Genomic DNA, 57,671 nt, shown 5'->3' with positions numbered 1-57,671 from the left:
AGTCAGTTGTCAGTTGTCAGTTGTCAGTTGTCAGTTGTCAGTTGTCAGTTGTCAGTTGTCAGTTGTTATTTCTCCCTCATCTCCCCTGCACCCCTGCTCCCCTGCTTTGAAAGCTTCCCTAACGGAATGGAGGAGAATACAACAGTCCGCCTTTTGTCCAGAGTTGATTTTGACCGCGAGCGAGGTTGAGTTTTGTTTTCGGGCCGAGGTTGCGATCATAAATTTCAGCATAATTACCTACGTGCTTGACTATCCTGGCGGCAAAGTCGTTTGTCAAACCAATTCCTTGACCCAGGTTGCCTTCTGTTCCCAAAAACCGTTTAATATCTGGGTCATTACTGTTAGTAAACTGTCCTAAATTCTGGGAATTAATACCCAATTCTTCGGCTTTTATCAGTGAATAAACTACCCACTTGACAGTATCGCCCCACTTGGTATCTCCTTTGGCAACTGCTGGTGCAAGAGGTTCTGAAGAAATGGCTTCATCAAGAATGATGTTATCGTCTGGTTTGGGTAGAGTCGTGCGGCGAGCAACCAAGGCCGAGCGATCGGCTGTGATACCGTCACAACGACCTTCTGCATAGGTGGCAAAGGTAATGTTAATGTCTTCAAACACAACGGGTTTGTAGGTAATGCCCCGTTTCCGCATTTGATCTGCTAAGTTTTGCTCGGTAGTAGTACCAGTTTGTACGCAGATTGCTTTGCCTTTGAGATCGGCCAGTGATTTGATGTTGGCATTTTTGCGAACCATTATGCCTTGTCCATCGTAAAAGACGACGGGAGCAAATTCTAAACCAACTGAGGTATCACGACTTAGTGTCCAGGTTGTATTACGGCTGAGAACGTCTACTTCTCCAGTTTGCAAGGCTGTAAACCGCTCTTTGGCATTGAGATTACGAAATTCTACTGCGTCTGGATTATCAAACAAAGCGGCTGCTATGGCGCGGCAAACATCTACATCAATGCCACCATATTTACCATCAGTTCCCACAAAACTAAACCCTGGTACTTCACCGCTGACACCGCAAATTAGCTTACCACGATTCTTAACAGTATCCCAGCGATTTCTGGTTGCTTGCGTTGCTGGATTACTGCCTGGAGTGCCAGTTGTATTTGCTGTTTGTCCTGATTCTCCACCACAAGCGCTGAGGGTAAAGATGAGGGGGGCGATCGCTAGAATTAAAGCTGATTTTCGCATAAACTTCATGGATACTGAACGGGCAAAAATGTATCGGTTACTACAATGTTTGTATAAAACAAAGTAGATGCTTGTAATATAAAACTTTATCAGCACCTGTGCTGTATTTTCCTTTGATCAAGGAGCAAAGACTGTTTTTACTTATTTTTTTAAACTTTATCTATTACGTATAACTTACTCAAATATCTCTGAGATTATAAAAATAATTTAGATATTATCTCCCTCAATTGAAGACAAAATAGTTACTTTAGGAAGTTTAAGTAATATTAGTTAGTAAATTTATATTTTTTAATTTTTTGTTGATAAAATATTAATTTTTATTTAATTATTTTTTGTTGAATTTATTATTAATTACAAAATTAAAGTAAGGATTGCTATATATTTTGTTAGCTATTAATAGTATTTATTGTTGAATATGTGCTGATACAAATTATGCAAAACTAGATGTTGTAAGGGCAATTTATAAATTACCTCTACGTGAATAAAGTGCAAACTCATATATAAACGGTATCAGCTTTGTGCAAGCGAACTGATTGATAAACAAGGAAAAACTAAGTTGTCTGCTCTTGATGCTAACTTTATAAACCATAATTTTTTCAATTCATGAAACCAGGATAAATTACCAAACAGACTTAACTCTGATGCAAAAACTCATTGCATACTTCTAAAAGAGTAGAAGTAGCTACACCAACTTAAGCACGTGCCGCTAACAGGTTAAACTAGTTCTGGTGACAGCTGCTCCACCGTTTTTTATGAGGCTTTTATGGGAGCTACTCTCAAACAGATTGCCAGTTACTTAGACAAACTAGGTTGGGACTACCGTTTTGATGATGAAGAAGATCGTATTATTACAGGTGTGGAAGCTGATAACTTAGAAGATTTCCTGATAGTTGTCCAACTGGATGAGGAAGGAAAATTTTTTCGGGTATTTGCACCTCAAGTTCTAGCGGGAGTTCAAGACCATCCTCACAAGAGCATTATCCTACAGACGATGCTGGCCATTTCTTGGGAAACCAAAATGCTGCAATGGGAGTACGACCCCTCAGATGGTGAAATCCGTGCAATTATTGAGTTTCCCTTGGAAGACTCGATTCTCACAGAAAAACAATTTCACCGTTGTCTGAGTGGATTAATTCAGATTGTTGATGGCATAGCGATACCTCGGCTGAAAGAGGTGATGGCAACAGGCCAAGATCCAGGGAATTTGGAACTTGGAGAAAGAATGTTACTTAGTATCCAAGAAGAAGCTCCTGGATTACTAGAACTTCTAGAAAAGGCAATGGAAGCTAGGAAAAAGCGGGGAAGTTTTCCCAGCGAGTGAGGCGGATCGTCACTTAAATAGCTATACTCCAAAGTGATACCCTCACTATATACTGAATTTTTCTGGGGCTGGATTTTATGACATCCTATGCAACCTCCTCTGCCAAAGCGGAAATGAGTGAACTCCGGCGGTTAAAAGGCTTACTACCGCCAGAATTGCAGAGCTGGGTCACGGTTGAAGGCACAACTGAGGTTAATCCACCCCTGATCCGCAGCGAAGAAATTGGTAAAGACCAGGTAGAAATTCAAATTGACTTGGTGAAATGGGATGCTCTCGCGATGGATCAGCGTAATCTGCTGTTCTGGCATGAAGTCGCCCGCATTCAAAATGACACAATTCCCAAAGATGGTTGGGAAATGGCAGCATTGGCTATTGGTTTAGGTGGTGCTGTAGGTGAGTTGTGGGTGCAGGATGGATTGTTGCTAGTTTTAGCTTTAGCGTTGTGTGGTGTCTCAGGCTGGCGATTGTATCAAAAGAATAATGGGGGCAAGCAGCTCACAGAATTGCTCGAAGCCGACGAAAAAGCGATCGCTCTAGCAACTCGCTTTGGTTATAGCCTCCCCAACGCCTATAAAAGCCTAGGTAGTGCCTTAAAGACTTTAATCGACAACACACCTAGCAAACGCCAAAGAGCGAAATATGAAGCACGTCTTTCTGCCCTCAAACGCAGTGCCAACAAGGCAAAGGCTAAATCTAGACCTGTAGATGAAATTTAGTAGTTAACAGTAGCTCTTTCAAATTCTATTTTTCTTGGTGTCTTAGTGGTTAAAAAATTGACTTATAAACCACCAAGGCACTAAGATACAAAGGCAAAAAGCTCAAAATTCAGAAAATTTTTGAGGATTTTTACCCACCTTGAAAGGGTTACAGTTAACTATTAACTTTTGACTTTGAATCGGTTTAGCCAGAAACTACTCAACCCCAGCAATATTAGTCCGGCGGTTGTGGTTGATTCTGGTACTTTTGCTGGCGGTACAAATCCTTTCAATTCGTCACGGCTTGCTTTAAAAGAGTAGAGATAGGTAGGAAGCAAAGACGCCCCTTGCGGACAACCACTGTCAAGCTGATTATTGTTACTGCCATCCGTACAAACATCAAATTGCTCATTAGTATCTTCATTCTGAGTCACGCTGAAGTCGTTATCCGTACCCGCTAAAATTGCATAGGAACCATCAGCCAGTTGTGGCCCAACCGCTAAACCTTCTATTTTTTCTGGAATTAGCAGCCCTTCAGCTTTCAAAAGTTCAGCAATGTCAATAAACGGCGATGTGGATTTGTTTACAGGCGTAACTCCTACAGGTAAGGTATTTAAACCTGCCAAGCTGATACCACTAACATCTGTTGCTCCTGTTAAGCTGATTTTGTAGACGCGTTTACTAGCCACAAGATTTTCACCTTGGGTATCCTCTACACCAACACCACGGTTATCCCGCTCCAATACTAAAAATTCATCATCATTCAAAGCGATAATCGCGCTGACACCAATATTCCGCCCTTGGGCATTGGCTGCAAAAGTATCTTCAGGTACACGGCTATTGATGTCTGTGAGACTTTCCAACTGATAAATATACTGGGCAGTACTTTCACTAGTTACTGTGTCAAATTCTACTATTCTTAAATTGCGACTACGCCGTCCATCTGGTGAACCTTCATTAACTAATGGGTCTTGTAATACTGCGTATAGCTTTTTGCCATTTGGGCTAAGAGTTACACCTTCAAAGCCTCGGTTATCTTGGCGACCGCTAGTAATGTCGGGGCGACCATCTATATAATTAATTGTTCCATCACTCTGTTTGGGAATCAGATTACTCGGAGTCTCAAACGCCCGAATAAAAGAGCCAGTAGGGCTAAATTCGTAAACAGATGGCTCATATTCATCAGAAACGTAAAAATTGCCGTTAGGGGCAACTACAAACCCCTCTGGGTCGAAGCTTCTACCGAGATTTGACACATTACCGTTGAGTTGACCGGGGTTCAACCCATTGAAGTTTTGACCATCCTGGGTGAAGAGAATAGTGTCCAGTAGCCTAAAGTTGCTGATTGCACCAGTATTGGGATTAACATCTAAGGAAAATTTCTCTACTCGTGTATTGTAGGAAATTACACCGCCGCCAGGGCCACGATCTGCTAGTCCATAGTAAACATTGTTGTAGCGATCATAGTAGAGATCCGATAAAAAACCCAGGCGATTGACATTAGCACCGTTGCTACTAGGTTCATACAAATCTTTACTCTCACCGGGTATAGTGATCTCGTTGACGAAAGAAACAGCGTGGGCAGAGGTTGCAGATCCCGCAATACTAACTACACTAGTCACAAATGAAAAGCTTAATCCGAAAATCCAATGCCTTGCAGAAATCATGTACACTTCCAAAATATACTCAGTTTTCTCAGCTTTGGACTTGCGGATTAAAAAAAGGTTAATCAATTATTAACGAGATTATGGTGACATAGATACTTCATCAAACCTTCACAAGTCTTTTTACCAAGGTAAGCAAATTCATAACTGATTTAACATTTTATGAGTCTGAGGCACGACACGGACATGTGGTACAAACCGCTTCATTAAAGCTTGCCACATTAAAACTTGTTCTGGAGCAGGTGCAAGTACGGGAGTTTGGGTGAACTGTTCAGAGGCAGCTAAAGGTGTCACAGGTTGTAAGAATATGGGTATTTCAGGATTGACATTTGCTACCAATAAAGCAGAACGTTCCAACTCACTTGGGTCTGTACGATCAGAAATAATTATCTTGACAAAAACATCTAAATGTGAATTGTGGCAGAGTTCCAGAAACTTGGCATGTTGCTCCCAGTGGCTTTCGCAGCTGACACTGGGCAGTTTTAAATCCATACCTACGGAGTCCAGGTAGGGCAGAATTAAAGCTAGCTGTTCTGGGCGATGTCCACCTGTTTCCAAATAGATAGGTAGGTTTGTCAGCGATCGCACTTGGGGCAAAAATTCCTTTAAGAAAGCCACATGAAGAAGTGGTTCTCCCCCAGTTAAGCTAATGCTATCGTGTAGACACGGTAGATTTTGCCTTTCAATCCATTCGATTAAGATGGGTAGTGGGACAGGATTAGAGTGAATTTCAAAGTCACGTAATCCGGGCGATCGCTCTACCTTACAGGTAGAGGGTGCATTCCAAGTATGGGCGCTATCGCAAAAGCCACAACGCAAATCACACAAAGCAAAGCGAATAAAAATTTGACGTGTCCCGACGTTCAGTCCTTCTCCTTGAATAGCAGAAAAGACTTCTATCAGGCGTGCAGTAGGTTTTACCGTAGTTTGAGCAGTCATGGGATAGTAGCAACGCGATCGCGCTGCGTCAGCACAAAAGCAAAGATGTTTTTACCTCTTGTTCTATTGTGAATTGTCGCTGGCAATCTCTGCTCTCACCCCAAACAACTAGCAATTAGTCCTGATTTTTGCTGATTCAACATCAGCTGAGGTAATTTTCTAGGACAAAATAATGTTTGGAAGATGAAATTTATATGGCAACGAAAGTACACAGCTTCATGACTAGCCAATCCACAGAAGCAGATTTTCCTATTACTTCCCTAAATGAAATGGCAATAGTACAGGTACCAGCGCGATTAAGCGTGCTTGAGGCGGTGGGTTTTAAGCAAACCTGCCAAGATTTAACACAAGCAAATTCACATCCTCAGCAAATCATTCTTGATTTTCACCAAACTACTTTTATGGATAGTAGTGGTTTGGGTGCCCTGGTGAGTAATTTCAAAACTGCTCAAGAAAAAGGGATTGCGTTAATCCTGCGAAATGTTACTCCTCAAGTCATGGCAGTGCTAAATCTCACTGGATTAGATCAAGTTTTTCCTATTGAGTCTATCAGTGAAATGCCCCTAATAGAAACTGTTCATTTTATAGACCCTTCCAAGAGTGCTTCTCGTAAGGTAGAGCAGCTACCCACTACTCATCCTTCTGTAGCATCTTGGATGAAACGGTTGATAGACATCATTGGCGCACTAGTGGGTTTGGTAATCACAGGAGTTTTGTTTATTCCGATTGTAGTTGCTATTCAAATCGATGATCCTGGGCCTATTTTCTTTGGTCAAATCCGCTGTGGTTGGATGGGGAAGCGTTTTAAGATTTGGAAATTCCGTTCGATGTGTGTAGATGCGGAAGCGAAAAAATCTCAAGTCAAAAACCAAGTAGAAGGTGCTTTCTTCAAGAATGAGAATGACCCCAGAATTACACGAGTAGGGCGATTTTTGCGGCGAACTAGCTTGGATGAATTACCGCAATTTTGGAACGTCCTCAAAGGAGATATGAGTTTAGTTGGTACTAGACCACCCACACCGGACGAAGTAGAACGCTATGAAGTACCAGAGTGGCAACGCTTAGATGTAAAACCTGGTATGACTGGTGAATGGCAAGTAAATGGGCGGTCTACAGTACGCAGTTTTGAGGATGTGATTCGGCTAGATTTGCTATATCAGAAAAACTGGAGTTTGCTGTATGACTTGAAGTTAATTATCAAAACTGTAGCGATTCTTTTTAATAGGAATAGCGGTGCTTATTAAATAATTATTGTCATTTGTAATTTTTTGATAAGTCGTAATTCCTAAAATTAAATTTTAGCTATGCCTAACCTGATTGTGGACTTGGGCATAGCTTTGTTTTAGGTCGCGATCGCTGACAATAGGCTATATTTTTAGCGCTTCAGGTTTTCTAGTTACAAATGACAGAAAAAACCTGATTTTTCATTTTATTTTATAAGATGATCTGAGTTTTTACTTAACTCAAATCACTTAAATTCACTGATATCAAGTTTAAGCGATCGCCCTCTTTTTTCCTGTTTCCTCTGCTGTTTGCTTAAAAAGAGCGATCGCCTACTTCAAAAGGCTGGGAAGAAATACAACGCATTTTTCTCTCATCAGAGTCATAAAAGAGCATTAAGAAATTCATCTTTAATTTGGATTTTTGGGTTTGAATCTGTTATTAAATTTTAAGTATTGTGTTCAATTTTATACTAAAGTCTTTTGGTTAAGTGCGCTTTTTGTTAGGGTTTTAAGAATTATTTATTTTTTTATTTAAAAAAATATGGATGCTAATGTATTGTTACTTGGACGAATTAATTTTTAATAAATCGAAAAAACTTTACCTACCTATATGGACATTAAGCAACCACAATCCATAGATTCCCAATCGATAGAAGAACAATTTCGGAATTTTCTTTTGAGCCAAATGAAAAATCAGGGGTCTAGTGAATCCAAGCAACTAGCTTGGGCGCAATATATGATGGATACCTCTAGACAGAAAAAAATAGTTCAAGATTTACTTAATTATTCTGGTATTGACACCATAAATAGACATAAAGCCCTAGACATTGGTTGTGGTCTTGGCAGTTTGCTTATAGAATTGCAAGCTCATTTTGTGCAAGTTTGTGGAATAGATATTAATGAGCTTTATGTTGAATGGTCAAGAAAACGCGCTCCTAACGCTGAAGTGGTTTGTGGAAATGCTAAAAAGATACCCTGGTCTGATGAATCTTTTGATGTAGTGACTTCTACTGATGTATTTGAGCATATTGATTATGATGAACAGAAAATTGTTGCCTCTGAGTTAATGAGAGTATTAAAACCTGGAGGTTATGGGATTGTTATTGTTCCCAATCGCTTTCAAATACTTGATGAACACAATAAGGTATTATTTGGTACTTGGTTACCTACCGTAAAGCGTGAGCCTTATGTCAAGTTTTTTTTAAAGAATAATTATTACAACCAATGCTGGGAAAGAACAGGTAGTGGATGGAAACACTTGTTTGAGAGTCAAGGATTCCAAGTAGGAATAGAGCCTTACTATATGAAGGGATGGAACTTTTTAAAATATGCTTTGGTGATACCACCGAACCGCTATAAGCTATACCTAAAAAAAATGTAACTGTTCATAGCGCGTATCTGTAAACTTAAAACCAAAGACTTCCTTCATTACTATCATCTTGAACTGTTATCTCTAACACGTTTGCCAAGCTTACCTCTTTAAGAGGTGTTCACTCTGTTTCTACAGATATTCAACCCTCAGAAATTGACGCAGGTATTGCTTATCAGACTGATATCAAGTTTAAGCGATCGCCCTCTTTTTTCCTGTTTCCTCTGCCGTTCACTTAAAAAGAGCGATCGCTTATTTATCCTTCTTTCAAGAAACACAGGGAGTGGGAGAAGAAAGTGTTTCTTTCATTCATAGCGGGTGGCAGTGCCGCCAGTGCGGCTGCTCCTAAGAAATCGCAAGGTTTTTTAGGAGAAGTTATAGCAGTCGAAGCATAGTTTCGGAGAGTGCTGATTGCTCAAAGCCTTAAAATAACTTCCTTTCTACTCAGCAACGCCACATGCTCCACTTGGTGAGGGAGTTGCCGTCTTGGTGAGGCAGTGCGGGAAGCCGCAGAAGCGTCTACAGCACTCCGCACTTTGCTATACTTATGCTTTACCTAATGTCTTTTGTTGTTGTTTACGCTTCAATACTGAACCAGCACTTAAAGTACTTACTGCCAGTAACGCTGATAGCAATGTAGGTTCGGGAACAGGTGTAACTGTTTCGTTAAAGGTAAAGTTATCTAGTGCAAACTGTGTACCGAGACCCTTGCCTATAAGATAATCTGGCTCAACTCCACCAAAGGAAGTAAACCTTAACTCATCAACACCAAAAAAATCAAAATTAACTAAAGTTGGATTGGTGGTATCTACAACTACAGTTTTTGAATAGAGAGTTGTACCTTTGTTTAACCCTTCTACAGTAACCGAAAGACCATCATTCCAAGCAGCTGTTAGGTAAGCACTGTTGAAGTCAAAAACCCTATCACTTAGTATAGCTTGGTTTCCAAACCCATTGTAGCTAACATAGTCTCCTGAAACTCTTCCATTGTCATAGCCTGTATCTAAAGCAGTAATATCCGAGCCATTTTTATAGAAAAAATTATCCCAATTAAATCCTCCGTAACCGTCAGGAATTTCAGCTAAATCTGGAATAGGCGCTATGTCATCAAATGTTAAAACAGCTGCCTGTGCTACTGTTCCTATTCCCAAAGCAGCAATTGGTGCTACCACAGCAACAGTCAAGAAATTTTTCATTATTTTGAAGGATAAATTATTAGCTGTACCTATTTAGGAAATAGTGTATTAAAAATACACTTACGTATGTATTTCAACAATACAGCAAACAGCAAAATAGGTGAATAATTATACGTAGTTTTTTGATAAATTTTTGATGAATAAGACGCAGCGCAATGTATAAATTTGATAAACAACTGGTCTTCCTAAAAATAACAAGTAGTCGTTTGAGAAGTTTGCTCAGACTACAGTCTCCATTACATGCAAATCTCTAGAACTACAGCAACCCTGCCAATGTAAAGAAAAGTTTTAAAGTTTAGTTTTCTGGAACATTCGACGTTGACGCCTATTATCAGAGTGAGGTTTTCGCAGCGGTACCACCTCAGCTTCACTACTTTCGCGGGCTACCCTAATCAGTAAGCCAGTAGCTACCAAGCTGGCAATCATAGAATTACCACCATAACTAAACATGGGCAAGGGCAAGCCTGTAGTCGGTAGAGAACCTGTAGCAACACCGATATGTAATAACGATTGTCCTACCATTAAAATGGTCACACCGATCGCTACCAGTCGATTGATGGGATTCTTCGCCTTTAATGCCACTATGAGTCCGAGGGTAGCAAATACAGCTAAGAGTAGCAATAAGACAATACTGCCAACAAAGCCAAACTCTTCAGCGAACACAGCAAAAATAAAATCAGTGTCTTGAATTGGTAAATAAAACAGCTTTTGTTGAGAAAGCCCAAATCCCGCGCCCCAAGTTCTACCAGAACCTACCGCTAGCAAACTTTGTACTAACTGGTAGCCATCGCCTGTAGCGTCTGCCCAAGGATTTAAAAATGACATTACCCGCTTACGCTGATATTCTTTAATGCTGATGCTGAGTACTGCTAGTAGTACTCCACCAACTGCTGTTCCCCCCAAGTACTTGTAAGGTAAACCAGCGGCTAGGGCAATTAGCCAAATAGTCATACCGCAAAGTGCTGTTGTACTCAAGTTAGGTTGGGCGAGAATTCCTATCAGCACCAAACCGAAAATACCCAGCCAAGTGAAACGGACTCGCCAAGTTAACCGTTCCCACTGTCCAAACAGCCGCGCACTTTGCAATACCAAAAAAGGTTTAATCAATTCTGAGGGTTGAATTGGGATCGGCCCAATAGCTATCCAGCGTGCTGCGTCAAAAGCCTTTCTACCCAATCCTGGTATTAATGTAACAAAAATTAACAGTAAAAATAACGCTAAAAACCAATGGGAAATCCCCAAAATTTTCCGCAAGGGGAGATTAACAATAAAATTAAAGCCTATTAAGGAAACTAACACCCAAAGGATTTGGCGCTTAAAGTAGTACAGTCCATCATTTTGACGCGCATCAGCAACAGCATAGGATGCTGAAAACAACATGATCAAACCGATGAACAGCCAAATCAATGTTAGCCAGCGCAGCAACCGCGCCTCTAATGCCCAGCTGGATACGGAGTCATCAAAAATTGGAATCAGGCGGCGTAGATTCACGATTCGATACAAAAGTTAGGAGTTAAGAGTTAGGAGTTAGAAACATCAACTGATAACTTATAACTTATAACTCATAACTCATAATTATTGAAAATGAATTTTTCCCTAACCTCTAATCTCTGTATTTTATTAACCTCTGCGGTTAAATAAATTACTTTAGATTTGCTTAAACGCAGAGGATGACACTTGTATAGTAAGCAGGTACAGTCGAATGACACGAAGAAAGGGTGAAACCTTTTCACAACGAGCCATCACTGCATCAATTGCATTGCTGAGTGAATTCATAAACACCTGATTCAATTGTCCAGCATAGCACTCTACCTTTGGTAATTGACTATAATCTTTAAGCACTTGAATCGGAATACAATTCTCTATTCCTTCGAGATGACTTTGTAAAATCATTAATGTACTGTTAATTCCTTCATGGATATCAACAGGTTTAATTTCTGCCTCATCTAAACGGGAAAAATTACGAAGTTAAAGTACAATTTCACGAATTATATCTGCCCCTATTTGCATAGAGGTCATAACTTTAGGCAAATCATCTAGCAGAAAATTCAAATCTATGTTTTTTATCTTTTCTTCAATATCATTCAGAGGACTAGAATAATACTGTTGCAGGAAAGAAGGTTTTATTGTTTCTGGAAAGTTGCATTAATTAGTAATGAAGTAAACTTGATAATTGTGAAAAATTTTTTCGAGGAATTATCAAGGAATAATAAAAGCGTCATCTGTGATCAGCCAGAATATATAGCGATCTGAATTGGTAAGAAAATGCTAGCTAAAAACAGTATAATTTACTACAAATTTACTTAAGGATATTAATGTGAATGCGATCGCTAAGCTAAAATACATTTGCGCAATCACTTGATCTGACCGTTCTTTGTCATTGTTAAGCCAGTACGGTCTTAGGGTCTCCCACCTCACCGCAGTGGCTCCACCCTGCGGGTTCGCCGTTAGGCGTTATCGTACCCCTACGGGGAAACAAGCTACGCGTAGCGTCTTTGAAAGAGAAGAGTAGCCGCACCAAGCGTCTACAGCACTCAGCACTCAGCACTTTACTATAAGTGCCAGTAGAGATGTCTAAAGCAGTGAGTTATGAACCAGTATTTGGCAGTAATCTTCTTATTCTTATACGTTCAATGCCATCATCTCTAGACTTAGAACCCAGAAGGTGATTATTAATAATGAAGAGACGCAAACCTTCGCGTCTCTTCAACTTGGGAAAAATGCAAAATTTTTATTTGGTAAAGTGTGAAACTCAACAGTGTTAGTCACAGAGAGTACACAAAATGGTATCTTAGCTTCCTCGCACAGTTTATATTAAGAACTGTGGTTAACTAACCTACATTTTTTAACCAGGAGTTTTAACCTGACGTGCCAGTTCTAGATAAGCACTCATGTTTGCTCCCGGACGGCGACGACCGTTAGAACCGCTACCTGTAGGAGCAAGATATGTGGGCGCAAAGGTGGTTTCTTTTGGCTCCTCTTTAACTGCTTTAGCTGCTGCTTTAGCATTTTTGTCGGGTTCAACTTTCAGACCTTCAGCAGTCTGGACTAATTGAACATCAGCTGGTTTTGTCTTTTTGGATGTTTTAGCTTTGGTTTTAGCTGCGGCGGTTTTTGTTCCGTTCAATGACGCTGGCTGTGATGGAGCTGGTGCTTCGGATACAACTGTTTCTACTGCTTTTTTAGCGTTCGCTGCAACTTCTTTAGCAGCCTCTACTGGCTTTGCATCTTTGGCTTCGTCTAGTTCCAAATAGTATCCACCGCCTTTTTTCTTACCAGGCAATAACCCAGTAATAAATCCTACGATCCCACTAATTAAACTCGTGATTAACTTTTTGATAGAACCGAACATTAGAATTGCTCCTGCCTTTGATATCTGTAATGTTGGCCGTAATATTAAAAACTACAGCAAAATGTTACATTTTTTTGCGCTACACTATCGCGCTGACCAGCTTTATAGATTTGTACTAATCAACATTGTAGTAAGACTACAGGGCAAATGTTATCAACTTTGCAAGCACTTGCAACCTGTAGACACCGAGAATTAATTATTAAATTTTACTGTAACTGAGGGCAAGATTCTGAAAGTTTGCTTAACATAAATTAACATTTATGACTCGGCAAATAATTATTTGCACTCAACCAGTAGGAGGAGTGTCACAGCCTAGAGACAGGTAGCCGCAGTACTCAGTTAAATTTTCTACAGACTTGATGCAGGCGAGTTTGGCAGATGAACACTCAAAATCAGCAAAATAATCCTGTTTTATTAGTACATGGCATTGAGGATACAGGAGCAGTTTTTGACAAAATGGCGGCTTACTTGAGGTATCTGGGGTGGTCTGTGTACACGCTGGATCTCGTGCCCAACAATGGTGATGCTGGCCTTGATGTATTAGCAAAGCAGGTAGCTGATTATGTGGCAGCCAACTTTGCCATAGAGCAACCGCTGGACTTGATAGGCTTCAGTATGGGAGGAATTGTTAGCCGTTACTATGTTCAACGCTTGGGAGGCATTAACCGTGTGCAGCGCTTTATTACTATCTCTTCACCTCATCATGGAACTGTGATTGCCTTTGCTTCACAGCGTCGTGGCTGTATGCAAATGCGCCCCAACAGTGCTTTTATCAAAAATTTAAATTCTGATGCTGCAATGTTAAGACATCTGAATTTTACGTCGATATGGACACCTTATGATTTGATGATTGTACCAACAAGCAGTTCACAATTGCCTGTAGGAAAAGAAGTGATATTACCAGTGGCGCTACACTCTTGGATGCTGGGAGACTCCAGATGTTTGGCAGCAGTAGCAACTGCCTTAACAGAACCGATTAACCCCTATCCCCAATTTGGGTATACTCATAGCTTCCAAAAATCGCCTCTGGGTGGCGGTAATATTTGAGTTCTATCAGGTTGTAAAAAGGATCTTCTAAAAAGAAAGTGCAATGCTCAAGGTGAGAACCAACAAAGCGATTTTTTGGTTCTTCACGAAAAAGCAGCTGTTGTTGTTGTGCCTTTTTTAGTAAATCCTCCCAATCACGCTCTTGGGTGAAAATTAGCCCAAAATGTCTGGGATAGATCGTGCGTTGGCGTGTTAAATCCTCTCTAGTGACATGGGCTACCAATTGATGACCATAGAAGTTGAGAATTAAAGCTTGGGGGTTTTCACGACCAGGGATACAGCCCAATCCATCGACATAATAAGCCTTTGTCTGAGCAATATCAGTCACGGGGAAAGCCAGATGAAATAAAGTTTGGCTCATATTTAACAATAAGTACACTCATGGGGCATGGGGAATTGGGCATAGGCGAGCCACTGCGGTCTTGGGCTTTGCCCAAGTGGAGCAAGTGGCGTCATGGGGCATGAGGGAAAGAAAAAACATAGTTAGATTTAATTATGCCCAATTAGTTATTTACCATTTTAGGTCTTACGTACTGAGGCGAAAAATCTGGGGTTTGGGCAGGAATGTAGCAAAGCAGGTGAGTTCTTGAGCAGGAGGCAAAGAGGTAAGTAGGGCGGTGCAATTAAAGATAACTGGCTAGGACTGTCATTTGTCATTTGTAAGGGTTTAAAGCCCATTTATGTTTCGTAACATAGTTTGGTTTATTTCCACCGACTTACTTAAATTGCGAATTTATTGTTTTAAAGTTTGTTTGTGGTCAACTTGAATACAGTTTAATATAAAATTATCTTATATTATATTAATGGTGTTTGCATGAATGATTAAGTCTAATATGCTTTTATTTACTTAATTTTACAAGCAAATACTGGGTTAAAACTTTGAATACAGGCATTAAAATTTACTTATTGATTAACTATAACTTTTCCAGGTCTTTTGGTAAACAAAAGTTGTTCTTGAGATTAGGCACTGGGGCTAGGAAGGAATTTAGTTTATAAAATAAGTTTTTCTGACTAACACCCAATCCTTAAATCCCCAGAAAACACCCAAGTTCCAAAATTGGTTATTCTGTTGGTATTCTGGCAAAACTACTCGTGATTCATTGTTGATGTTATCTTTAATTAACTCTGCGAATCCTTGGTTAGTGGGAGCAGGATTGAACACAATTTTATTGGGTTTAGCTTGGATTGCTCCTAAAAAGCTGCTGACCCCAGCGGGATTATTCCACGCCTGGTTACTAGGCGTACTAATTTGGGGAACTTTAGGTTGGTGGGGATATGTGGTTGTAATGTTCTACTTTTTGGTTGGTTCTGGTGTGACACGCATTGGCATGGCACAAAAGGAAGCTGAAGGGATAGCTGAAAAGCGTTCTGGGGCAAGAGGCCCAGAAAATGTCTGGGGTTCGGCTTTAACTGGAGCGTTGTGTGCTTTGGGAGTCGGGATTATAAATTCAGGATTTTTTACATCCAGTCAAGAGTCCCTAGTGTCCAGTCTCCACTCCCTACTTTTATTAGGGTACGTGGCAAGTTTTAGTACTAAGCTTTCTGACACCTGTGCTAGCGAAGTTGGCAAAGCATACGGTAAAAGTACGTTTTTGATTACTACACTACAGCCAGTACCTCGTGGCACAGAAGGAGCAGTGAGCTTGGAGGGAACTTTAGCTGGTGTGGGGGGTTCAATTGCGATCGCTATCATAGCCTGGGCAGTCGGTTTGATTAATCTATTGGGGATACTTTGGTGTGTATTGGCAGCTTTTATTGCCACTAATTTAGAAAGTGTTATTGGCGCAACACTGCAATCTAAATACAACTGGCTAACCAATGAAGTAGTCAATATTTTGAATACATTAATTGGTGCGATCGCAGCAATATTACTTGCTTGGATCTGGACAAGTACCTTGGGCTAATTATTTTCCTGACTTCTCTGGAGATTTAAAAGTAATTTCAGGCAACGCACTTGTGGTGTTGTTGCTGTAGTGCTATGCAATAAATAGCATAAGCATTAACTCTTTACTAAAAAATGTCAATTACAATACTAAATTATTTTCTGTAAAGAATAGCTGGCTTCTAGAGGTTTGCAATATACATTTTAATTTTTACAAAATCTTAGCTGTTTTTATTGGTTTAATTCATGGAAACTTTATCATTTTTGACAGTCGATGACCAACCAATTTCTATTGACAAAGCAGTAAAATATCTCCAAGCCTCTGGAAAATTAGCACAGTTCATTGGCGATATTCTTCGTCAGCACGTCATTGAGCAAGAAATACAAACACGAGACGATATTGAAATCAGCCCAGCTTTAACAGAACAGGCAATTATCGATTTTCGCCTTAACAACAAACTTACAGACCCGCAAAGTTTTCAAGAATGGCTCAAGAGTAATGGCACAGATTACACTACATTTCACACATCAGTTGCTTTTAGCTTTAAGTTAGAAAAACTTAAAGCTTTAGTGACAGAACCAAAACTCCCAGAATATTTTATTGAACGTAAGATTTTTCTGGATCGGGTGATCCTCTCTCGGATTGTTGTTAAGAATCGAGAACTCAGTGAAGAACTACAAACCCAAATCGAAGAAGGAGGTAGCTTTGAACAACTAGCTAAAGAGTATTCAGTAGCAGATGATCGAATTGTCAACGGCATGATGGGGCCCATTAGCCGGGGAACAATGCCAGATAAACTCAGAGCTGCTATTGATGCGGCAAGCCCTGGACAACTGGTAGGGCCAATAGAAATCGAAGGAAGTTATGGTTTGTTTCGAGTAGAACAATTTGTGCCAGCTTCTTTAGAAGATACTCAACTCAAGCAAGCATTACAAAATGAATTATTTGAAAAATGGCTAGCCCAGAAAATTCAAAAGCTGACAGTCAAACTACAAGTGAACTAAAACTTCTGGATAATGGATCTCTACAAGTAAACGTACTAGCTTGCGTGCCTTGGGATCAGCCGCCTCTATGCTGGCTGACTCCTGAACAACAAACTCACTTACAAAATCAGTGCCAAACCTGTCAATATCGTCTTGGAGAAAAAATCTGGTCAAGTGAAATCGGAGGTCAGCAATTCTTCATTGTTGCTGGTAAAGTCCGCTTGCGGAGTGAAGCCCGCAATCTTGGGGAGCAAGATGTCGGCAAACCTTTGGCAGCCTTACAGGCAGGAGATTGGTTTGGCGACTTACAAAAGCTTTCTGTCGAGTATAAAGCTGTAGCTGCCAGTAAAGAAGTAGTAGTGGTGTGTTGGGATACAGCATTATTAACAGAAGTTTCCACACCGCAAATGGAGGAGTTTTGGCAAAGTTCACAAGAGGATGGGGGGAGCAGGGGAGCAGAGGAGCAGGGGGGCACAGGAGCAGGGGAGAAGTTATTACTAGATTCTCCCCATCGCCCCATCTCCTCATCTCCCTCATGTCCCTCATCCCCCTCACCTCCCTCACCTCCCTCATCTGTAATATCCGGTTATCCTTTTGTTTATAGCTGGAATACAGCTGCTGCCTGTTTAACAATGGCGGCTCAACAGTTGGAAAATCCTGTAAAACTGGAATGGGTACAACGCCAACTCAGGGGAGAACGCCCGAAACATGTTATTGAAGCAGCAGAAAAATTAGGGTTGGTTTTGCAGCAGTTGCAAGTGAGTTGGCTTGATTTGCGGCAGTTATCATTTCCAGCTTTACTACAGTGGAAATCTGACTCACAGCCAACACCTTCTTGGGTAGTGGCTTATGGAGTGAAAGGTTCTAGCCTAATTATTGGTAATCCCTTAAATGCCGATCATACTTGCGAAAGCGTTCCCCAATCAGTAGTTGAAGCTGCTTGGGATGGCAAGCTGTGGCAAGTAGAAGTTATATCCAAGCAAGAAAAATTTAACCTGAGTTGGTTTACTCCAGCAGTTTGGAAGTTCCGCAACTTGCTAGGAGAAGTCTTGCTGGCATCGTTTACGTTGCAGCTTTTAGGGTTAGGTACACCATTAATTACGCAAGTCGTCATTGACAAAGTGATGGTGCAAGAGAGTTTGCCGACTCTTGATGTCATGGCGATCGCGCTTTTATTGGTAGCTTTATTCGAGGCTATACTCGGCATTCTGCGACTATTTATCTTTACCCATACAGCTCGTCGCTTAGATTTGAGCTTATCGGCACAACTATTTCGGCATCTGATGCGTCTGCCTTTGGCTTATTTTGAGTCGCGGCGCGTCGGTGACACAGTAGCTAGAGTTCAAGAGCTAGAACAAATCCGTCAGTTTCTGACTGGTACAGCATTAACTGTAATTCTAGATAGCATCTTTGCTGTGGTCTACCTGGCATTGATGTTTTACTATAATATCCCGCTGACCTTTGTGGCTTTGGCAGTACTACCACTGTTTGCTACTTTGACCATAGTTGCTACACCAATTCTTCGGGGTTGGCTCAACGAAACTTTTAACCGCAGTGCTGATAGTCAATCGTTTTTAGTTGAGACAGTCACAGGAATTCACTCAGTTAAAGCTCATGCAGCAGAACCAGTAGCACGCGATCGCTGGGAAGGCTTATTTGCTCGCTTTATCCGTACTGGTTTTAAAGCTTCTACTACCTCTAACATTAGCAGTAATATTGGTGACTTTCTCACCAATCTTTCCTCTCTACTGATTCTGTGGTTTGGTGCCAAGTTGGTTATTGAACAAAAACTCACTATCGGTCAGCTTGTAGCCTTTCAAATGCTGTGTGGGAGAGTCACAGGCCCACTTTTGAGGTTAGTGCAATTGTGGCAAAATCTGCAACAAGTCTTACTTTCTGTAGACCGCATAGGAGACATCCTCAACGTTGCCCCAGAAGCAGAAGCCGGAACTGGTTTAGTTTTACCACCCCTCAAAGGTCAAGTCACCTTCGAGCAAGTGTTTTTCCGGTATCAACCGCATACTGAACCAGTGTTGCGAGGCATTTCCTTTAATGTGGAACCAGGACAGTTTGTTGGCATTGTCGGACGTAGCGGTTCTGGTAAAAGTACCCTCTCTAAGCTGTTACAACGCCTCTATCAAATTGAATCAGGACGCATCCTCATTGATGGTTTTGATATCAAAAGTGCTGATTTAGCTTCATTGCGACAACAAACTGGTGTAGTTCTCCAAGAAGACTTTTTATTTAACGGTACTATCTTGGAAAATATTACTCTTGGCAATCCCGACATTACTGCCGAGCAAGTAGTAGAAGCTGCAAGACTAGCTGTAGCCCATGACTTTATTAGTCAATTGCCCTACGGTTACGAAACTAATGTGGGTGAACGCGGTACAGCTTTATCTGGTGGACAGCGCCAACGCATTGCCTTAGCACGATTATTTCTTTCCCAAGCACCAATTTTGGTATTGGATGAAGCTACCAGCGCTTTGGATAGTGAAACTGAACAGCAAGTACTGCAAAACTTGCAAAAAATATCTGCTAATCGTACTGTATTCCTGATTGCTCACCGCTTTGCACCCCTCAAACGTGCTGATTTAATTTTGGTGTTAGAGCGAGGTGTAATTGCTGAACGTGGAACCCACTCACAGTTGTTGCAACAAAAAGGCTTGTACTGGTCACTATATCAACGGCAGCAGGCAAACATTTAGAGGGTGTTGTAAGAAACAGCGTTTTGACATCTGTTCAATCTCCCACCAAAAAATAAATTTTTAGCTAGTAGCTCAAGTCTACGCTTTATGGCAAAGTGCTGAGTGCTGATACCAATTTAGATTGGAGACAGGGCAGATAAGGGAAACTGAGAATCATCGTTTAGAGATATCTACCGATGGTTGGTGTGACCTCAATTGAAGTCAAGGAAAGTTTGGATGATTTGGTAGAAAACCTGAGTTCGACAGACCTCTCCCTCCTGGCCTCCCTCTCCATTTAGGCGAGGGAGGAGTAACGAAAAAATAAGGGTTTTACTCCCCTCTCCTTGTAGGAGAGGGGTTGGGGGAGAGGTCGAAACAGTATTCATCGAACTCACGTTAGAAAGGTTGCGTCAAGCCGAAACAGCAACAGCAAAAGAACGTTAGCAAGTACTGTACTGGCTCAAACAGGAGAATGCACCGACGAGAACTGCGATCGCCAAAGCCATCGGGAAACATCGCAACACAAAAAGCAGAAGCCGCAACAGCCAGAGTCCTTTAAAAAAAACTTGCAGATGACCTGGAGTTGTTGAGTCAGTATGATCGGCAAGTTCGCCAACAAGAACGCCCAATTCGCTACTTCGCTGACTTTGGAGAGTCGTTTTGGACTGCATACACTGCTCGGACGCTTGATTAGTGCCTGTGGAGTCAAACCCATAGGAGCATGGCAGTGGTTATTCAAAGCCTTTTGGCTCTCTGGTGCGGTTGAACCTGCAACAGGAGAATCCTTTTTTTTACAGTTTTCTCATGTTGATAGCATTGGGTATCAACAGTTTTTAAATGAATTTTCTCAAGCATATCCAGATAATCTCAACATTCTTCAAGTTGATCAAGGGCGCTTTCATACAAGTAAGCATCTGATTTTGCCTGAGAATGTGATGAGAGTTGTTTCAACCACCTTAGTGTCCATAACTCAATCCCATTGAGCGGCTATGGGCACATCTAAAAGCTGATCTCAAATGGGCTTGTTTCCACACACTCGATCAACTGCAAGCTAAAGTCGATCAACTCTTAGCTGAGTTAACACCAAAAGTGATTATGTCCATTACGGGGTATTCCTTCATTCTCGATGCCCTATTTGCCCTAAACATCGTTTAAATTGGTATAACCAAGTGAAAGACATTCATGAAGCGATGCCTTGTAGTAAGCTAACTGGTAAATGCGATCGCTGATGACGACAAATCTTGGTGTAAAGTTATTCCATTGCAGAACGGAAGGCAGGAGCAGGAAAAAGACTTTGCAAACCAGCCAGCCTTTCACTTAAGGATTCTGGAGCATAATTCCAAAGGCTTTCGTAGTAGAAGAAGGCAACACCTAAACCTCGTCCTTGGGCAGCGCGCACCTGAGACTGAATTTGTTGTATTGGAACTGGACGATTTCGCATTCCTGCCATGATTCCAATACCAGTAGGTACCATTTGTTGCGCTTCTTGAATTTCTGAGCGGGAAATATTGGCAATAAAGCTTTGGAGATCGGGACGATAGATTTGTACGATTAGCTCATCGACAATATTTAGCCGCATCCAAGTCAGCCAGTCTTGTAGTTGAAACTTGTAAGCAAAGTCGTAGTAATTGGGAGCAACAGAGAAAATGGCTTTGCTGTTTCTCTGTTTTACGGCTTGGTTGAGTTTTACCATAAACGCCGTAATTTTATCCGCCCGCCAACGTACCCATTCTGGATCTTCAGGATTAATAGGGGGATTTTTCTTAGTTTCCTGAGTGTACAACTTAAGTGTATATGGGTCGTAGCCAAATTCACGGGGCAAACTCATATGATCGTCAAACTGAATACCATCAACATCATATTGAGTGACGATTTCTAGTACGAGACTGGTAATAAACTGTTGCACTTCTGGATGAAATGGATTAAGCCACATAACTTCACCAGCAGCGCTAATAGAAGTTTGGCTACCATCCCGCTGTTGCGTGAACCACTCTGGATGGTTTAATGTAAGTTCTGAGGTTGGAGGAGCCATTAATCCAAACTCAAACCAGGGAATCACAAATAAACCTTGGCGATGAGCTTGAGCAATGAGGTCTGCTAGAATATCATGTCCATCAGAGCCGCGGAAGACAAAGGGTTGGATACCCGTATTGCGTGCTACAGCACTGGGATACATTACATAGCCGGAATTCCACACTACCGGATAAATAGTATTGAAATTTAGCTGTCGCAATTGACTTACGGCATTCTGCACTTTCGCACGATCCTTGAGGGTGTCAAAATCATTAATTGTCATCCAAACGCCACGAATTTCTTGGCGGGGTATCTGCGCGATCGCACCGGAAGTAAAACTGTTCACCAACAATACTGTGGCAAAGGATATCAATACAAAAATTGGAAATAGATTCTTGAGTGATGTCTTTTTAATGATTGTACTTTTGAAGCAATGCTGCCGTCTGAGGAGGGGAAATGCCATTTGCTTCAACTCAGCAAAGCCTTTGAGCAGTTCTTTTTGGAGGAAATCAACTCTACTATACTGCTTCAAAGCAGAGCGTCCATACCGCCAACCCTGGAAAATGAAACTTAATTTCATAAGTTTGAACAATTTGTTAGCTACCCACACTTGGCATCGCAAACTTTGATCACGGAACCTCCTAACCTGATAGTCTAAGAGCATTTTTGCTTACTAGAAAATTGGTTAGTTAGTACTTTTCCATTGAATGCAACGCATCAAAATTTTGCCTCACATAAACTGAAGCAGATTTAGCACACCAATATCAATATTGACGTAGATAGTAGCTCATTAGTGCCTTACAAAGCTGTAGTTAAGGGCAAAAGCTGAATTTAAGAATAAATATACTACTTATAGTAAAACTCTGTATTTATACTGGATCGTAAGTTTTCTCTAGTACAGTAGAACTTACTTATATAGTAATTTTGGTTGTATCACATTTGTGTCAGTTTAATCTAATTACATAGATACAAAGTAGCTTGCTGTCATGCTAATTCATAATTCCTAATTAGGAAAGTTAGATTTTATCTATGTAACATTGTTTGTATCTGTAACTTAATTTGGGGAAATTAGTATTAGGCATCTAAGTTAATTTAAATATACACAGTATAAGTTGAGGGCGATCGCTACATTTCTGTTGTGATTGATAAAATAATAGCTTAAGCATTATATACCTATGAACTATGAATGGATTAAACATGAATTAGACAACTTCCCCAGTATCAAGCTACTGTGAGTAAAAATGCTTGTTTGATTTTGTGTTTTCTACATGGACAATTTAAGGTAACTCAACAAGTTTGAATTCCACAGTTGGAGATAGAAATCAAGTTGGGAGATTATCTAGATTCTCTTGGGGAAATTGATATAAATGATTACCCAAACAGCCACTATCTCAATGAGTAGTGGGAAGATTGTAAATCTTGTTGGATAACTATACCTTTTAAAGGATATAAGTAAATGCAGGATACATCAAATTTTAAGCAAAAATATTTGCTTGGGAAGGCACTTGAAACTGCACTGAAAAAAGGTGATACAAGTAGTTTAAAACAATTGATTCAAAATAGAATTAACATTAATATCCGACTTGATGACGAGCAGACTTCTCTCATGGAAGCAGTACGTGCAGGAGATATTAATGTTGTTCGTATGCTTGTTGAAGCTGGAGCAGATGTTAACGCTCAAGATAACAGTGGACTTTCGGCTATATGGAAAGCTGCTTACTGGGGACTACAGGAAATTTTTGATTATCTTGCACCTCTAACTTCCTTTGATTTAAGACAGGAAGCTCAAGAGATACTGCCTAAAGGTTTGGTGTATCGTCAAAGAGCAGATGATAATTTTACAGAAGATTTTATAGCATCTGCTGCAATAGGAGATAGCAATGCAGTTCTGGCTGCAATCAGGCAAGGAGTAAATGTCAACGCTATTGGTAGTGATGGAACTCCGGCCCTTGTTCCATCAGCTTTCTGGGGTCATATACCTGTAGTTAAGTTGTTGCTCAAGCATGGAGCTGATGTAAACTGCAAAACAGAAGATGAGCAAAAAACTCCACTAATTGCGGCAGCAGAAGGAACGAGTCTTGCGAGATATCCAACATTTACCTCACTTACAACAGATGAAAATCAGATTACTGTAATTAAACTTTTACTTGAGATGGGTGCAGATATTAATGCAAAAACAAATGAAGGTAGAAATGCGCTCATGGCAGTTGCTAATGCAGGTAGTATAAACAGTGTTCAATTATTAATTAGATATGGTGCAAAAATTGATGGGAAAGATAATAGAGTAGATACAGCATTAAGCCTTGCAAAACTTGCAGGACATACCGATATTGTTAATTTTTTGCTGAAAACAAGAGCAAAAGAAGATTAAAATAAAAAATTCAAGCACAATCACACTTTCATTTATGTTTATAAATTTTAAATTGATAATAAAAGAAGCTGGTGAAACTGAAGATAAAAATTGTAATTTTGATAAAACTGTTGAATCTTAAAAACAAGAAGTAGGTATTATGCTAGTAATAACTTAAAACACAAAAATTTCAAAATCAATTTCAGCTAGATATAAAAATCAGCCTTATATGGTGGTTCTTCATCCGCTTTCAGATTTTCTTGACTACAATTGTGTCATTGACAACTTATCTCCTCGCTATTATTATCAAGGGTTTTGTCCTCAAAGTGGTGAACTGGTAAAACTACCCCGTACACCTTTGGTAGAAGCGATCGCTCATAGTTTAATGCAAAAGCTTGCCACAGATGAGCGTTATTCTCGTGAAGGCAAGATGTATGGGGTATTGCTGGTAGAACTGGCTACTGGAGAACAACGGATATTAAAAGCATTTTCCGGTCTTCTGAATGGTTACAGTATAGTTGAGGGTTGGGTGCCACCAATTCCTGGACGAGACGAAGTTGCTTTACAAGAAGCTCGTACTTTGGCTGAACTGGATGCAATCAAGTATGAACTCATTACCCTCAAGCTACTTCCAGAACGCCAGCAATACAAAACTTTGTCTGAGGAATTTCAGCAGCAGTTGCAAGCAATGAGCGATCGCCATCAACATTGCAAACATCAACGACATGAAAAACGTCAATTACTCTCTGAAATACTTACAGGAACAGCACTCACTACTGCACTTGAACAACTGGATGCAGAAAGCCGTCAGTATGGTATTGAACGGCGACAACTCAAACGCCGACGGGATGAAGCATTACACCTGCTAAAGCAGTTGATTGTAGCAGCTGATGCACGGATGCAGGAACTGAAACAGCGGCGTCAAGAAATATCCTGTCAATTGCAGACTCAAATGCACGCTGCTTACTCTCTGACGAATTTTTTAGGAGAATCGCGATCGCTACAACAATTGATGCCATCAGGCTCAATACCTACTGGTACAGGATATTGTTGTGCCCCTAAGTTACTACACTACGCAGCAACTCATAATCTCAAACCTCTAGCAATGGCAGAGTTTTGGTGGGGGCCGTCTTCAATGAATCAAGCTAAAGTTCAAGGAGAGTTTTATGGCGCTTGTCCAGAACGATGTCAGCCAATCATGGGGTTTCTGCTGTCGGGATTTCGACCTAACCCCCCTACCCCCTTCCCTACGAGGGAAGGGGGAGAAATGAGTTTACCCATTATTTATGAAGATGAATGGTTGATTGCTATCAATAAACCCGCTGGTCTACTATCCGTCCCTGGTCGTTATCGTGACAGTCAAGATAGTGTTCTCAGTCGATTGCGTCATCTGTTACCCGATGGCATGGCACTTATGCCTGTGCATCGGTTAGATCAAGAAACTTCTGGTATTCTTGTGTTAGCTCGCGATCGCTTGACTCATAGTCACCTCAATCGGCAGTTTCAGCAGCGTCAGGTTCACAAAGTTTATGAGGCTATACTTGCTGGTGCTGTAACAACTGACAAAGGTGTAATTGAATTGCCACTGTGGGGAGATCCGCAAAATCGCCCTTATCAACAAGTTGATTGGCAACGCGGTAAGCCTAGCTTGACAAACTTCAGGGTGATGGCGAGAGAAGGAAATTATACTCGTGTAGAGTTTATGCCATTGACAGGACGTACCCATCAAATCAGAGTTCATGCTGCTGATGTGCAAGGACTCGGCGTAACTATTTTAGGCGATCGCCTTTATGGATGTCGTGCCATTGCCAATCGATTACATTTACACGCAAGAGAACTTCGCTTTCAGCATCCACAGTTAGGTAATATGCTCTATTTACAGGCAAAAACGCCATTTTGAGAATTGAATCTCACGCAGAGACGCAGAGTCGCAGAGAAAGAAAAGATAGGTAATCTTAGAGCAGGAAGGAGTGGTTGAGCATTTGTTCCTTTTCTTTCTTCTCTTTACGTCCTTGGCGTCCTTGGTGAAGCAGTCGCAGTCTTGGACGGCACTTCCTTCAAGCCGGGAAACCCGTCCAACGGAGTGCCTCCGCTTTGCGTCGATTGCGAACTGCTGAACCCGGAGGACGGTTCGTTCAAAAAATTGACTTTGGCAAAAAGTTTCAGCCTAACTGAACCGTATTGTAATATATCGATTATTCATCATCACAATTCTTGCTCCAGGTGACAACAAAGCAGAGAATATTATCATCAGATGTCGCAGGTTAAGCCCAAGATTAAGAATATAGATGTAAATTGGGAAAGGCGATGTCTTACGACAAGCCACTGCGTGTCTAGGCTTGTAAATTCTCATGACAACAACGCTGCTGAACAATCGCTATAAAATTATCGAGGTACTTGGTGCTGGCGGGTTTGGTGAAACCTTTCTGGCAGAAGATACACACATGCCTTCTCGTCGTCGCTGTGTGATCAAGCAACTTAAACCTATGGCCAATGATCCACAAACCTACCAAATTATTCAGCAGCGATTTGAGAGAGAAGCTGCAACTTTAGAGTATTTAGGCGAAAGTAGTGACCAAATTCCCAAACTTTACGCCTATTTTTCGGAGAATGGGCAGTTTTACCTGGTTCAAGAATGGATTTACGGTCAAACTCTGAGAAATATTGTGGAAACTCAAGGATATAAGAGTGAAGCTGTAGTTCAGGAAATTCTCTTGAGTCTGCTATCAGTCTTGGATTATGTCCATAGTAAGGGCATCATTCACCGAGATATCAAGCCAGATAATATTATTCTCCGGTCTGTTGATAATAAGCCAGTTTTAATTGATTTTGGGGCGGTTAAAGAAACCATACGGTCAGTGGTCAGTAGTCCAGGAATGTTGACGCGATCGCTCGTCATTGGTACACCTGGATATATGCCTAGCGAACAAGCCGTAGGACGACCAGTTTACGCTACTGACATCTACAGTTTAGGCTTGACGGCAATTTACCTACTCACAGGCAAATACCCACAAGAATTACAAACTAACCAGCAAACAGGGGAAATCATTTGGCAGAATCACGCCCCTTATGTTTCGCCTCATCTGGCGATGGTACTCAATCAGGCAATTAAACCCCATGCAGGCGATCGCTATAGTACTGCTAGTAAAATGCTGTATGCTTTAAAGTCTGTTGGTGATATTTCTACACAGCCATCTACTAGAGCCAATACCATAGCCCCATCGACCCGGCAAACTCAAGCTTTATATTCTCCCCAGACAATACCCGCAAGCAACTGGCAAAAGCCTGCTTTGGTTATTGGCAGTTTAGTGGTTGGTGGTTTAATTGCTGGGGTTGCGATCGCTAAAATCATCGGTCAAGAACAGTCTCAAACAACCACTGCTAGGATTTCCACCCCATCACCAGAATCTTTGGCAACTCCTAGTTTGTCTATTTCTTCCCAACCTTCCCCATCTTCAGTTAAACCTACTTCACTACCACAGCAGCAAGAAAATTCTACTCCTGTAAAGCGCCAAGCAGAACCCAATCCTTCAGAAGCCTCGACACCACAGCCAGAGAGGAACCCTGTAACTTTAGATACCCCTAAACCCCCAGTCGTTTCAGCACCACAACAGCCCACAGAGAATCAAACTGCTGGAGTTCCCACACCAGAAACCCGTTCAACACCCCAGTCAAAGCCGCAGCAGCCAAAAACCACTGGAGTAAGCGTTCCAGCATTTCCCACAGGTACAGCAAGAAGCACAGTAGAGGCTACACTTGGAAAGCCAAAAAGAGATTTAAAAGGCGTTTGGGGTAAGACTCGTGCTGTCACATACAAGTTAGTGCCTAATCAAATCGACCTTGGTTATTTATTTGACCGTCAATCTGGAGTTTTGCGGCAAACTGAAGTTGCTTTTGCCCAATCAGTAGACCCACAGGTAATGCAGGTTACTATCAATGGTATGTTGGGTGGGCAAGCTACTGGAGAAATTAAACAAGGTCTGCAACAGATACAACAGAGGCAGTTAGACAACTTTACTTTTACCCAAGGCTCAGTCAAGGGTCAAATTGTCCGCCAGCAATGTGACTTTATTTACATTAGTATTTGGGATGCAGACTTACATGATTTTGTGAGTCCGTCGTCAGCTAAACAATGTTAACCTAGCAGCCAAGAGTTGATGAAGTGAAGGGCGATCGCATCTTTTTGTCATCAATAATTATTCCATTTTTTAATCAAGAAAATAGCATATACTAAAGCCCCTGTATCTAATATTGTAATGTCTTAAGAACGAATTATTAATTAGTATTACTACCTTTGTTTAAGCAAGTCAAACTTAGCTTAAATGGGCTGAGATGAAGGCAATAATAAACTCAATTACTAAAGCAAAACTTGATAGAGATATTGTCAGCTTATGCAATTATCAAATTACTATTCTATGGGTTAAAGATGAAGATTAAGTTAAGTCAAAGTAAATAAATAACTATCATATGAATTATTCATTCAATTATTTTTTTGTGCAATATTTTTGATTTATTATGTATTTTCGTTACTTCGTTAAGAACATAAAATAAAAATAGGTAGATATCAAGCTAATTCTTGAAGATTAAACACAAATCCAAAATCATTAGTTCATCAACTTGGAAATAAGTAGCTAAACCCATTAAACGTGAAATGTGCAAAGCGAGCTTCATGCTGACAAGCAAAGTCATCGCTAAAACTTTATTTGGCGTTTTTCAGAGTTAATTTACTTATATAGCCGCAACCCTTTTTTTAATGTAGGGAAAATTCATGAATTGCGCCTACAGCATAATAAAAAGGAGCCTAAATAAGGCTCCTTTTTCAATTAGTACTACTAATGTAATTTGGACTATTTCACAGTGACTGTACCACCAGCTTCTTCGATGCGTTTCTTAGCATCTTCAGCAGCATCCTTGGGAAGACCTTCCTTAACTGGCTTGGGTGCAGCTTCCACCAAGTCTTTCGCTTCTTTCAGACCCAAACCAGTTAATTCCCGTACAATCTTCAGTACAGCAATCTTCTTATCAGCAGGGACAGATTCGAGAATCACGTCAAATTCGGTCTTCTCTTCTACTGGTTCAGCAGCAGCAGCACCACCACCAGTAGGAGCAGCTATTGCTACGCCTACGGGTGCAGCAGCACTCACGCCAAAAGCTTCTTCAATTTGCTTGACTAATTCAGCAGCTTCCAGCAAAGTCAAGTTTTTCAATTGTTCCAAAATATTATCGGTTGCAGCAGACATTGATCTAACTCCTGTAATTTTGATTAATTATTTGTCAGTGGTCAGTTGTCAGTTGTCAGTTGACCATTGACTCTTGACTATTGACCGAATCGCTTAGTCTATTCGCCAGCGCTTTCAGCGCTACCGCCTTTTTCTCCCTCAGCCACAGCTTGCAAGGCACGAGCCAGAGAACCAGGAACTTCGTTGATACCCACGGCAATCTTGGTAGCCAAGGCGTTGATGGCTCCAGCAATTTGACCCATGAGTTGTTCTTTAGATGGCAAGTCTCCTAAAGCCTTGACATCAGGTTCTTTGAGCAGGCGACCTTCCATAACGCCACCACGAAGTTCTGTCTTCTTGGTAGCTTTTTGGAAGTCTTGATAAGCTTTAATTGCAGATGAAAAATCCTCTTTTACCAGCAAAAATGCCGAGGAACCTTTTAGTAATTCTGATAGTGGTTGCCATTTTTCCTGACCCTCAATAGCAATACCCATCAGGGTGTTCTTGGTCACCTTACAAACAGCACCACTCGGACGCAGCCGCCGCCGTAAATCAGTGATTTCAGCAACAGTTAGCCCCTGGTAATCAATTACCAGTGCCAAAGTTGACTCATTCAAAGTTTCTTTTAGGTCAGCTACTATCTCTTTTTTGTCTTCTATCGTTCTACCCATGCTTGTTTCACCTCCAAGGGCAAAATCATCGATTCCCTACTTGTGCATCTTGTTCTGACCGACCCAAAACAACAAACCCCAGCTATCTTAGCCGGGGTCTAGCAGTAATTCTTCATGCCATAACCACACCTTTATAGGTGATGTTCAGGCAATGAGAGTTCTAACCTAGGCAGGATATTAAGCTATTAGCACCTGCTGTCTCCGGCTTTAGCTATTCAATTAAAGTTAGTTAGGAGTTAGGAGTGAATAGTGAGAAGTTAAGAATAAAATTTATAACTCATAACTCCTAACTTCTAACTCTTAACTTTCATTACGCTGCTTCAGTCAGTTTTAAATCGCGTAGGGCGCTGATATCGACTCTAATCGATGGCCCCATAGTGGCAGACACATATACTGTACGCCAATAACGACCTTTAGCTCCTGAAGGACGGTTACGGTCAATCGTTTCTTGCAACGCCTTCAAGTTTACCAACAAATCTTCAGGCGAGAAGGATGCCTTACCAAACATAACATGAACTATACCAGTCCGATCAGCCCGGAATTCTAATTTACCAGCTTTGAATTCTGCGATCGCACTTGCTAAGTCAAAGGTCACGGTTCCACCCTTGGGCGATGGCATCAAACCACGAGGGCCTAGCAATTTACCTAGTTTTGCCACTTGAGGCATCACATCTGGTGTGGCAATTAGCTTATCGAACTCCATGAAGCCTTTTTGAATTTGGTCAATCAGTTCTTCGGAACCAGCTATATCCGCACCAGCATTGGATGCTTCTGTTACTTTTTCACCTCTGGCAATTACAGCTACCCGCACGACCTGTCCTGTACCTTTGGGCAGTGCTACTGTTGTCCGTAATTGTTGGTCTGTATATTTTGGGTCAATTCCCAGCCGGATGTGTGCTTCAGCGGCTTCGGGGAATTTAGCTGTTGCTGTCTCTTTGAGAAGGTTTAAAGCATCTAAAGGGTTATAATCCCTATCTTCTACTTTTGCTTGTAACGCCTGCAAACGGCGTGATATTTTTTTTGCCATTTTTTTCTCCTGGGGTCATTCCGAAGCTTCGCTTCTCCCCCGATAAAATTTTGTCATTTGTCCTTTGTCATTTGTCCTTTGTCATTTGTATTTTTTTACTAATGACTAATGACCAATGACTAATGACTAGTCTGTAACTGTTACACCCATATTTCTGGCGGTTCCTTCCACAATCTTCATTGCCGCTTCTATATCGTTGGCGTTGAGGTCAGGAAGTTTGGTTTGGGCAATTTCTTGCAATTGTGCCCTGGTAATTTTTCCAACTTTCTTTTTGTTGGGTTCATTTGAGCCTCTTTCTATTTTCGCTGCTTTGCGAATTAATACTGATGCTGGTGGCGTTTTCAGTACAAATGTGAAACTCCGGTCTTCAAATACTGAAATTTCTACAGGTATCACCATCCCAGCTTGGTCTGCTGTTTTGGCGTTGTACTCTTTGCAGAACATCATGATGTTAACGCCGTGTTGACCCAACGCGGGGCCAACTGGCGGTGCTGGGTTGGCTTTCCCAGCGTTCAAGGCCAGTTTAATGACCGCTACTACTTTCTTCGCCATTTGTATTTAACTCTGTTTCTCTACCTGATTAAATTCCAATTCCACGGGTGTATCTCGTCCAAAAATTGAGAGTAAGGCTTTGAGCTTACTCCGCTCTGGACTGACTTCAATCACCTCGCCTTCAAAGTCTTTAAATGGACCAGAAAGCACAACTATCTTATCACCAGTAGCCATGTCAATTTTGACAATTGGCTCTTGTTCAGCAGTCTGTTTAAATATACGTTCTACTTCTGAATGGCTCAAAGGCACTGGTTTAACGTGACCACGACCCTTGGCACTGCCACGTTTTTGCTCTGCCCCCACAAAATTAATTACATGGGAAGTGTTTCGCACCACCTGCCAGGAGTCATCATCCATCACCATCCGCACTAGCACATAACCAGGAAAAACTTTTTCTTCTGTGTGCTGGCGACTGCCATCTTTGCGAATTTTTACCGCTGGCGTGTGTGGAATTTCTACCTGAACTATTTTGTCGGCGACATCAAAAGTTTGGATGCGTTGCTCCAAGTTTGTCTTGACACGTTTTTCACAGCCGGAGGCTACTTGCACCGCATACCAGCGTGCTTCTTTGAGCGCTGTTTCTGCTGTTTCCTCTGACTGCAAAGTCGAATTGAGTGGTTCGTCTGTTGCAGAAGTCATCAGAATACCTGTTTTGCTGCCCAAGTGAAGAATCCATCAACCAAATAGATCAAAGAAGCGGAAAGTGTCACCATCAGCAACACAGCCGCTGATTCACTTACTAGCTGCTTGCGACTGGGCCAAACCACTTTCTCAAGCTCTTCTCTAGTTCCTTGGAAGAAGTTGAGCAAGCTAAACCCATTCGTGGTTTCTGGCATTTCTGCTTCATTTTTCTTGGCCACAGTCGTTTATCTCCCCATTCTTATATAGCTATATCCTGCTAGTTCACGTTCAGGGTTACAGCTTTAATTCCGTCCTAACTTTAGTGGAAGCAAGAAAGCTGCAAATAATAAAATAACTATACCCGAAATCACTAGCACTAACTGCTATACTAGCAGATGTGCTACTGTTCCGGGTTATGTTTTTTGCTTCCGAGCGCGCCCTGGAGGACTTGAACCCCCGACATCAGGTTTTGGAGACCTGCGTTCTACCAACTGAACTAAGAGCGCACAAGCTGGCTTGGATTCAGTTGTTGTGTTCAACCTTTTTAGTTTAACACAATCCGAACTCTATATTACCTTATTTTTGTCTTGGGAACAAATCAGCGGCAAATGCCGCTTGAGTTAAGATTTTTCCCATACTGTCTAACGCTTAATCACAAAGAACGGTCAAACCGTTGCTTGATCCGGGTAGCTTTACCTACGCGATCGCGCAGATAATATAGCTTAGCACGTCTGACTTTACCACGGCGCAAAACTTTGATGCTGTCAATTCGGGGAGAATGGAGCAGAAACACCCGCTCAACGCCAATACCTTGAAATACGCGGCGGACTGTAATTGTTTCATTAATACCGCCATTACGTTTGGCAATCACAACACCTTCGTAGGGTTGCACGCGGTATTTGTCACCTTCTTTGATTTTGACTCCGACTTTCACAGTGTCGCCCACGTAAATTAAGGGCAGATCCGATTTTAGTTGTTCCGCTTCAATGGAGCGGATAATCTCTTGAGCGCTCATAGCCTCTTTGCTTTAAAAACTCACAATCATCAATGATAAATCGAGAAACCTGTTTCAGTCTACTGATTTTACATCAGGACTTACCCAAGTTTCTATTTTCCTCTACAAGGTTGTTGAGAGTTAAAAGCAGCCTGTCGTGTAGTGAGGTAGTACAAGAGATTGGGTTCTCAAACCACTTGCATGAGAGCGAGAGAACCTCAAAACGCAAATGTCTCCTCTTGACTCTTAACTTCTATAACAAAAGATATATGTGCCAGTTGCATAAGCCTTGTAGATTTAGATATTGATAATTCTACCGATACGGCAGCTACAGTATGCAAGTTATATTGCAGAAGGCTGTGCTGAGGGTGTGATATTTATGAAATTTAGCGTCGTCATCACTACCTATAATCGCTTAAACTTGTTGCGTCGGGCTATTGATTCTGCTCTCAACCAGACAATTGCTTGTGAGGTAATTGTTGCTGATGACTGTTCGTCTCAAGATACTGAAATTTATGTCAAAAGCTTGGGTGACTCTGTTATCTATCATCGCAATGAAGTTAACAAAGGTCACGCAGCAACAGTCAATGCTGGAGTTCAAAAAGCTAGCGGCGATTGGATTAAGTTTTTAGATGATGATGATTACTTATCTCCCAACTGTATAGAACAAATGGCACAGGCGATCGCACTTTGCCCTAATGCTGCCATTTGTTCTTGTATTGCTGCTCAGGTGGATAGTGATGAAGTTGAACTCAGCCGCACCCCCCGACTTGGCCCTGGCTTAGCTTTCTGTATTCCCCAAGCAGATATTCATTACGGTATGCTCTTAGAGCTTGTACCCTTTGGTACACCTGTGCAAGTGGCTTGCCGTCGTGAGGCTTTCTGGAAAACTGGCGGATGGGATTCCCAACTAGATGCTAACTGTGATGACATTGATTCTTGGATTCGCATTGCCCAGTTTGGTGATGCCATTTTCCTCAATCAGTGCCTCGCTTACCGTACCATTTGGCCTGGCGCGTATAATCAAAAATTTTCTTTGGCTCGGCGACTAGATACCAATATTTTAATGAAAAAGAAAATATACGCTTTGATTGATAGTAAACATAATTCTCATGTTCCTGCTTTTGAACATATTAAAAATTACCTGAAACTACATTGGAGTTTGGTAGCGCTCAAGCAAAGAAACCTCCAAAGCTTTATATCAATATTAGATAAATCTTTGTTTTCTCTGTTTGCTTGGTGGCTTTTGTTGACTATTTTCTGCTTCCGCCACTCTCAAATTAACAACCCTCATATTCGCAAATTTGTATTAATTGAGTCTTAAATACGTGAGTTTGATGAACCTCTCCCCAACCCCTCTCCGACGCGGAGAGGGGCTTTGTAATTCATGACTTACGCAAAACTATGAAAAAACGTAGACGCGTAAGCGGCTTCCCGTTCGCCGTCAGGCGTTCCCGCAGGGTAGGGTACTGCAAAAGACACAAAGTAAAGAGGTTTTCAGAGAGTTCTTGTGTAAGTCCTATAATTATCTATTTTTCCTTTGTAACGACTAATGACAAAAGACAAATAACTAATGACAATCATTCTAATAAACACTAGATATTTAGTAAAATTTTTTCTTCCATACACGTAGCCAAGCTGACACTGGCTTTAACCAATTACCACCGAAAAGATCGTGCAGCAAAATATAAAAACAAGGGATGATAAACAGCGTCAGCACTGTGGCTAAAGATAAACCTGAAAACACAACCACACCCAAGGGTTGGAGAAATTCTGAGCCTTCGCCAATGCCTAATGCCAGTGGAAACATACCCAAAACAGTGGTAATGGTAGTCATTAATACTGGACGCAGACGTTGAGGTGCTGCTTGCAAAATTGCAGTTTTGCGGTCAACTTTGTCTCGTTCACGGATTTGATTTGCCAATTCCACCATGATGATGGCATTGTTAACTACAATACCTACCAATAAAACAGCACCAACTATTACAGTTGCACCAATGGGGGTCTTAGTGATGTAAAGACCGAAAATACCCCCAGCCAAGGCAAGGGGAATTGTAAACATAATGACTAATGGATCAATCAGAGAATTGTATTGCACCGCCATAACTACAAAGACTAAAAAGGCAGCTAATCCACCTAATAGTTGCAGTGAGCTTTGTAGTTGCTGATTAGATTCAGCTGCGGTACTAGGTAAGACGCTCACACCTTCAGGCAAATCTATACTATTAAGTACTGTATCCACCTCTGCCAAAGCATTGCTCAGGCTGGCTCCTTCACTTAAATTACCTGCAATTAAGAAAACCTGACGCTGGTTAATTCGCTGAACTTCTCCTGGAGCTTGACCTTCAACAACTTTGGCAACATCGCTCAGGCGGACTTGGTGGTTGTTTTCCACAAACAAAGGTAATCTTTCCAATTCAGAAGGTGTTTGCACAGATGTTTCATCTAACTGCACACGTACATCAACTAAACGGTTGCCACGTTGTAGTTGAGTTGGTACGCTACCTTCAAGTGCAGTTTGAATCGTTTCGCCAATATCTGTAGTATTTAATCCCAAAGCTGAAACTCTTTCCCAGTCTGGAATAATTTGGATTTCTGGTTGACGGTCATCTGCATCGGGGCGAAATCTGGCTTGGGTGACTCGTTCTTCTAGTGCTGTTAGTACTTGGCGACCAGCCTGTTGTAAAACATTGGCATCATTTCCTTGAAGAATTAAATCAACATCAGCACCACGCACCGGTGAGTTGTTGAGAATTAGGCCCCGCACTTGACCAGGAGCAAGACGCAAGCGAATTCCTACTAAATTTAGTTTGTTGAACTGTTTGGTGACTCGTTCTACATAAGCTTCCACATCTGTACCTGGTTTGAGGGTAATGGTGCTGGAAGCCCGTAAAGCATTTTCGTTGGTAGTATTGCCAAACAGAGAACCACCAACTGTGGAAAAAACATATTCTGTTTCCGGTTGCTTGCGGATAATTTCATCCACCGCAGCCATAACTTTTTTGTTAGTTTCTAGCGGTGTACCGGGAGGAAATTGAGCATTTAAGTTGGCTTGTCCTGTATTGATGCGGGGTAAGATTTCTTGAGGAATTTGCGGAGCCATCCACAAACTACCACCACCCAACAGGATAGTAGCGATCGCAACCGTTACTATTCGCCACCGTAGTATCCCAGCTAAAAATCCACCATAACCTCTAGTAGCAGCATCAAAGCGACGATTAAATTCTCGTAGTAGCCAAAAATTACTCAAGCGGCTAGAAAATTTCCATGCCAACATCCGAGATGCTAACATCGGTACAACGGTGACAGCTATCAAAATCGAAGCGGCTACGGAAAAGCTGATGGTAAGAATTAACTCGTTGAACAGTAGCGCGATAAAGCCACCAATAAGTAAAAATGGTAACACTGCTACCAAGTTTGTACTCGTGGAAGCAACTAAAGCTGATTCTACTTCTTGGCTACTTTGTTCTGCTTGAGAAATTAATTGTCGTGAATTCAAGGGGGTTCTCGTATCTTTGCCAGGAGTCATACCTGCGCCCTCGGCAATGTTCTCCAACATGACAATGGAGTTATCTACTACAATACCTACACCTAGAGCCAAACCACCCAAACTAAAAACGTTAAGTGATAAGCCAAATAACCCCATGAAAATGATGGCTGCAAGGGTTGCTAAAGGAATAGCGATGACGATGATAAAAGTTTGCCGTAGGGAACCTAAAAACAGGAGAACTGCGATCGCTGCTAATGCTGTGCCAAACAAGCCGGAACTAGTAACATTTGAAATAGAATTGCGGATAAACCGAGACTCATCTAAAGTTGGTGTCAAAACTGTTCCTTGGGGTATTACACCAGCTTGTCGCAATTCTTCCAAGCGTTTTTTCACACCATCTACAACATCAATGGTGTTGGCATCTGGCTGCTTTTGAATACTGACTTTTACAGCTTCTTTTCCATTGAGTAAGACGTAAACTCGTTGTTGTTCTGAACCATCAATGACTTGGGCAAAATCTCGCAAGTAGACGCGGCGAGTAGGGGTAGGGGAAGATGAGGGGGATGAGGAAGATGAGGGAGTAGATGTGACTTCAAAAGACAAGTCTTTGATTTGCTGGGCATTTTGAAAACGCCCCACGGTACGGGTTAATGGTTCAGAATTCTGTCCCAAAATTCGACCGCCAGAAATATCTTGGTTGCGGTCTCTAAGATGGTCTAGAACATCTGTTAAACCTACACCCAAAGCTTGCAAGCGATCCAAATCAATATTGACTCGAACTTCTTCATTAACTCCTCCTGATACGTCCACCCCTGCAACTCCCGGTACTACACCGAGTTCGCGGGCTAGTTCTTCTTCGGCAAAAACCCGTAAATCTACACCTGACAAGGAAGGCGAAGTTAATGCCAATTCGTAAACAGGTAATTGAGAAGGGTCAACTTTAAATAGGCGCGGTTCTTCAATGGTATCTGGTAAAGTACTTCTAGCTCTGTTAAAAGCAGCTGTAGCATCGTTTAAGGCTTGGTCAATGTTGCCGCCTGGTTGAAAGAACAAATCCAAACTGATCTGTCCTTCACGAGTTTGGGAAAAAACTTGAATCACGCCCTCAGTAGCTGAAAAGGCTTCTTCTAATGGCTTTGTAATTTCATCAACAGCTACCTCTGGCGAAACTCCGGGTGCTTGTACCCGCACACCAATTCGAGGATAGGTAATTGATGGTAGTAAATCTACAGGCAACTTGATAATAAAGAATACACCTAAGACTATCACTGCTAAGGTGAGCATGAGTGTGCCGATGTGTTGGCGAATTGATATCGCACTTAAACTAAATCCACCGCTATTCTGTACTTGCTGCATGACTGTCGCTTCGCTCCAATTAAAAATTAAAAATGTCAAAAGGTAATTTTTAATTGTTCACTTTTATTGTTTAGGGTTTGGCTGTGCTGTTTCGGAAATAATTGATAGTCTTACGGCTTCTCCCTCTTTTAACGGCTTACCACTACGGACAACATAGCGCTCTCCTGGTTGCAAACCAGATAAAATTTCCACTTGACTATTAGCCTTTTTCCCTAAAGTGACAGCACGCGCACTCACCTTGGTTTTACCTTCTATATCCTGTACTACAAAGATTGTCCCTACTTGGTCTTGTAGCTCCCCTGCTCCCTTGCTCCCTTTCTCCCCTGCTGGTTGCACAATAGCTGTCTGGGATACTACAACTCGCTGTGGTGTTTGAGTTGCAAAAATAACTCGCGCTAGTAGTCCGCTGCCAATTTGGTCTTGACTGTTGGGAATGACTACCTCCACTGGTATCAAACGCGCTGTGGCATCGGCGGCAGGAGAAATGCGTGTGACTCTGCCAATTAATACTTGATTTGGTAAAGCATCTAAGCGGACTTGCACAGATTGTCCTACTTGAATTTGTGCCCGTTCTAATTCAGAAACTTGTACTACAACTTTTACACGGTTAAAGTCGCCAATTTTCAGGACTTCATTACCCACTTGTAAGAGATTACCTGGTTCTGTGACTTTTTCTGTAACTACACCAGTAATAGGAGATATTAATTGAGCGTATGATCTGCGTTCTTTGGCTTGAGCAACGACTGCGGCTTGGGCGTTTACTCTTCTTTGTGCAGCAGCTACAGCTTGCTGTTCTGTGCGGACTTGCTCTTGAGCAGCTTTGAGTGCTTGTTCGGCAGTTTGCGCCTCTGTGCGTGCTTGTTGGGCTGTTTGTTCGGCGATCGCGCCTTGTTTAAATAGTTTTTGTTGCCGTTCTGAGTCTGCTTGAGCTTGTACCAGTTGTAGCCGTGTTCGTTCAACTTCAGCACGAGCATTGCCAACCTGAGTTTTAGCCCTGGCTACTTCTGATTGCAGTGCTGCTAGTTCTGCTTCTGCTTGTGTTAATGCTGTTAACACCAAAGCATCATCTAATAACCCGACGTTTTGCCCTTGGCTAACTTTATCGCCGACATCGAGGTTTAAAGCTAATAGTCTGGCTTCTATTTGCGATCGCACTGATACTATCCGAAATGGTGTAGTAGTACCTGTGTATTTCTGTGGTTGTTCTAATAAGCCAGTTTTAGCGATCGCTGCATCTACGGCTGTTGCACCGCCACCCCGTTGCTGATTCGGACTTTGAGATTGTGCGTCGGCTGCGTCTTTCTCAGATGAACCACAACTGGCCGTCATCAATCCAATACTCAACAAACAAGCAATCCATAAAGTAGGCTGCAAGCCAAAGCCATAGAGAAATTTCCGTGTATTCTCTTTGCTAGCTGTCTGATGTAACCGAGGATTAACTACTTGCTTTGCAACTGTGAAATTTTGCATTTTCAACAATTTCTGCGGGCTATTTCCGTCCAAAATCATTTATTTTGCTCCTATCAGGGCGGCTTTTGGCTCAAACAGCCGTTTATTGATGACTGATAATTGATGATTGATGACTGATGACTATTAACAGTGATTGTCTAATCTAATTGAAAAAAATCCCAGCACTACTCTGTTGACGCAGAGGTGGAGAATTTTATAGTACGCAATCCCATTGTATACTTAGTATACGTATGTTTAGCTTTTCTAAACTCATCCTCAAGATATAACACAAGCGATCGCTTCCAAATAAGCCTTTTATCTTGAGTTTTGAGCCTCACATCCGTGATTGGGTATTGGGTACTAGGTACTGGGAAACTTCTTCCTAATCCTAATCCCTAATCACTAGTCCCTTTTACAAATTGAATCTTGGGATTGTAGTCAAACTATCAGTAATCGTAGCAATATCTAGTTTAGATTAAGAAAATTATCAAAATTTGATATTTGAGACAGATGTAATGTAGTGAGTCTCAATGCTCAACTAGAGATTAACTTTGCGCGAGGACAAAAAACAGTGACATCACCACCACAAATTCTACAAACCGCTGAAGAGTTGCAGATTGCAGAGTTTTTCCAAGAATCAACAGGTAATTGGCGATCCGAACGGCGTTACTATACCCTTCCAGAAGGAGAAACCAAGGAAATTGAGAGTATAATTGCCATTCGTTTTTTAAAGCAAGGATGCGATGAATTGCAAAAACTTGCAAAGATGCACGATTTACCTGCTAGCGTAAGTTTGATGTGTGGTGCAGCAGTGACTTGGGAAAGTACTGATGTGCTACATGGTAGGAAGGAGTCAAAAGGTCATACACTATTTGGAGTTCTAGGAAATACTTTATATCGCGATCGCGGTTTTGCCACATCTAAACCAGTTACCGCAAAATATTATTTTCCCAACCCCAAAACTTTGTGTTTACGAACTGAGTACAACGGTTCAGTATTTGAGGAAGAGTTAAAGTTAATTGGTAGCAAATATCGCACGAGACAATCAATCATCTCCCGTGCTGGCGAACAATCAATGATTGGTCAGTACTTAGAAAAGAGAATTGAAATTTGAGACGTTAGTAAGCAAGTAGGGTGGACATTTTAATGCCCACCCTTCAGTAGAATACAGCGCTTTATGCACTTGCAGTAGAATCAGGTTGATTTAGGAAAGAACGTGTATTTAGTGACAGCATGACACGAGAAATACCAGTGAAGAGAACGCTGACACCTACAAGTATGCCAAGAACCCAAGGTGCGTTGAATGGCCACTGGAACCAAATCATTGCACCCAACACTAGGGTAATGATGCCATCACCCAATACCCAAGTCCAGTTTTGTTGTGGACGCAAGCGGAACGCCAAGATTAACTCAAATACACCTTCGGTTAACAAAAAGCTACCCAACAACAGAGTCAGAGTCAGGATACCAGTTTGAGGGTAAACGAACAGCATCACACCTGTAGCAATGTAGAGTCCGCTTAATAAAAGCTTCCACAAAAAACCGCCGCGATCGCGTGTTTGAGCAGCATATACTAGTTTGGCAAATCCTGAGAAAATAAGAATGAAAGCAAACCAAGTTTCAGCAAAAATTGTCGTCAGGAAAGGTTGAGCGATCGCAATAATTCCCAATATAGTCAAGAGAACACCGATTATCAGTGACGAATTGATATTTTTATTGATGTCATTAGAAACGTTGGTCGTCATACAAATTTTTCCCTATGTTTAATTGCACCTATGATTAGGCTAGGCAATTTTTCCATATCTAGGTAGAACCCTAAGATAGACACCAGGTAATAACTTGAGTTAGAGATAGTGTGATGGGTATTACAGGCGATCGCGCCTGCATTTATGAGATACTAATTTGGCAGTTAATAATTATACTCTTGGCTTACGACAATATTTGCCGCTACCTTGCTCAAGCCTATCCTTTTGCTTTTGTTAGTTGGTTGCTGAATGTCGAAGATATTGAAATTCAGCCTTTACCAACAGAACTCAGCCTCGAACCAATTCGTTCTGATGCACTTTATTTACTACCAAATAGAGGTCAAATTCTCCATTTAGAGTTTCAAACTATACCTTCCTCTAGCCCTCCGTTACCTTTACGGATGCTAGATTATTGGGTGAGACTCTACCGGAAATATGACTGTCCAATTGAGCAAGTTGTTATTTTTCTCAAGCAAACAAAATCACCTATAGTTTATGTAGAACAACTGGCTGTAGGAAGAACTATTCATCCTTATCGAGTAGTACGTTTGTGGGAGGAAGATCCTACTCCACTGTTGGAAAATCCAGCGTTGCTACCTCTAGCAATACTGGCTAGGACGGATACGCCAGAAGTCTTGTTAAGGCAAGTTGCGGATAAAATTGATAGCATTGAGGAGCGAGAGGAACAACAGAATATCTCTGTCTGTACTGAAATATTAGCTAGACTCAAGTTTAATAAAAATCTGATTCGGCAATTTTTACAGGAGGATTTAATGCGAGAATCACCACTTTATCAAGAAATTCTGCAAGAAGGTGAGTTAAAAGTAGTTTTTCGTTTACTTAATCGCAAGTTGGGAAATATAGAGCCGAATTTACAGTCAAAAATTCAGCAATTATCAAGTGAGCAATTAGAAGCATTAGAAGAGGCTTTGTTGGATTTTTCTGTTAAACAAGATTTAATCAATTGGTTAGAAAATTATCAATGATTTGATGTTAATAAAATTCGAGTATTATATTTCACGCAGAGGCGCAGAGACGCAGATAGTTTTTAGAATAATTAATTAGATGGATTTGAAGTGAGTTATTTTTCTACCTGTAATTCAAATCCAGGTAGAACTTCTTCTCCAGAAAGTTTGGATGATATTTGCACTACTTGTACTGGCTGTTGTGGACGGTAAATTTCCACCTGTTCATCTTGAGGATTAATCAGCCATCCTAAACGTAAACCATTTTCTATATATTCCTGCATTTTATCTTGCAGAGTTTTTAAGCGATCGCTTTCTGAGCGAAGTTCAATTACAAAGTCTGGTGTTAGTGGCGGAAATTTCTTACGTTGTTCGGGTGTGAGTGCTTCCCATCGTTCTAATTTTACCCACGCAACATCAGGCGATCGTTTTGCGCCATTGGGTAGTTGAAATATAGTAGATGAACTGAAAACTATTCCTAATTTTGTTTGGCGGTTCCAAATATTTAAATCAGTAATCAAGTCTGCTTCTTGATTTCCGCTTTCTCCTCCCACTGGTGGCACAATAATCAGTTCTCCAGTTGCACTTAATTCTAGATTTAAATCTTTATTCGCCATGCACAGTTGATAAAACTGTTCATCGTTAAGGCGAAGAATTGGCTCTAGATTTAGTATAACTTTATTCATTGAACTAATCTTTGCCTTAAACCTGAAGAATATTCTGGCAACAAGTTAATATATTTAAGTATTGACGCCGAGATTGATTATTTCTATCTCTGGCTGTGTGATATAATATGCGAAAATACACTATGAAAAAGCTAATAATACAGCACTTTTACATATGTTTTGTATAGTTGCTGGGTCGATATATTGGCTTGTGTATTTTGTAAAAATAAAATATAGGAGTATTAATCATGAAAAGCGTTATTGCATTCATGGGAAAACTCTATGTACTGATCGTGCTAGTTTTATTAGTTTTTATAACTAAAAATTTAGCACAAATATCAGCAATGCTCGTTTTAGCTGTAGCATTGCTGAATATAAAAAAGTAAGGTTGTATAAGAAGTTATTGCAGTAACTTCTTGTTTAGGTAGGGTTACTAAGTTTTTTAGTACTCTGCCTTTTATTTTATTTACCTAAAAATTAAGCTCCTTAATTTTTAGATAATCCACACAAATATAATAACATACCGTTTGATTTTGTAAATAACTTACCATGACACAGCTAGCAAAGATAATGCAAGTATAATAACGCCTGTTGACGGCAAAAATATAAGTTCTAATTAAATGAGTCAACTCAAAAAAGCTATCATGACAGACGACACAGCCTAAATATAGGACTGCACAAACTAAATTATTTACATTATTTACGCAAAATTAAGTTACCCTGACACATCAAAGAGGCTAATATAAGGTTGCATCAATTAAATTATTTACATCTTTTACTCAAACAAAATCTACCCTGAGACACCAAAGAGGTTGATATAAGGCTGCATATCATGGTCTTACTTAGCAGCGGCAACAATGTATAGTCACGCGGGGCGAAAAAGTGACTTTTTAAAATTAAACCGGGTTTAAATAAATAGTAAACCTTAAATTGTAGGGTGCGTTATAGCAACGCTTAACGTACCGTCTTTCTCGGTGCGTTACGGCTAATGCTTACTCTCTCAAACTTCCAAATCTTTGCACAGCCTTAACCCACCCTACTTAAATATTTACTTTATAAATAACCTCTAACTTACTTATCTCTAGTTTAATCCTAAGCTCAAAATACCTAAAATTTTACCAACTTGATTCAAAAAGTATTCATTTAAATCAACTTCTATTGTTGTTCCTGTTAACTGCATAAACTTCCAATTACTTCCGGTAGTTACAGCACCAAAGATTTGATTAACCTGTTTTCCTTTTTGCTGGTTAAAAATCTGAGATGCAATCATTTCTGCCATACATTGTCCTAAACCAGCTTCAATATTCTCGTTTTTTGCTTCTACCACGGTGATAACTGGTGAAGTGATAAATAATTGTTCTGGCGAACGACTGATTAAAAAATGACAATAACCTGTTAAACCTTTCTCTATATCAACGTTAAAGTCTTTACCAGAAAATAAACTTACTTTTTCAGGATATAGTCGCTTTAATTCTAACAATATTGGTGCAATAATCATCTCTGAACGAGATTTTTCTGAGTTAATTGCTAAGGCTATTGGTGTATTAAAACGAAGTGTTTCTGCTAGGTAATCGCTATAGCTGATTTCTGGTACTTCACCAAATTTACTGACTTTTTCTATTAAAGTGATATTAAACTTGGTTTGAATTGATTCAATATCAAACTGACTGTAAGACATTGTTGAGAATTGGGAATAGGGAATAGGGAGTGGGGAATAGGGTGAAAAGAGAAATCTGATGTTTTCAGCTATGTTCGAGGTTGATTGTACTTAGATTTTACTTAAAGTAGGGGCGTACAGCTGTACCCCCTACAAGGTATGTATCTATTGCATTCTTTTTTAAAATTGGTATAAGATGCGATCGCTCTCCAAACTCTCACTTTTGAGCTTATAACTTGACGCTTGAAGTTCTGAACTTGGAACTTCAAGCTTGGAATTCGACACTTCGAGTTCTGAACTTGGAACTTCAAGCTTGGAATTCGACGCTTCTAGTTCTGAACTCGGAACTTCAAGCTTGGAACTCGACGCTTCGAGTTCTGAACTCCAAATGCCGAGATGTCAAAACTTTATTTATAGAAACTGGAGAAAAATTTCCTAATCCCCAGTCCCTAGTCCCTAGTACCCAGTCCCCAATTAATAATGTGTTCCCGTCTTACGATGATGGACGGCTGTTACTCCGTTATTATCTAGCAATTTGCCATTGTCCACAGTGGCATAAACCAGCCAATGATCGCCAGATTCCATGCGATTTTGTACGGAACATTCCAGATATGCTAAAGCATCGGTAAGTATGGGTGAACCATTCTCTGCTTCCTGGGCAGCAACATCTGCAAATCGGTCTTGTCCTGGGCCAAAAGGCTTGAGGAAGTGCTTCATCAAGCCGATGTGATTGCCATCTTTGAGAATGTTGAGGACAAATTTATTCCCTGAATGTGTTAGCGATTCTACTGCACGTTCTTTGGCAACGGCGATGGTTAAACCAGGGGGACTAAAACTAGCTTGAGACACCCAAGAGGCTAACATCGCACTAGAGATATCGTCTTGCTTGGCGGTGACTACGCACAGTGAACCGACAATCCGCCCTACTGCTTGTTCTACACTAGTAGCAGGAACACTCGGCGATCGCACTTTTTTAGCTTTCTTCAATGCTTGGGCAAAGTCAGTGCCGGCTTCTTCGCACAGTTGCAATGTGACATCGTTGGGTTTAAATTTCACCCGGATGGTGTCAAAACCAAACCGATAGCCAGCATCTTTGAGTTTGCTTTCAATTAAATCAACGGCTTCACCACTCCAGCCAAAGGAACCAAACACACCAGCCAGCTGATTGTTCGTCGCAGTAGATAGCACAATTCCTAAAGCTGTTTGCACTGGTGTGGGTGCATGACCGCCAAGGGTGGGTGAACCCATAATAAAGCCATCTGCTTTTTCCACAGCTGCCCGGATTTCGTCTGGGTCGGTAAATTCACAGTTAATCGATTCTACAGCAACACCAGCTTTGGTGATACCACGCGCGATCGCTTGGGCTAAAGTTGCAGTATTACCATAGGCTGATGCATAAATCAAAGCAACTGTCAAGTCTGCTGAGGTTTGCTGTTGACTCCACAGGCGGTAAGCTTTGGTGAGTTCAATTAAACCGTAACGCACCAAAGACCCGTGTCCGGTGGCGTACAAACGCACAGGCAAATCGGCAAGTTTATCGAGGGCGGTTTCTACTTGACGCGCATGGGGTGCCATCAAACAATCAAAATAATAGCGGCGATGTTCGTTATATACTTCCCAGCCTTCATCAAAAACTTGATCGCCACAAACATGCGCCCCAAATAACTTATCTGAGTAAAGTATTTCCGTTTGTGGGTCATAGGTACACAGGTGATCTGCATAGCGGGGGTTAGGCGTGGGAATGAATTGCAAATAATGTCCTTTGCCTAAATCTAGAGTTTCTTCCCCCCGCATAATCAAAATTGGTAAATCAAGATTTTCCAACGCCCCCCGCAAATTTATCGCCCCAGGATTAGAACACACAAAGGTGATTTGCGGGGCAATTTCTAGCAAAGCTTTTAAAGTAGCCGCGCGGTTGGGATTGACATGTCCCAAAATTACATAATCCAGCTTTTTAACATCAAAACGCTGTTGTAAAGCTTCTAAAAAAATTTGCGTAAACGTTTCGCCTGGTGGGTCGATGAGGGCAGTTTTATCACCTTCAATTAAATAAGAGTTCGCAGTTGTACCCTTGGCAAGAGCATATTCTATTTCAAACCTTAGCCTTGTCCAACTGCGCGATCGCAGTACTCTAGTATCTGTAGCAACAGGAAAAACCTGAACGTCGCGGGGTTTAGTTTGTGGCATAACGAAGTGAGAGTTAGGAGTTAGGAGTTAAAAGTTAGGAGTTAAAAGTTAGGAATTAAAAGTTAGAGTTGAAGAAAGTTGTCAATCTAAATTTTTGAAGTTCTGTGCAAACGATATCTATTCTTAAAACCGTTCCTAGAACTCCTAATTTTAATTTCTAACTCCTCACTCTTCACTCCTAATTCCTCACTCCTAACTTTCTTAGTAGTGGTTTCCAACTTTACGGTGATGCACTGCTGTCATGGCATCTGGTTTAGAAACTCGTCCGGCGTAAACTGTACTGTATACTGCCCAGTGGTCGCCGCAGTCCATACGACTGACGACTTCACACTCTATGTATGCCAAAGCATCGGTGAGGATGGGGGCGCCGTTTTCGGCTGGCTGAGTTCTCACTCCTTCAAAGCGGTCTGCACCAGGGGCGAATCGCTTTAAAAAGTGTTTCATCAGCTTTTGATAATTGCTTTCTTCTAAGATATTGAGTACAAAGCGATCGCCTACTTGCATGAGTGATTCTATCGCCCGGTCTTTGGCTACGGCAATGGAAAATCCTAAAGGTTTAAAGCTGGCTTGGGCTACCCAAGAGGCTAACATGGCACTCTTCACATCGCCTTTTTTGGCGGTGATAATATACAAACCGCCGCTGAGTCTACCTAATGCTTTGTCTAAATCAGCACCCAAGGATTTCATGGCTTTGATGCTGCGATCGCGTGTCACCCATTGCCCTAAGTCTGTCCCAGCTTCTTCACATAGCTTGTAGATGTTTTCTGTGGGTGCTTCTTTAATGCGAATGGCTGGGAAAACTGTTGTCAATCCCAAGTTACGGAATTTACTCAGTAACGGGTCGATGGGTTCATCATCTCCGCCACCAGTTTCAAATATACCTATGCTTTGTTTTTCTTTGACAGAACCTAAAACAGTGCTGAGGGCTGCTTGAATATTAGCATTACTACTAACTGGCGGTGTCCCAACCACAATTCCCGCACAACGCCCGACGATTTCCCGCAACTCTTGTAAATCTACTTCTCCTCCCAAGTCTACTATTTCCAGACCAACACCAGTTTTGCTGATACCGTTGGCAATTGCTTGGGCGAGGCGATCGCCATAGCCGTATTCGGAAACGTAAAATATGCCAATGACTGTTTCTGGTTTGGTTTGGTTTTGACTCCAATTGCGGTAGCGCTTGGTGAGTTCTTCTACATGGTGAGATAATAGTGGCCCGTGACCAGTGGCAATCATGTTAACCGTGGGCAGTTCCCCCATCCGCTTAAGGGCAGATAATACTGAGCGGGCATTTGGCCCCATCAAGCATTCATAGTAATATTTAAAGTCGGCTTCAATGGTTTTTAAGTCTTCATCAAAGGTGCTATCGGAGCAATAATGCATCCCGAAAGCGTCACAGGTGTAGAGAATTTGGGTTTTGTGGTCGAAGCTGAATATGGTGTCAGGCCAATGTAAATTAGGCGCAATCACAAATTCTAATTCGTGACCGTTGCCCAAATCCAAGCGATCGCCATTTTTCACAATCCGGCGCTTAAATGGCTGATGTACCAAATCCTCTAGAAACTGAATCGCCACTTTAGAACCGACGACGGTGATTTCTGGAGCCATTTGTAACAAATCTTTGACTAAGCCACTGTGGTCTGGTTCGGTGTGGCTGATAATCAAATAATCAATCTCAGATAAATTGATTAGTCCGGTGAGCGTATCAAAGTATAACTTGCGAAACTTTTCGTGGGAAGTATCTACTAAGGCAGTCTGCTCACCCCGGATAAGAAACGAGTTGTAAGTTGTGCCGTTTTGCAGGCCAAACTCGATATCGAAGCGATCGCGATCCCAATCTAATGAGCGAATTGCCGTTGTCTGTTCAGCAATTGCCGCAGTCTGTATGGTAAGCCGTTTTTCAGTTCTCTCGGTGAGCGCTACCATAACTCCCCTCCTTGACAAAATGAGTATTTATTCCTCTTGTATTATTGTGCCACGGGTTTTATGTAAATTTTTATTAAAAATTTTATAGTTAAGTTAAAAAAGATCAAATGAGCGAACCACAGGAAAGATGACGGGGATGAGGGGGATAGGGGAATGAGGGAGACAAAGAATATTTGGCTGGGTTTGGAGATTGGGAATTCTCGGTTGCATTGGGGGTTGTTTAGAGGCGAAACTCTTGATTTTACATGGGATACTGACTATTTACCTGAGTCTGCCATATATCAGCTAGCTCAATGTCAAACACTGGATGATTTATTACTAGCAATTTTTCCACTGCATCAGAGAACAAGAGAAGAATTTTTACTCACCTCATCCCCCTCATCCCTCCCTCCCCTCATCGTAGCTTCCGTAGTTCCTAGCCAAACAGCATTGTGGCAAATTTACCCAAATATTCGCATCATTACCTTAGACCAAGTACCGCTTCAGGCTGTATATCCCACGCTAGGAATTGACCGCGCTTTAGCTTTGTGGGGTGCTGGGAAAAGTTGGGGTTTTCCCATGTTAGTTATTGATGCAGGAACAGCCCTAACTTTTACGGGTGCAGATGAGAATCAATGTTTAGTGGGAGGCGCAATTTTACCAGGACTAGGATTACAGTTTGCGAGTCTTAGTCAAAAAACAGGGCAACTACCATTTGTAGAAATGCAGGATTTCACATCTCTACCTTCACGTTTTGCTAACAATACATCAGAAGCAATTCAAAGTGGAGTAATTTACACTCTATTAGCTGGAATCAGAGATTTTATTGAGGCGTGGTGGTGTTTATTTCCTGAAGGAAAAGTGGCGATTAAAGGCGGCGATCGCACCTTATTATTCAACTATTTTCAAACTGTATATCTTAATATCGCAAGTCGTTTGATTTTAGAACCAAATTTAACTTTTTGCGGAATGCGGGAAATAGTGATGAGTGAAGGGTAATTTTCAGGTGATCATAAATTTTATTTAAAAGTCATTGTAAAATGAGTCATCTAAAGAAATTTGAAATATGGGTTGAACTTGATATAATAGAAGACCAACATGTTGATGAGGAGTTTTGTAATGCAATATTACTCTTCTCTGATGGCTCAAAAATTGGTATTAATATTTGGAGCGAAAAGTTCTTTTATCAAAATTTTAAGAATTTTGATTGGATAAATGAACAAGTCGCTATTTTGCCAGATATTGTAGTCCGAGACTTCAACGCTTCATCAATTCGTCAAGCAATATTTAATTTGGTAACTAAGCAAAATTGGCTAGAAGGACGTGGCTTTCCTGCTAGAAGAGAGGAGATGGTTTAAAACCCTTTGCAAGAGTTGATTTTACAACTACCCATTCTGCTGAATAAAATCCCGAATATCTCCAGCCACAACCCCAGCACAAGATTCTGGTAAATCATTGCCTGCATGAGCAATCATCTTAAATTCAACTTGCGGAATAAGTTGAGTGTAAGTCTGACTTTTGACAACGGCATCTAATAAGTCTTGACCACCTTGTAAAATTAAAACTGGAACTTCCATTAAATGCAATCGGTTTTGCAATAATTCTGCTTCAATTTCTGGCTGTTGCCGTTGAAATAGTAGTTTACAGGCTGTAGGGTATTGCAAAAGTTCTTGGCGCATCTGCCAATCCTTTTCAATTTGTTCGTGTAAACCCAAAATTTTAGTTAAAGGACGAAGCGATCGCAATATCTTAAAAAATATTGGTGAACGGTTCAGTAGCTGCCGCATCTTTTGCCAAGATTTTGTTTGTCCTTCTACCTCTACACCTTCTGGTGCTAGCAATACTAAACCGTTAACTTGCTCTGCATACTTTAAAGCATAACTAGCAGCAATCCATCCCCCTAGAGAATGTCCTACTAAATATACTTTTTCTAACTTCAAAGCTTGCAGTAACTCAGCTATACACTCTACATGCAAATCAATTGAGTGATGAATATTCAGATTCTCTGACTCACCAAACCCTAATAAATCTGGTGCGAAGCAATGGAAATTCTGAGATAGTGACTCTATCACTGATAACCATTGGCTGCTATCTTTCCAAGCACCATGTAAAAAAATTACAGGAGTGCCCTCACCAGTTTCACGCCAGAATAATAGCCCTTGAGAGAGTTTCCTCCGAGAGTTACGAAATAGGGTATCCATCTTAAAGTTAACAGTTTACTCTTAGCAAATTAGTCAATAGCCATTAATCCATAAAAGTTAACTACTGACAACTGACAAAAGACAAATAATCAATAACAAACAAAAGACAAATAACCAATAACAAAAAATTATTATGCTAGTGTAGTCAAGCCATTCAAGTAGTCTTGTAGTTGTTGGGAGTGGTCATGAGACATTTTTCCTAGAGGTAAGGACTCGGCAGGGAAAGCCCGGATTTCCATGACCTCCAAAGTATCCTCAACCACCATCATTCCCTGCACTTTGGCTTCAACTACAACACAAATAGAATGGATTCTGGGGTCGCGATCTGGTGCAGAGTAAACTCCGACCAAACGGCGAATTTCTATTAACTCTAGTCCAGTTTCCTCCATTAACTCTCTGCGGACTGTCTTAGAGATATCCTCTCCCCAGTCCACCATACCTCCAGGCAATGCCCAGCAACCATCATCACGCCGTCGGATCAGCACAATTTGGCCATCAGGTAATATCGGGATGATACTAGTGCCAGTAATGGGATGCCGAAAGATAATACCCAGTACCGTTTGCCCAATGCGCCATAAGCTACGTGCAGAATGGACAGATTTTGCAAAAAAAGCAATAACTTTCAATCTTAAAATATCTTTGTTGTATTATCTAATGTCCCGACCACTTAACATAGGCTCAACTACTAAAGAATTGAGATTTGTATTCTACAAACATGTTTGTGGTTTGAGATTTTATTTTAACGATTTCCGTATAATATATCAATTTTATAATTTTTTTGTTCAAATAAAGTATCTGGTAATTTTATATACATATCATAAATTCATAAATTGATGTCAGAGGAGATTTCTGATTAAATCTAGTTAGATTCTGATTTCAAACAGTGTTCAATACTAGTTTTTAAATAGACATTTAAAAATTTAAATAATATATATGATTTTATAGGGTTATCCACTTTAATAAGTGTCACTCTTGGAATCAAGAAATTTCAATTTCTCAATAATAATTAATATTTACTGAATATTGGATGATTGCAAAATCTGATTGGTATCAAATCCATAAGGTTTATCCATAGTAAATAATGCCAGGTTAACAACCTAACAACTGACTATTGGTTTATGGATGCGACATTTTCACACTGAACTTTATGAATTGCTCTATCAAGTAGACTCCTGTCTTTTAGTCTCTACAATAGTATACAAAAACCCTAGCATTAAAAAGTGATGCTAAATTACTATTGACATATTCAATTATAATGCGATATTATTGTAAACTGTTCAAAGTCTGTAGGCTGCTAAACTAGGCTAAAACTATATCAATAACATTGGTAGCTGAATATTGCCTAAATAATGCCTAGTTGTAACTTTTTTGTTGTTTATTAATGAGGTGAACATGGCTAAGCGCCGTAACCCGAAAAAAGAAAAGGCGCTACGGAACCAGGCATATGCCAGAAAGTTTCGTAAACGAACTACGACAGGAAGAATGCAGAGAAGATTCCAACAAAGACCGCCGAAGAGTGAGGAAGATGAAGGCGCAGCAGCAATTGATGCTGAGTAAGTTGCCTACCGAAATTCTTGTTCTTTAAAATTATTAATTTTCAGGGCGTACATCTGTACGCCCTTATTTTATTGAGAATGGGGCATAGGGCATTGGGAATTATTTAAAAGTTAGGAGTTATTCCTTCCTCATCTCCCTCATCCTCCTCATCCCCCTCATTCCTTAGTTTTCCTGTTCAGCAATTTGAGTGCGGGCGGCAAGTAGTGCTTTCGCCACTTGTGCAAAACCAGTACCACCGTAACTGTTGCGGGCAGCTACTACTTGATGTGGAGATATCGCTTCGTAAATATCTGCGGCAAATGCTGGGTGCAGCTGTTGCCACTCTTCTAATGTCAAATCTTTCAAGAGTTTACCCGCAGCAATACTAGTTTTTACTACTTTACCTACGAGATTATAAGCTTCTCGGAAGGGAACACCCCTTGCTGCTAGGTAATCTGCTACATCGGTAGCGTTGGAAAAGTCTTCTGTTACTGCTTGTGCCAAACGCTGCGTGCGAAATTCTAAACCTTCCCGCAGCAAAATTGTGATTGCTTCCAAACAGGCTTTAACCGTGTTCACACTGTCAAACAAACCTTCTTTATCTTCTTGTAGGTCTTTGTTGTACGCCAGTGGTAGCCCTTTCATGATCACTAACATTCCCTGGAGATGACCAAATACACGCCCTGTTTTTCCCCGCACCAGTTCTGGTACATCAGGATTTTTCTTTTGGGGCATAATGCTGGAACCTGTAGCACAACTATCTTTGAGGGCAACAAAACGAAATTCTTCAGATGACCAGAGAATAATTTCTTCACTCAAACGGCTGAGGTGAACCATGATCAAGCTAGCAGCGCAGAGAAATTCGATCGCAAAGTCGCGATCGCTCACTCCATCCAAGCTATTAGCATAAATGTTGTCAAATTGCAATAGTTCAGCTGTGTAATACCTATCAATAGGGAAAGTAGTCCCAGCTAAAGCACCGCACCCCAGTGGCGAGATATTCACTCGGCGATAAACGTCTCCCAGACGTTCCCAGTCGCGCTGCGCCATCTCAAAGTATGCCAGAAGGTGATGAGCCAAACTCAGGGGTTGGGCACGTTGCAGGTGTGTATAACCAGGAATCAGAGTTTCAACGTGCTGTTGGGCTATATCTAATAAAACACTTTGAAATTCTCGCAATTGGCCTTTGATTTGTTGGATTTGGTCGCGTAGATAAAGTCTAGTGTCCGTACCAACTTGGTCATTACGCGATCGCGCCGTATGCAGCTTTTTACCCACATCACCGACAATTTCAGTCAATCGCCGTTCAACCGCAAAATGTACATCTTCAGCATCGATACCAGGCTGAAATTTTCCTTGGTGGTATTCAGTGCGAATTTGTTCTAAACCTGCAACTAGTTGCTTTCCTTCTTCTGTTGAAATAATACCCGTGTGAGCCAACATCTGAGCATGGGCTATTGAGCCAGTCAGGTCATATTCTATTAATGCCATGTCAAAACCGATACTGGCATTAAAACGAGCGATCACCGGATGCAGCGCTGATTCAAACCGCTGACTCCAAGTCTGTTCTTTAGTCATAAATACAGGGGAGTAGGGGAAAATTAAGAGTTATGAGTTAACAGTTATGAATTTTTCACTCCTAACTCCTAACTCCTAACTCCTCACTTTGAAAGTTAACCGTAACTTGTTAGATTCCGAATGATATAACCAATGACCAAACCAATCAACAGGGCCCAGATTTGTCCTGTCTGTACAAAGTGGCCCCAAGCTTTCGAGATTTGACCTATCAGGTCTGGATCGTGAATTGCTTGAGCTAGTGGGGTAATATTTGCTGGCAAATGCCAAACTAACTGAGACATCAAATCGCTGTAGTAGTTCATATTTGATAAGGGTACTGGGTATTGGGTACTGGGTATTGGGGATTGGGTATTGGGAATTAGTTATTACTCTTTTCACCAGTCCCCAATCCCTAGTCCCCAGTCACCAGTCCCCAGCCTCGTCATAACTCAAGATGCAGAGGATGCCATCCGCAATTTCTCGGCTGTCCGCAAAATTTGCCCCGCCAAAACTGCAGCGCCAAAACCATTATCAATATTCACTACACCGACTCCTGCTGCACAAGAATTGAGCATTGTTAATAGGGGTGCTAACCCGCCAAAACTTGCACCATAACCGATGCTAGTAGGAACAGCAATCACGGGACAATCGGCCAAACCTGCAACAACGCTGGGTAAAGCACCTTCCATCCCAGCCACGACAATCAACACTGATGCTGACTCAATGAGGTGGCGGTTACTCAGCAAGCGGTGAATTCCAGCAACACCGACATCCCAAAGACGTTGCACGCGAAAACCAGAGAGTTCAGCGGTGACTGCTGCTTCCTCAGCAACAGGTAAATCAGCAGTACCAGCAGAAAGAATGCCTATCTCTCCTCCAAACAGTGGTTCGATGGTGGGAGGAGTGATAGCACAAATTTTCGCCAATTCGTAGTAGTGCAAACCTCTAACCTTTGATTGCAGTACTGCATAAACTGCTGGTTCGATGCGGGTTGCCATCACCACTGGGTTACGCTGGCGCATCACCTCCATAATTTGAGCAATCTGTTCCGGAGTTTTACCTGGCCCCCAAATCACTTCTGGGAAACCAGTTCTCAGCTGACGATGGTGGTCAATTTTGGCAAACTCACCTACAGATTCATAGGCTAAGTCTTTGAGTGAGTCCAAGGCCACATCTGGATGAACTTTACCATTGGCAACTGCTTCTAGGAGCGATCGCAAAGTTTCAATTTGAGTCACGGCAAATGAAGATTTTACTTGCTATATAGATGGATGTTAGAGCTAATCAGTGACTCTCAGTTCGTAGAGGTTCCAGAATGGCCCACCAAGAGCAGTATACTTGACGCCCTGGAAGCGATCGCGCACTGCTTGGAGGTTTAAACGTTCTACTAAATGAATAAACGGTAACTGTTCTGAAGCTATCCGCTGATATTCGTAATAAATTTCCTTGCGCTTATTTTCATCAATGACTTGTGCGCCTTGGACGTAAAGACGATCAATTTCCTTTTCCCATTCAGAAGGTTCCCAGCCAATTAAAGGTGGATCTCCTGGTTGTGCGCTTTGATTAAATGCATGTGAACCACCATTAATTCGCCAAATATTACTAGCACTGTGGGGTTCAATTCCTCCTCCTGCAAATCCCCCTAGGTAACAATCCCAATTTTGTGACACTTTCAGTTTTTCTAGATAGGCATTGAAGCTGAGAATTTGTAAATCTACTTTAATCCCTATGTTTGCCAAATCTTGTTGGATTTGTGCTGCCATATCACCTCTAACTTTCCTTTCAGAATTGGTTAGAAGTGTAAATCTGACTCGATTACCACTAGCATCTAACAATTGTTTTTGAGCATCATATTTAAACCCTGCTTTTAACAGTATTTGTTTAGCTTTTTCTGGATTATAATCATACACTTTTAACCCTTTTTCCGGAGGCAAAAAGTAAGGGCTTTTCACATAAACAAAGGAATTTTGCAGTTCACCTAGCCCACGAAAAGCATTGATTTTCATTTTTTCTCTGTTCAGGCTATAGGCTACAGCTTGACGAAATTCTTTTTTATTAAACCAGCTAGATTTGATTGGTTCTACTAAAGGTTGCCCTTGGGAATTTTTAGCTTTATTGAGATTAAAAGAAATAAAAGTTGTACTTGTATCTGGGCCACCGTTATAAATTTTAAATTTGGCTCGTTTTTCCTCTCGCTTCAGTAAGCTAAAACCTTCTGGAGGTACTTCCAAATCATCTAATTGCCCAGAACGAAAACTAATCAACTGGTTATCTGTTGATTCAATAATTTGCAAAACAATGCGCTCAATATAAGGCTGGTGTTTGCCCTGAGCATCTTTACGCCAGTAATATGGGTTACGCTTAAAAATGACTCTTTGGCTAGGTACATAACTTTCCATTACATAAGGCCCATTACCAATAATCTTTTTGGGGTCTGTGCCTGTATTCCACATAGAAATAAACTTAGGATTGCCATCAGCACCCTTGGTACGCACTGCCTCTTGTAAAGCATGGGCTGGCATAATCGGGATGCCACCTACGTATCGCAAAAAAGGTGCAAACGGTTCTTCAATGGTGAATTCAACCCGTCGTGCATCTAATTTGGTGACTTTTGGCAAACTACCTTTTTCTCCAACTCTCAGGGCATCTTTGGTAGAAGTTGGTATTTTAGGATTTAAGTAAATTTCATTATAAGTAAAAATAATATCATCAGCAGTCATTGGCTCACCATCTGACCACTTCAGATCTTTTCTTAAGGTAATTACAACTTTTTGTCCGTTGTTAGAAACTTCCCAAGACTCTGCTAAACCTGGCTCTAGTTTTGTCGTTAAAGGATTTTCATTAATTAATGAATCATAAATAAATCCAAAAACGCTATATGCTGATTCATTTAATGGATAGTTAAAAGTTGAAGGCTCACTCAGAACAGCTGTAACCATTTGCCGCACTTGAGCAGCCTCTGTTTTAAAGTCAGCAGGATTACAGGCTGAAACTAACAAGGCTGTAATGGAAGCCAGAATGAGGGATAGTCGTAAATGCTCAAATCTAGACAAGATTGATGATAATTTCATAATTTGATAAACGTAATCTGAGTTACGCATTCAAGACAGTTAGTTAGACTTGGAGGGAATATTTTCAATTAATAACTGAGGAATAATAACTGAATATAAACCCAATTCTCTGTCAATTCTTAGTAATTTACGCCTACTAAAATTTGAGACAAATCTCATATTTTGACATATAGAATTTGCAGACTATGTTATTTTTTGTGACATCCTGCCTTCGCTATGCCTCTAATAGTAAGACCACAGCATAAGCACAAATACCTTCTTCTCGTCCTTCTGGGCCGAGTTTTTCATTAGTGGTTGCTTTAATGCCTATTTGATTGGGTTGTAATGCCAAAACAGTTGCTAACTTGTCACGCATTTTGTGTATATGGGGTTTCAATTTGGGACGTTCTGCTACTACTACCGAGTCAATATTTCCCACTTGCCAGCCTTGATCTTGAATTAGCTGATGTACTTTAGTTAGTAATACTAAACTGTCCGCCCCCGCCCATTGGGGATCACTGGGGGGAAAATAATGACCTATATCTCCCAAAGATAATGCCCCCAGCATGGCATCCATAATTGCATGGGTTAACACATCAGCGTCGCTATGTCCCAACAAACCGAGTTCATGGGGAATTTGCACACCTCCTAAAATGAGGGGGCGATCGCTCACTAGCCGATGAATATCGTAGCCGTTACCAATACGAAGTTTAGTCATTTGTCAGTTGTTAGTGGTCAGTTGTCATTTGTCATTTGTAGGGGCGAGTTTGGCAATATTGCTCAATTGGTAGCAAGTTATCCAGATAAACCCGCCCCTACAGGAGTTAAGAGTTATTGTTTTTCTCTGCCTCATCCCTCTCATCTCCCTTATCCCCGCATCTCCCCATCCCCCCATCTCCCCTGC

The 57,671-nt window shown here is 41.2% G+C and carries 48 protein-coding genes, 1 tRNA gene and 1 other annotated feature; of the genes, 18 read left to right on the top strand and 31 right to left on the bottom strand.

The features are described 5' to 3' along the window. Positions 1-118: 118 nt before the first annotated feature. Positions 119-1,198 carry an amino acid ABC transporter substrate-binding protein gene (locus I8748_RS07280; protein WP_198123980.1) on the bottom strand — a complete coding sequence of 360 codons (1,080 nt, stop codon included), beginning with the start codon at positions 1,196-1,198 and terminating at the stop codon, positions 119-121. 763 nt (positions 1,199-1,961) lie between these two features. Between I8748_RS07280 and I8748_RS07275 the strand changes: the two genes are divergently transcribed. Beyond that, positions 1,962-2,519 (top strand): hypothetical protein, encoded by a 558-nt coding sequence (locus I8748_RS07275; protein ID WP_198123979.1) that lies wholly within the window; start codon positions 1,962-1,964, stop codon positions 2,517-2,519. Positions 2,520-2,596: 77 nt separating this feature from the next. Continuing rightward, the gene (locus tag I8748_RS07270; RefSeq protein WP_096558086.1) at positions 2,597-3,235 is read left to right on the top strand and encodes a DUF3318 domain-containing protein; all 639 of its coding nucleotides are present in this window, start codon (positions 2,597-2,599) and stop codon (positions 3,233-3,235) included. A 161-nt stretch (positions 3,236-3,396) separates the two neighbouring features. Here the strand turns inward: I8748_RS07270 and I8748_RS07265 are convergent, their stop codons facing one another. Both I8748_RS07265 and I8748_RS07260 read right to left on the bottom strand, forming a co-directional pair. Beyond that, on the bottom strand, positions 3,397-4,881 hold the full coding sequence (locus I8748_RS07265) for an esterase-like activity of phytase family protein (protein ID WP_198123978.1): 1,485 nt from the start codon (positions 4,879-4,881) through the stop codon (positions 3,397-3,399). 138 nt (positions 4,882-5,019) lie between these two features. Beyond that, the gene (locus I8748_RS07260) at positions 5,020-5,817 is read right to left on the bottom strand and encodes a 7-carboxy-7-deazaguanine synthase QueE (protein WP_198123977.1); all 798 of its coding nucleotides are present in this window, start codon (positions 5,815-5,817) and stop codon (positions 5,020-5,022) included. A 194-nt stretch (positions 5,818-6,011) separates the two neighbouring features. On the opposite strand from I8748_RS07260, the gene I8748_RS07255 reads away from it, so the two are divergent. Next, positions 6,012-7,061 carry an anti-sigma factor antagonist gene (locus tag I8748_RS07255; protein ID WP_198123976.1) on the top strand — a complete coding sequence of 350 codons (1,050 nt, stop codon included), beginning with the start codon at positions 6,012-6,014 and terminating at the stop codon, positions 7,059-7,061. A gap of 589 nt (positions 7,062-7,650) precedes the next feature. Continuing rightward, a complete protein-coding gene (locus tag I8748_RS07250) occupies positions 7,651-8,421 on the top strand; it encodes a class I SAM-dependent methyltransferase (RefSeq protein ID WP_198123975.1) in 771 nt (256 codons plus the stop codon). A gap of 533 nt (positions 8,422-8,954) precedes the next feature. Here the strand turns inward: I8748_RS07250 and I8748_RS07245 are convergent. The 3 genes from I8748_RS07245 to I8748_RS07235 all read right to left on the bottom strand — a co-directional run bounded on the left by I8748_RS07245 (position 8,955) and on the right by I8748_RS07235 (position 12,957). Further along, a complete protein-coding gene (locus I8748_RS07245; RefSeq protein WP_198123974.1) occupies positions 8,955-9,605 on the bottom strand; it encodes a PEP-CTERM sorting domain-containing protein in 651 nt (216 codons plus the stop codon). A 288-nt stretch (positions 9,606-9,893) separates the two neighbouring features. Next, positions 9,894-11,096: an FtsW/RodA/SpoVE family cell cycle protein gene (locus I8748_RS07240; RefSeq protein ID WP_198123973.1), complete on the bottom strand. Its 1,203-nt coding sequence runs from the start codon at positions 11,094-11,096 to the stop codon at positions 9,894-9,896. 1,354 nt (positions 11,097-12,450) lie between these two features. After that, positions 12,451-12,957 (bottom strand): hypothetical protein, encoded by a 507-nt coding sequence (locus I8748_RS07235; protein WP_198123972.1) that lies wholly within the window; start codon positions 12,955-12,957, stop codon positions 12,451-12,453. A gap of 378 nt (positions 12,958-13,335) precedes the next feature. Between I8748_RS07235 and I8748_RS07230 the strand changes: the two genes are divergently transcribed. After that, on the top strand, positions 13,336-14,004 hold the full coding sequence (locus I8748_RS07230; protein ID WP_198123971.1) for an esterase/lipase family protein: 669 nt from the start codon (positions 13,336-13,338) through the stop codon (positions 14,002-14,004). On the opposite strand, the gene I8748_RS07225 is transcribed toward I8748_RS07230, so the two are convergent. Next, the gene (locus I8748_RS07225) at positions 13,934-14,365 is read right to left on the bottom strand and encodes a VOC family protein (RefSeq protein WP_198123970.1); all 432 of its coding nucleotides are present in this window, start codon (positions 14,363-14,365) and stop codon (positions 13,934-13,936) included. The genes I8748_RS07230 and I8748_RS07225 overlap by 71 nt on opposite strands. A gap of 745 nt (positions 14,366-15,110) precedes the next feature. On the opposite strand from I8748_RS07225, the gene I8748_RS07220 reads away from it, so the two are divergent. The 3 genes from I8748_RS07220 (at position 15,111) to I8748_RS07210 (ending at position 19,578) form a co-directional block, all read left to right on the top strand. Further along, on the top strand, positions 15,111-15,908 hold the full coding sequence (locus tag I8748_RS07220; protein WP_198123969.1) for a TIGR00297 family protein: 798 nt from the start codon (positions 15,111-15,113) through the stop codon (positions 15,906-15,908). Positions 15,909-16,132: 224 nt separating this feature from the next. Then, on the top strand, positions 16,133-16,891 hold the full coding sequence (locus I8748_RS07215; RefSeq protein WP_198123968.1) for a peptidylprolyl isomerase: 759 nt from the start codon (positions 16,133-16,135) through the stop codon (positions 16,889-16,891). After that, positions 16,840-19,578 carry a peptidase domain-containing ABC transporter gene (locus tag I8748_RS07210; protein WP_198123967.1) on the top strand — a complete coding sequence of 913 codons (2,739 nt, stop codon included), beginning with the start codon at positions 16,840-16,842 and terminating at the stop codon, positions 19,576-19,578. Before I8748_RS07215 ends, I8748_RS07210 begins: the two co-directional genes overlap by 52 nt. Positions 19,579-19,997: 419 nt before the next feature. On the opposite strand, the gene I8748_RS34540 is transcribed toward I8748_RS07210, so the two are convergent. Next, positions 19,998-20,228, bottom strand: coding sequence for a hypothetical protein (locus I8748_RS34540; protein WP_214662445.1), 231 nt, complete (start codon positions 20,226-20,228; stop codon positions 19,998-20,000). Between the two features lie 15 nt (positions 20,229-20,243). On the opposite strand from I8748_RS34540, the gene I8748_RS07205 reads away from it, so the two are divergent. Further along, positions 20,244-20,540: a hypothetical protein gene (locus I8748_RS07205; protein ID WP_214662461.1), complete on the top strand. Its 297-nt coding sequence runs from the start codon at positions 20,244-20,246 to the stop codon at positions 20,538-20,540. 269 nt (positions 20,541-20,809) lie between these two features. On the opposite strand, the gene I8748_RS07200 is transcribed toward I8748_RS07205, so the two are convergent. After that, positions 20,810-22,033 carry a glycoside hydrolase family 10 protein gene (locus tag I8748_RS07200; RefSeq protein ID WP_225896354.1) on the bottom strand — a complete coding sequence of 408 codons (1,224 nt, stop codon included), beginning with the start codon at positions 22,031-22,033 and terminating at the stop codon, positions 20,810-20,812. A 993-nt stretch (positions 22,034-23,026) separates the two neighbouring features. Here I8748_RS07200 and I8748_RS07195 point away from each other — a divergent pair. The 3 genes from I8748_RS07195 to I8748_RS07185 all read left to right on the top strand — a co-directional run bounded on the left by I8748_RS07195 (position 23,027) and on the right by I8748_RS07185 (position 28,059). Continuing rightward, on the top strand, positions 23,027-23,941 hold the full coding sequence (locus tag I8748_RS07195; protein WP_198123964.1) for an ankyrin repeat domain-containing protein: 915 nt from the start codon (positions 23,027-23,029) through the stop codon (positions 23,939-23,941). A gap of 208 nt (positions 23,942-24,149) precedes the next feature. Next, positions 24,150-25,820, top strand: a complete 1,671-nt coding sequence (locus I8748_RS07190; RefSeq protein ID WP_198123963.1) for an RluA family pseudouridine synthase — start codon at positions 24,150-24,152, stop codon at positions 25,818-25,820. A gap of 451 nt (positions 25,821-26,271) precedes the next feature. Continuing rightward, a complete protein-coding gene (locus I8748_RS07185; protein WP_198123962.1) occupies positions 26,272-28,059 on the top strand; it encodes a serine/threonine protein kinase in 1,788 nt (595 codons plus the stop codon). A gap of 708 nt (positions 28,060-28,767) precedes the next feature. Here I8748_RS07185 and rplL read toward each other — a convergent pair. From rplL to rplS, 8 genes are all read right to left on the bottom strand, one after another. Next, positions 28,768-29,160, bottom strand: coding sequence for a 50S ribosomal protein L7/L12 (rplL, locus tag I8748_RS07180; RefSeq protein ID WP_198123961.1), 393 nt, complete (start codon positions 29,158-29,160; stop codon positions 28,768-28,770). 98 nt (positions 29,161-29,258) lie between these two features. After that, positions 29,259-29,810, bottom strand: a complete 552-nt coding sequence (rplJ, locus tag I8748_RS07175; RefSeq protein ID WP_198123960.1) for a 50S ribosomal protein L10 — start codon at positions 29,808-29,810, stop codon at positions 29,259-29,261. 61 nt (positions 29,811-29,871) lie between these two features. Then, positions 29,872-30,033, bottom strand: a sequence feature (ribosomal protein L10 leader region). 87 nt (positions 30,034-30,120) lie between these two features. Beyond that, positions 30,121-30,837: a 50S ribosomal protein L1 gene (rplA, locus tag I8748_RS07170; protein ID WP_198123959.1), complete on the bottom strand. Its 717-nt coding sequence runs from the start codon at positions 30,835-30,837 to the stop codon at positions 30,121-30,123. Positions 30,838-30,963: 126 nt separating this feature from the next. Then, complete coding sequence (gene rplK / locus I8748_RS07165) at positions 30,964-31,389, bottom strand: 50S ribosomal protein L11 (RefSeq protein WP_198123958.1); 426 nt, start codon at positions 31,387-31,389, stop codon at positions 30,964-30,966. A gap of 6 nt (positions 31,390-31,395) precedes the next feature. Further along, on the bottom strand, positions 31,396-32,028 hold the full coding sequence (nusG, locus tag I8748_RS07160) for a transcription termination/antitermination protein NusG (protein ID WP_096558512.1): 633 nt from the start codon (positions 32,026-32,028) through the stop codon (positions 31,396-31,398). After that, entirely contained in the window at positions 32,028-32,249 is a 222-nt protein-coding gene (secE, locus tag I8748_RS07155) for a preprotein translocase subunit SecE (RefSeq protein WP_198123957.1), read from the bottom strand. Before secE ends, nusG begins: the two co-directional genes overlap by 1 nt. A 194-nt stretch (positions 32,250-32,443) precedes the next feature. Then, positions 32,444-32,516, bottom strand: a tRNA-Trp gene (locus tag I8748_RS07150). A gap of 146 nt (positions 32,517-32,662) precedes the next feature. Then, positions 32,663-33,025 (bottom strand): 50S ribosomal protein L19, encoded by a 363-nt coding sequence (gene rplS / locus I8748_RS07145; RefSeq protein WP_198123956.1) that lies wholly within the window; start codon positions 33,023-33,025, stop codon positions 32,663-32,665. Between the two features lie 358 nt (positions 33,026-33,383). On the opposite strand from rplS, the gene I8748_RS07140 reads away from it, so the two are divergent. Beyond that, a complete protein-coding gene (locus I8748_RS07140) occupies positions 33,384-34,328 on the top strand; it encodes a glycosyltransferase family 2 protein (protein WP_198123955.1) in 945 nt (314 codons plus the stop codon). A 279-nt stretch (positions 34,329-34,607) separates the two neighbouring features. On the opposite strand, the gene I8748_RS07135 is transcribed toward I8748_RS07140, so the two are convergent. Together I8748_RS07135 and I8748_RS07130 are read right to left on the bottom strand one after the other, a co-directional pair. After that, the gene (locus I8748_RS07135; RefSeq protein ID WP_198123954.1) at positions 34,608-37,850 is read right to left on the bottom strand and encodes an efflux RND transporter permease subunit; all 3,243 of its coding nucleotides are present in this window, start codon (positions 37,848-37,850) and stop codon (positions 34,608-34,610) included. Positions 37,851-37,913: 63 nt separating this feature from the next. Then, positions 37,914-39,359, bottom strand: coding sequence for an efflux RND transporter periplasmic adaptor subunit (locus tag I8748_RS07130; RefSeq protein ID WP_198123953.1), 1,446 nt, complete (start codon positions 39,357-39,359; stop codon positions 37,914-37,916). Positions 39,360-39,870: 511 nt separating this feature from the next. On the opposite strand from I8748_RS07130, the gene I8748_RS07125 reads away from it, so the two are divergent. After that, entirely contained in the window at positions 39,871-40,413 is a 543-nt protein-coding gene (locus I8748_RS07125) for a phycobiliprotein lyase (protein ID WP_198124072.1), read from the top strand. A gap of 61 nt (positions 40,414-40,474) precedes the next feature. On the opposite strand, the gene I8748_RS07120 is transcribed toward I8748_RS07125, so the two are convergent. Then, a complete protein-coding gene (locus tag I8748_RS07120) occupies positions 40,475-41,044 on the bottom strand; it encodes an HdeD family acid-resistance protein (RefSeq protein ID WP_198123952.1) in 570 nt (189 codons plus the stop codon). Between the two features lie 113 nt (positions 41,045-41,157). On the opposite strand from I8748_RS07120, the gene I8748_RS07115 reads away from it, so the two are divergent. After that, a complete protein-coding gene (locus tag I8748_RS07115) occupies positions 41,158-42,030 on the top strand; it encodes an Rpn family recombination-promoting nuclease/putative transposase (RefSeq protein ID WP_318781199.1) in 873 nt (290 codons plus the stop codon). Positions 42,031-42,125: 95 nt separating this feature from the next. Here the strand turns inward: I8748_RS07115 and I8748_RS07110 are convergent, their stop codons facing one another. The 4 genes from I8748_RS07110 to I8748_RS07095 form a co-directional block, all read right to left on the bottom strand. Continuing rightward, positions 42,126-42,695 carry a Uma2 family endonuclease gene (locus I8748_RS07110; RefSeq protein ID WP_198123951.1) on the bottom strand — a complete coding sequence of 190 codons (570 nt, stop codon included), beginning with the start codon at positions 42,693-42,695 and terminating at the stop codon, positions 42,126-42,128. A gap of 1,060 nt (positions 42,696-43,755) precedes the next feature. Further along, positions 43,756-44,352, bottom strand: a complete 597-nt coding sequence (locus I8748_RS07105; protein WP_198123950.1) for a hypothetical protein — start codon at positions 44,350-44,352, stop codon at positions 43,756-43,758. Positions 44,353-44,805: 453 nt separating this feature from the next. Further along, positions 44,806-46,518: a diflavin flavoprotein gene (locus I8748_RS07100; protein WP_198123949.1), complete on the bottom strand. Its 1,713-nt coding sequence runs from the start codon at positions 46,516-46,518 to the stop codon at positions 44,806-44,808. A 201-nt stretch (positions 46,519-46,719) separates the two neighbouring features. Beyond that, positions 46,720-48,444, bottom strand: coding sequence for a diflavin flavoprotein (locus tag I8748_RS07095; RefSeq protein WP_198123948.1), 1,725 nt, complete (start codon positions 48,442-48,444; stop codon positions 46,720-46,722). A gap of 153 nt (positions 48,445-48,597) precedes the next feature. Here I8748_RS07095 and I8748_RS07090 point away from each other — a divergent pair, with 153 nt between their 5' ends. Further along, positions 48,598-49,422 carry a pantothenate kinase gene (locus I8748_RS07090; RefSeq protein ID WP_198123947.1) on the top strand — a complete coding sequence of 275 codons (825 nt, stop codon included), beginning with the start codon at positions 48,598-48,600 and terminating at the stop codon, positions 49,420-49,422. A gap of 41 nt (positions 49,423-49,463) precedes the next feature. Then, positions 49,464-49,781, top strand: coding sequence for a hypothetical protein (locus I8748_RS07085; protein ID WP_198123946.1), 318 nt, complete (start codon positions 49,464-49,466; stop codon positions 49,779-49,781). Positions 49,782-49,808: 27 nt separating this feature from the next. On the opposite strand, the gene I8748_RS07080 is transcribed toward I8748_RS07085, so the two are convergent. Both I8748_RS07080 and I8748_RS07075 read right to left on the bottom strand, forming a co-directional pair. Beyond that, positions 49,809-50,624, bottom strand: coding sequence for an alpha/beta fold hydrolase (locus I8748_RS07080; protein ID WP_198123945.1), 816 nt, complete (start codon positions 50,622-50,624; stop codon positions 49,809-49,811). Between the two features lie 131 nt (positions 50,625-50,755). Continuing rightward, positions 50,756-51,250: an NUDIX hydrolase gene (locus I8748_RS07075; RefSeq protein WP_198123944.1), complete on the bottom strand. Its 495-nt coding sequence runs from the start codon at positions 51,248-51,250 to the stop codon at positions 50,756-50,758. A 766-nt stretch (positions 51,251-52,016) separates the two neighbouring features. Here I8748_RS07075 and I8748_RS07070 point away from each other — a divergent pair. Beyond that, positions 52,017-52,181, top strand: a complete 165-nt coding sequence (locus tag I8748_RS07070) for a hypothetical protein (RefSeq protein ID WP_009457656.1) — start codon at positions 52,017-52,019, stop codon at positions 52,179-52,181. A 162-nt stretch (positions 52,182-52,343) separates the two neighbouring features. Here the strand turns inward: I8748_RS07070 and argH are convergent, their stop codons facing one another. The 5 genes from argH to ispF form a co-directional block, all read right to left on the bottom strand. Further along, the gene (gene argH, locus I8748_RS07065; protein WP_198123943.1) at positions 52,344-53,738 is read right to left on the bottom strand and encodes an argininosuccinate lyase; all 1,395 of its coding nucleotides are present in this window, start codon (positions 53,736-53,738) and stop codon (positions 52,344-52,346) included. Between the two features lie 95 nt (positions 53,739-53,833). Next, positions 53,834-54,040, bottom strand: coding sequence for a hypothetical protein (locus I8748_RS07060; protein WP_198123942.1), 207 nt, complete (start codon positions 54,038-54,040; stop codon positions 53,834-53,836). Positions 54,041-54,166: 126 nt separating this feature from the next. Then, a complete protein-coding gene (gene larB / locus I8748_RS07055) occupies positions 54,167-54,955 on the bottom strand; it encodes a nickel pincer cofactor biosynthesis protein LarB (RefSeq protein ID WP_198123941.1) in 789 nt (262 codons plus the stop codon). A gap of 42 nt (positions 54,956-54,997) precedes the next feature. Beyond that, positions 54,998-56,788 (bottom strand): ABC transporter substrate-binding protein, encoded by a 1,791-nt coding sequence (locus tag I8748_RS07050; RefSeq protein WP_198123940.1) that lies wholly within the window; start codon positions 56,786-56,788, stop codon positions 54,998-55,000. A 214-nt stretch (positions 56,789-57,002) separates the two neighbouring features. Beyond that, positions 57,003-57,485 (bottom strand): 2-C-methyl-D-erythritol 2,4-cyclodiphosphate synthase, encoded by a 483-nt coding sequence (ispF, locus tag I8748_RS07045; RefSeq protein WP_198123939.1) that lies wholly within the window; start codon positions 57,483-57,485, stop codon positions 57,003-57,005. Between the last annotated feature and the right edge of the window lie 186 nt (positions 57,486-57,671).

The organism is Amazonocrinis nigriterrae CENA67 (assembly GCF_016056305.1).
Lineage (GTDB): Bacteria > Cyanobacteriota > Cyanobacteriia > Cyanobacteriales > Nostocaceae > Amazonocrinis > Amazonocrinis nigriterrae.
Note: the sequence above shows the minus strand (reverse complement) of the source record. Positions and strands in the feature narration are given on the sequence as shown.

Bases quoted from the DNA above. Each gene is read 5' to 3' on its own strand.
- I8748_RS07280 (WP_198123980.1), bottom strand. From the start codon at position 1,198: ATGCGAAAATCAGCTTTAATTCTAGCGATCGCCCCCCTCATCTTTACC.
- I8748_RS07275 (WP_198123979.1), top strand. From the start codon at position 1,962: ATGGGAGCTACTCTCAAACAGATTGCCAGTTACTTAGACAAACTAGGT.
- I8748_RS07270 (WP_096558086.1), top strand. From the start codon at position 2,597: ATGACATCCTATGCAACCTCCTCTGCCAAAGCGGAAATGAGTGAACTC.
- I8748_RS07265 (WP_198123978.1), bottom strand. From the start codon at position 4,881: ATGATTTCTGCAAGGCATTGGATTTTCGGATTAAGCTTTTCATTTGTG.
- I8748_RS07260 (WP_198123977.1), bottom strand. From the start codon at position 5,817: ATGACTGCTCAAACTACGGTAAAACCTACTGCACGCCTGATAGAAGTC.
- I8748_RS07255 (WP_198123976.1), top strand. From the start codon at position 6,012: ATGGCAACGAAAGTACACAGCTTCATGACTAGCCAATCCACAGAAGCA.
- I8748_RS07250 (WP_198123975.1), top strand. From the start codon at position 7,651: ATGGACATTAAGCAACCACAATCCATAGATTCCCAATCGATAGAAGAA.
- I8748_RS07245 (WP_198123974.1), bottom strand. From the start codon at position 9,605: ATGAAAAATTTCTTGACTGTTGCTGTGGTAGCACCAATTGCTGCTTTG.
- I8748_RS07235 (WP_198123972.1), bottom strand. From the start codon at position 12,957: ATGTTCGGTTCTATCAAAAAGTTAATCACGAGTTTAATTAGTGGGATC.
- I8748_RS07230 (WP_198123971.1), top strand. From the start codon at position 13,336: ATGAACACTCAAAATCAGCAAAATAATCCTGTTTTATTAGTACATGGC.
- I8748_RS07225 (WP_198123970.1), bottom strand. From the start codon at position 14,365: ATGAGCCAAACTTTATTTCATCTGGCTTTCCCCGTGACTGATATTGCT.
- I8748_RS07220 (WP_198123969.1), top strand. From the start codon at position 15,111: ATGTTATCTTTAATTAACTCTGCGAATCCTTGGTTAGTGGGAGCAGGA.
- I8748_RS07215 (WP_198123968.1), top strand. From the start codon at position 16,133: ATGGAAACTTTATCATTTTTGACAGTCGATGACCAACCAATTTCTATT.
- I8748_RS07210 (WP_198123967.1), top strand. From the start codon at position 16,840: ATGGCTAGCCCAGAAAATTCAAAAGCTGACAGTCAAACTACAAGTGAA.
- I8748_RS34540 (WP_214662445.1), bottom strand. From the start codon at position 20,228: ATGCAGTCCAAAACGACTCTCCAAAGTCAGCGAAGTAGCGAATTGGGC.
- I8748_RS07200 (WP_225896354.1), bottom strand. From the start codon at position 22,033: ATGGCATTTCCCCTCCTCAGACGGCAGCATTGCTTCAAAAGTACAATC.
- I8748_RS07195 (WP_198123964.1), top strand. From the start codon at position 23,027: ATGCAGGATACATCAAATTTTAAGCAAAAATATTTGCTTGGGAAGGCA.
- I8748_RS07190 (WP_198123963.1), top strand. From the start codon at position 24,150: ATGGTGGTTCTTCATCCGCTTTCAGATTTTCTTGACTACAATTGTGTC.
- I8748_RS07185 (WP_198123962.1), top strand. From the start codon at position 26,272: ATGACAACAACGCTGCTGAACAATCGCTATAAAATTATCGAGGTACTT.
- rplL (WP_198123961.1), bottom strand. From the start codon at position 29,160: ATGTCTGCTGCAACCGATAATATTTTGGAACAATTGAAAAACTTGACT.
- rplJ (WP_198123960.1), bottom strand. From the start codon at position 29,810: ATGGGTAGAACGATAGAAGACAAAAAAGAGATAGTAGCTGACCTAAAA.
- rplA (WP_198123959.1), bottom strand. From the start codon at position 30,837: ATGGCAAAAAAAATATCACGCCGTTTGCAGGCGTTACAAGCAAAAGTA.
- rplK (WP_198123958.1), bottom strand. From the start codon at position 31,389: ATGGCGAAGAAAGTAGTAGCGGTCATTAAACTGGCCTTGAACGCTGGG.
- nusG (WP_096558512.1), bottom strand. From the start codon at position 32,028: ATGACTTCTGCAACAGACGAACCACTCAATTCGACTTTGCAGTCAGAG.
- rplS (WP_198123956.1), bottom strand. From the start codon at position 33,025: ATGAGCGCTCAAGAGATTATCCGCTCCATTGAAGCGGAACAACTAAAA.
- I8748_RS07140 (WP_198123955.1), top strand. From the start codon at position 33,384: ATGAAATTTAGCGTCGTCATCACTACCTATAATCGCTTAAACTTGTTG.
- I8748_RS07135 (WP_198123954.1), bottom strand. From the start codon at position 37,850: ATGCAGCAAGTACAGAATAGCGGTGGATTTAGTTTAAGTGCGATATCA.
- I8748_RS07130 (WP_198123953.1), bottom strand. From the start codon at position 39,359: ATGATTTTGGACGGAAATAGCCCGCAGAAATTGTTGAAAATGCAAAAT.
- I8748_RS07120 (WP_198123952.1), bottom strand. From the start codon at position 41,044: ATGACGACCAACGTTTCTAATGACATCAATAAAAATATCAATTCGTCA.
- I8748_RS07115 (WP_318781199.1), top strand. From the start codon at position 41,158: ATGGGTATTACAGGCGATCGCGCCTGCATTTATGAGATACTAATTTGG.
- I8748_RS07110 (WP_198123951.1), bottom strand. From the start codon at position 42,695: ATGAATAAAGTTATACTAAATCTAGAGCCAATTCTTCGCCTTAACGAT.
- I8748_RS07105 (WP_198123950.1), bottom strand. From the start codon at position 44,352: ATGTCTTACAGTCAGTTTGATATTGAATCAATTCAAACCAAGTTTAAT.
- I8748_RS07100 (WP_198123949.1), bottom strand. From the start codon at position 46,518: ATGCCACAAACTAAACCCCGCGACGTTCAGGTTTTTCCTGTTGCTACA.
- I8748_RS07095 (WP_198123948.1), bottom strand. From the start codon at position 48,444: ATGGTAGCGCTCACCGAGAGAACTGAAAAACGGCTTACCATACAGACT.
- I8748_RS07090 (WP_198123947.1), top strand. From the start codon at position 48,598: ATGAGGGAGACAAAGAATATTTGGCTGGGTTTGGAGATTGGGAATTCT.
- I8748_RS07085 (WP_198123946.1), top strand. From the start codon at position 49,464: ATGAGTCATCTAAAGAAATTTGAAATATGGGTTGAACTTGATATAATA.
- I8748_RS07080 (WP_198123945.1), bottom strand. From the start codon at position 50,624: ATGGATACCCTATTTCGTAACTCTCGGAGGAAACTCTCTCAAGGGCTA.
- I8748_RS07070 (WP_009457656.1), top strand. From the start codon at position 52,017: ATGGCTAAGCGCCGTAACCCGAAAAAAGAAAAGGCGCTACGGAACCAG.
- argH (WP_198123943.1), bottom strand. From the start codon at position 53,738: ATGACTAAAGAACAGACTTGGAGTCAGCGGTTTGAATCAGCGCTGCAT.
- I8748_RS07060 (WP_198123942.1), bottom strand. From the start codon at position 54,040: ATGAACTACTACAGCGATTTGATGTCTCAGTTAGTTTGGCATTTGCCA.
- I8748_RS07050 (WP_198123940.1), bottom strand. From the start codon at position 56,788: ATGAAATTATCATCAATCTTGTCTAGATTTGAGCATTTACGACTATCC.
- ispF (WP_198123939.1), bottom strand. From the start codon at position 57,485: ATGACTAAACTTCGTATTGGTAACGGCTACGATATTCATCGGCTAGTG.